Annotated in this window: 54 protein-coding genes and 1 tRNA gene (2 of these 55 running past the window's edge); 22 read left to right on the forward strand and 33 right to left on the reverse strand. The window is 58.7% G+C overall.

Going from position 1 to position 54,975, the window contains the following annotated elements:
* Positions 1-158: the start of an isocitrate lyase/phosphoenolpyruvate mutase family protein gene (locus Q0955_RS00290; protein WP_299418586.1), read on the reverse strand. Its footprint begins 610 nt before the window's first position; only the first 158 of its 768 coding nucleotides appear in the window; the start codon lies at positions 156-158; its stop codon lies off the left edge, out of view.
* Positions 145-1,218: a trifunctional transcriptional activator/DNA repair protein Ada/methylated-DNA--[protein]-cysteine S-methyltransferase gene (locus tag Q0955_RS00295; protein ID WP_299418588.1), complete on the reverse strand. Its 1,074-nt coding sequence runs from the start codon at positions 1,216-1,218 to the stop codon at positions 145-147. The genes Q0955_RS00290 and Q0955_RS00295 overlap by 14 nt, the downstream gene beginning before the upstream one ends.
* A 135-nt stretch (positions 1,219-1,353) precedes the next feature.
* Here Q0955_RS00295 and Q0955_RS00300 point away from each other — a divergent pair, with 135 nt between their 5' ends.
* Positions 1,354-2,106: a class I SAM-dependent methyltransferase gene (locus tag Q0955_RS00300; protein WP_299418590.1), complete on the forward strand. Its 753-nt coding sequence runs from the start codon at positions 1,354-1,356 to the stop codon at positions 2,104-2,106.
* Positions 2,107-2,148: 42 nt separating this feature from the next.
* Here Q0955_RS00300 and Q0955_RS00305 read toward each other — a convergent pair whose 3' ends face one another.
* From Q0955_RS00305 to Q0955_RS00315, 3 genes are all read right to left on the reverse strand, one after another.
* The gene (locus Q0955_RS00305) at positions 2,149-3,060 is read right to left on the reverse strand and encodes an ABC transporter permease (RefSeq protein ID WP_299418592.1); all 912 of its coding nucleotides are present in this window, start codon (positions 3,058-3,060) and stop codon (positions 2,149-2,151) included.
* Positions 3,053-4,060 carry an ABC transporter permease gene (locus Q0955_RS00310; RefSeq protein ID WP_299418594.1) on the reverse strand — a complete coding sequence of 336 codons (1,008 nt, stop codon included), beginning with the start codon at positions 4,058-4,060 and terminating at the stop codon, positions 3,053-3,055. Before Q0955_RS00310 ends, Q0955_RS00305 begins: the two co-directional genes overlap by 8 nt.
* 109 nt (positions 4,061-4,169) lie before the next feature.
* Entirely contained in the window at positions 4,170-5,870 is a 1,701-nt protein-coding gene (locus tag Q0955_RS00315; protein WP_299418596.1) for a peptide ABC transporter substrate-binding protein, read from the reverse strand.
* A gap of 301 nt (positions 5,871-6,171) precedes the next feature.
* Here Q0955_RS00315 and Q0955_RS00320 point away from each other — a divergent pair, with 301 nt between their 5' ends.
* The 4 genes from Q0955_RS00320 to Q0955_RS00335 all read left to right on the forward strand — a co-directional run bounded on the left by Q0955_RS00320 (position 6,172) and on the right by Q0955_RS00335 (position 10,676).
* Entirely contained in the window at positions 6,172-7,992 is a 1,821-nt protein-coding gene (locus Q0955_RS00320; protein WP_299418598.1) for an ABC transporter ATP-binding protein, read from the forward strand.
* Positions 7,993-7,996: 4 nt separating this feature from the next.
* Positions 7,997-9,160 (forward strand): acetylornithine deacetylase, encoded by a 1,164-nt coding sequence (gene argE / locus Q0955_RS00325; protein WP_299418600.1) that lies wholly within the window; start codon positions 7,997-7,999, stop codon positions 9,158-9,160.
* 159 nt (positions 9,161-9,319) lie between these two features.
* Positions 9,320-10,141 (forward strand): arginyltransferase, encoded by an 822-nt coding sequence (locus tag Q0955_RS00330; RefSeq protein WP_299418602.1) that lies wholly within the window; start codon positions 9,320-9,322, stop codon positions 10,139-10,141.
* Between the two features lie 103 nt (positions 10,142-10,244).
* Positions 10,245-10,676 (forward strand): hypothetical protein, encoded by a 432-nt coding sequence (locus Q0955_RS00335; protein WP_299418604.1) that lies wholly within the window; start codon positions 10,245-10,247, stop codon positions 10,674-10,676.
* Positions 10,677-10,803: 127 nt separating this feature from the next.
* On the opposite strand, the gene Q0955_RS00340 is transcribed toward Q0955_RS00335, so the two are convergent.
* From Q0955_RS00340 to Q0955_RS00355, 4 genes are all read right to left on the reverse strand, one after another.
* Complete coding sequence (locus Q0955_RS00340) at positions 10,804-11,838, reverse strand: extracellular solute-binding protein (protein WP_299418606.1); 1,035 nt, start codon at positions 11,836-11,838, stop codon at positions 10,804-10,806.
* 294 nt (positions 11,839-12,132) lie between these two features.
* Entirely contained in the window at positions 12,133-12,768 is a 636-nt protein-coding gene (locus tag Q0955_RS00345; RefSeq protein WP_299418608.1) for a 50S ribosomal protein L25/general stress protein Ctc, read from the reverse strand.
* A 104-nt stretch (positions 12,769-12,872) separates the two neighbouring features.
* Positions 12,873-13,499, reverse strand: a complete 627-nt coding sequence (locus Q0955_RS00350; RefSeq protein WP_299418609.1) for a hypothetical protein — start codon at positions 13,497-13,499, stop codon at positions 12,873-12,875.
* Between the two features lie 65 nt (positions 13,500-13,564).
* On the reverse strand, positions 13,565-14,731 hold the full coding sequence (locus Q0955_RS00355; RefSeq protein WP_299418611.1) for an alpha-hydroxy acid oxidase: 1,167 nt from the start codon (positions 14,729-14,731) through the stop codon (positions 13,565-13,567).
* 141 nt (positions 14,732-14,872) lie between these two features.
* Between Q0955_RS00355 and Q0955_RS00360 the strand changes: the two genes are divergently transcribed.
* Positions 14,873-15,418: a heme NO-binding domain-containing protein gene (locus Q0955_RS00360; RefSeq protein ID WP_299418613.1), complete on the forward strand. Its 546-nt coding sequence runs from the start codon at positions 14,873-14,875 to the stop codon at positions 15,416-15,418.
* Complete coding sequence (locus Q0955_RS00365; RefSeq protein WP_299418615.1) at positions 15,418-16,791, forward strand: ATP-binding protein; 1,374 nt, start codon at positions 15,418-15,420, stop codon at positions 16,789-16,791. Before Q0955_RS00360 ends, Q0955_RS00365 begins: the two co-directional genes overlap by 1 nt.
* A 35-nt stretch (positions 16,792-16,826) precedes the next feature.
* Here the strand turns inward: Q0955_RS00365 and Q0955_RS00370 are convergent, their stop codons facing one another.
* The 3 genes from Q0955_RS00370 to Q0955_RS00380 form a co-directional block, all read right to left on the reverse strand.
* Positions 16,827-18,398 carry a trimethylamine methyltransferase family protein gene (locus tag Q0955_RS00370; protein WP_299418617.1) on the reverse strand — a complete coding sequence of 524 codons (1,572 nt, stop codon included), beginning with the start codon at positions 18,396-18,398 and terminating at the stop codon, positions 16,827-16,829.
* Positions 18,399-18,513: 115 nt separating this feature from the next.
* A complete protein-coding gene (gene trpA / locus Q0955_RS00375) occupies positions 18,514-19,305 on the reverse strand; it encodes a tryptophan synthase subunit alpha (protein WP_299418619.1) in 792 nt (263 codons plus the stop codon).
* 87 nt (positions 19,306-19,392) lie between these two features.
* Positions 19,393-19,878: an acyloxyacyl hydrolase gene (locus tag Q0955_RS00380; protein WP_299418621.1), complete on the reverse strand. Its 486-nt coding sequence runs from the start codon at positions 19,876-19,878 to the stop codon at positions 19,393-19,395.
* Positions 19,879-20,188: 310 nt separating this feature from the next.
* Here Q0955_RS00380 and ychF point away from each other — a divergent pair, with 310 nt between their 5' ends.
* A complete protein-coding gene (gene ychF / locus Q0955_RS00385; protein WP_299418623.1) occupies positions 20,189-21,286 on the forward strand; it encodes a redox-regulated ATPase YchF in 1,098 nt (365 codons plus the stop codon).
* A 75-nt stretch (positions 21,287-21,361) separates the two neighbouring features.
* Here the strand turns inward: ychF and Q0955_RS00390 are convergent, their stop codons facing one another.
* The 4 genes from Q0955_RS00390 to Q0955_RS00405 all read right to left on the reverse strand — a co-directional run bounded on the left by Q0955_RS00390 (position 21,362) and on the right by Q0955_RS00405 (position 25,718).
* Positions 21,362-22,093 (reverse strand): amino acid ABC transporter ATP-binding protein, encoded by a 732-nt coding sequence (locus Q0955_RS00390; protein WP_299418625.1) that lies wholly within the window; start codon positions 22,091-22,093, stop codon positions 21,362-21,364.
* On the reverse strand, positions 22,093-22,926 hold the full coding sequence (locus Q0955_RS00395; RefSeq protein WP_299418627.1) for an amino acid ABC transporter permease: 834 nt from the start codon (positions 22,924-22,926) through the stop codon (positions 22,093-22,095). The genes Q0955_RS00390 and Q0955_RS00395 overlap by 1 nt, the downstream gene beginning before the upstream one ends.
* 14 nt (positions 22,927-22,940) lie before the next feature.
* Positions 22,941-23,756: an ABC transporter substrate-binding protein gene (locus Q0955_RS00400; RefSeq protein WP_299418629.1), complete on the reverse strand. Its 816-nt coding sequence runs from the start codon at positions 23,754-23,756 to the stop codon at positions 22,941-22,943.
* A gap of 183 nt (positions 23,757-23,939) precedes the next feature.
* Positions 23,940-25,718, reverse strand: coding sequence for a PQQ-dependent methanol/ethanol family dehydrogenase (locus Q0955_RS00405; protein ID WP_299420984.1), 1,779 nt, complete (start codon positions 25,716-25,718; stop codon positions 23,940-23,942).
* Between the two features lie 327 nt (positions 25,719-26,045).
* Between Q0955_RS00405 and Q0955_RS00410 the strand changes: the two genes are divergently transcribed.
* Entirely contained in the window at positions 26,046-27,008 is a 963-nt protein-coding gene (locus tag Q0955_RS00410) for an ABC transporter substrate-binding protein (RefSeq protein ID WP_299420986.1), read from the forward strand.
* Positions 27,009-27,722: an ATP-binding cassette domain-containing protein gene (locus Q0955_RS00415; protein WP_299418631.1), complete on the forward strand. Its 714-nt coding sequence runs from the start codon at positions 27,009-27,011 to the stop codon at positions 27,720-27,722.
* On the opposite strand, the gene Q0955_RS00420 is transcribed toward Q0955_RS00415, so the two are convergent.
* Genes Q0955_RS00420 through Q0955_RS00445 form a run of 6 tightly spaced genes read right to left on the reverse strand, consistent with a single transcriptional unit; the run spans position 27,662 to position 32,312 of the window.
* Positions 27,662-28,198: a tetratricopeptide repeat protein gene (locus Q0955_RS00420; protein WP_299418633.1), complete on the reverse strand. Its 537-nt coding sequence runs from the start codon at positions 28,196-28,198 to the stop codon at positions 27,662-27,664. The two genes, Q0955_RS00415 and Q0955_RS00420, sit on opposite strands and share 61 nt — an antisense overlap.
* 58 nt (positions 28,199-28,256) lie before the next feature.
* Entirely contained in the window at positions 28,257-29,048 is a 792-nt protein-coding gene (locus Q0955_RS00425) for an ABC transporter permease (RefSeq protein ID WP_299418636.1), read from the reverse strand.
* Positions 29,045-29,761: an ABC transporter ATP-binding protein gene (locus Q0955_RS00430; protein WP_299418638.1), complete on the reverse strand. Its 717-nt coding sequence runs from the start codon at positions 29,759-29,761 to the stop codon at positions 29,045-29,047. The genes Q0955_RS00425 and Q0955_RS00430 overlap by 4 nt, the downstream gene beginning before the upstream one ends.
* Entirely contained in the window at positions 29,758-30,228 is a 471-nt protein-coding gene (locus tag Q0955_RS00435; RefSeq protein WP_299418640.1) for a hypothetical protein, read from the reverse strand. The genes Q0955_RS00430 and Q0955_RS00435 overlap by 4 nt, the downstream gene beginning before the upstream one ends.
* Before the next feature lie 27 nt (positions 30,229-30,255).
* Positions 30,256-31,215, reverse strand: a complete 960-nt coding sequence (locus Q0955_RS00440) for a YVTN family beta-propeller repeat protein (RefSeq protein ID WP_299418642.1) — start codon at positions 31,213-31,215, stop codon at positions 30,256-30,258.
* A complete protein-coding gene (locus Q0955_RS00445; protein ID WP_299418644.1) occupies positions 31,212-32,312 on the reverse strand; it encodes an ABC transporter substrate-binding protein in 1,101 nt (366 codons plus the stop codon). The genes Q0955_RS00440 and Q0955_RS00445 overlap by 4 nt, the downstream gene beginning before the upstream one ends.
* 253 nt (positions 32,313-32,565) lie before the next feature.
* Here Q0955_RS00445 and pedF point away from each other — a divergent pair, with 253 nt between their 5' ends.
* Together pedF and Q0955_RS00455 are read left to right on the forward strand one after the other, a co-directional pair.
* Complete coding sequence (pedF, locus tag Q0955_RS00450; protein WP_299420989.1) at positions 32,566-33,237, forward strand: cytochrome c-550 PedF; 672 nt, start codon at positions 32,566-32,568, stop codon at positions 33,235-33,237.
* 3 nt (positions 33,238-33,240) lie between these two features.
* Positions 33,241-34,149, forward strand: coding sequence for a transporter substrate-binding domain-containing protein (locus tag Q0955_RS00455; protein ID WP_299418645.1), 909 nt, complete (start codon positions 33,241-33,243; stop codon positions 34,147-34,149).
* Positions 34,150-34,153: 4 nt separating this feature from the next.
* Here Q0955_RS00455 and Q0955_RS00460 read toward each other — a convergent pair whose 3' ends face one another.
* The gene (locus Q0955_RS00460) at positions 34,154-35,026 is read right to left on the reverse strand and encodes an FAD:protein FMN transferase (protein WP_299418647.1); all 873 of its coding nucleotides are present in this window, start codon (positions 35,024-35,026) and stop codon (positions 34,154-34,156) included.
* The gene (locus Q0955_RS00465) at positions 35,023-37,119 is read right to left on the reverse strand and encodes a 4Fe-4S binding protein (RefSeq protein WP_299418649.1); all 2,097 of its coding nucleotides are present in this window, start codon (positions 37,117-37,119) and stop codon (positions 35,023-35,025) included. The genes Q0955_RS00460 and Q0955_RS00465 overlap by 4 nt, the downstream gene beginning before the upstream one ends.
* Positions 37,120-37,223: 104 nt before the next feature.
* On the opposite strand from Q0955_RS00465, the gene Q0955_RS00470 reads away from it, so the two are divergent.
* A complete protein-coding gene (locus Q0955_RS00470; protein ID WP_299418651.1) occupies positions 37,224-37,988 on the forward strand; it encodes an ABC transporter permease in 765 nt (254 codons plus the stop codon).
* A gap of 74 nt (positions 37,989-38,062) precedes the next feature.
* Here the strand turns inward: Q0955_RS00470 and Q0955_RS00475 are convergent.
* A tRNA-Ser gene (locus tag Q0955_RS00475) sits at positions 38,063-38,152 on the reverse strand.
* 175 nt (positions 38,153-38,327) lie between these two features.
* Between Q0955_RS00475 and Q0955_RS00480 the strand changes: the two genes are divergently transcribed.
* A complete protein-coding gene (locus Q0955_RS00480) occupies positions 38,328-38,705 on the forward strand; it encodes a carboxymuconolactone decarboxylase family protein (RefSeq protein WP_299420992.1) in 378 nt (125 codons plus the stop codon).
* A 29-nt stretch (positions 38,706-38,734) separates the two neighbouring features.
* On the opposite strand, the gene plsY is transcribed toward Q0955_RS00480, so the two are convergent.
* The 5 genes from plsY to Q0955_RS00505 all read right to left on the reverse strand — a co-directional run bounded on the left by plsY (position 38,735) and on the right by Q0955_RS00505 (position 42,743).
* Positions 38,735-39,346 carry a glycerol-3-phosphate 1-O-acyltransferase PlsY gene (plsY, locus tag Q0955_RS00485; RefSeq protein ID WP_299418652.1) on the reverse strand — a complete coding sequence of 204 codons (612 nt, stop codon included), beginning with the start codon at positions 39,344-39,346 and terminating at the stop codon, positions 38,735-38,737.
* A complete protein-coding gene (pyrC, locus tag Q0955_RS00490) occupies positions 39,346-40,620 on the reverse strand; it encodes a dihydroorotase (protein ID WP_299418653.1) in 1,275 nt (424 codons plus the stop codon). The genes plsY and pyrC overlap by 1 nt, the downstream gene beginning before the upstream one ends.
* 55 nt (positions 40,621-40,675) lie before the next feature.
* The gene (locus tag Q0955_RS00495; protein ID WP_299418654.1) at positions 40,676-41,116 is read right to left on the reverse strand and encodes a hypothetical protein; all 441 of its coding nucleotides are present in this window, start codon (positions 41,114-41,116) and stop codon (positions 40,676-40,678) included.
* The gene (locus Q0955_RS00500; RefSeq protein WP_299418655.1) at positions 41,116-41,676 is read right to left on the reverse strand and encodes a hypothetical protein; all 561 of its coding nucleotides are present in this window, start codon (positions 41,674-41,676) and stop codon (positions 41,116-41,118) included. The genes Q0955_RS00495 and Q0955_RS00500 overlap by 1 nt, the downstream gene beginning before the upstream one ends.
* Positions 41,677-41,786: 110 nt before the next feature.
* On the reverse strand, positions 41,787-42,743 hold the full coding sequence (locus tag Q0955_RS00505) for an aspartate carbamoyltransferase catalytic subunit (RefSeq protein ID WP_299418656.1): 957 nt from the start codon (positions 42,741-42,743) through the stop codon (positions 41,787-41,789).
* Positions 42,744-42,836: 93 nt separating this feature from the next.
* On the opposite strand from Q0955_RS00505, the gene Q0955_RS00510 reads away from it, so the two are divergent.
* The 5 genes from Q0955_RS00510 (at position 42,837) to Q0955_RS00530 (ending at position 49,816) form a co-directional block, all read left to right on the forward strand.
* Positions 42,837-43,664 carry a uracil-DNA glycosylase gene (locus tag Q0955_RS00510; RefSeq protein ID WP_366140640.1) on the forward strand — a complete coding sequence of 276 codons (828 nt, stop codon included), beginning with the start codon at positions 42,837-42,839 and terminating at the stop codon, positions 43,662-43,664.
* The gene (locus tag Q0955_RS00515; protein ID WP_299418657.1) at positions 43,661-44,266 is read left to right on the forward strand and encodes a metallophosphoesterase; all 606 of its coding nucleotides are present in this window, start codon (positions 43,661-43,663) and stop codon (positions 44,264-44,266) included. The genes Q0955_RS00510 and Q0955_RS00515 overlap by 4 nt, the downstream gene beginning before the upstream one ends.
* A 9-nt stretch (positions 44,267-44,275) precedes the next feature.
* Positions 44,276-44,821, forward strand: coding sequence for a molybdenum cofactor biosynthesis protein B (moaB, locus tag Q0955_RS00520; protein ID WP_299418658.1), 546 nt, complete (start codon positions 44,276-44,278; stop codon positions 44,819-44,821).
* Between the two features lie 138 nt (positions 44,822-44,959).
* Positions 44,960-46,414 carry an HlyD family efflux transporter periplasmic adaptor subunit gene (locus Q0955_RS00525; RefSeq protein WP_299418659.1) on the forward strand — a complete coding sequence of 485 codons (1,455 nt, stop codon included), beginning with the start codon at positions 44,960-44,962 and terminating at the stop codon, positions 46,412-46,414.
* Positions 46,415-46,417: 3 nt separating this feature from the next.
* Positions 46,418-49,816, forward strand: a complete 3,399-nt coding sequence (locus tag Q0955_RS00530) for an efflux RND transporter permease subunit (protein ID WP_299418660.1) — start codon at positions 46,418-46,420, stop codon at positions 49,814-49,816.
* On the opposite strand, the gene Q0955_RS00535 is transcribed toward Q0955_RS00530, so the two are convergent.
* Entirely contained in the window at positions 49,808-50,626 is an 819-nt protein-coding gene (locus Q0955_RS00535) for a protein-disulfide reductase DsbD domain-containing protein (protein ID WP_299418661.1), read from the reverse strand. The two genes, Q0955_RS00530 and Q0955_RS00535, sit on opposite strands and share 9 nt — an antisense overlap.
* Before the next feature lie 181 nt (positions 50,627-50,807).
* On the opposite strand from Q0955_RS00535, the gene Q0955_RS00540 reads away from it, so the two are divergent.
* Entirely contained in the window at positions 50,808-51,362 is a 555-nt protein-coding gene (locus Q0955_RS00540; protein ID WP_299420997.1) for a YqgE/AlgH family protein, read from the forward strand.
* Here Q0955_RS00540 and Q0955_RS00545 read toward each other — a convergent pair.
* Together Q0955_RS00545 and Q0955_RS00550 are read right to left on the reverse strand one after the other, a co-directional pair.
* A complete protein-coding gene (locus Q0955_RS00545; protein WP_299418663.1) occupies positions 51,353-51,739 on the reverse strand; it encodes a cupin in 387 nt (128 codons plus the stop codon). The two genes, Q0955_RS00540 and Q0955_RS00545, sit on opposite strands and share 10 nt — an antisense overlap.
* Positions 51,740-51,810: 71 nt before the next feature.
* Positions 51,811-52,758, reverse strand: a complete 948-nt coding sequence (locus Q0955_RS00550) for an L-threonylcarbamoyladenylate synthase (RefSeq protein WP_299418665.1) — start codon at positions 52,756-52,758, stop codon at positions 51,811-51,813.
* Between the two features lie 115 nt (positions 52,759-52,873).
* On the opposite strand from Q0955_RS00550, the gene Q0955_RS00555 reads away from it, so the two are divergent.
* A complete protein-coding gene (locus tag Q0955_RS00555) occupies positions 52,874-54,592 on the forward strand; it encodes an acyl-CoA dehydrogenase (protein WP_299418667.1) in 1,719 nt (572 codons plus the stop codon).
* A protein-coding gene (locus Q0955_RS00560) for an MBL fold metallo-hydrolase (RefSeq protein ID WP_299418669.1) crosses the window boundary here: on the forward strand, positions 54,592-54,975 show its start. The gene runs 660 nt beyond the window's last position; only the first 384 of its 1,044 coding nucleotides appear in the window; its start codon is at positions 54,592-54,594; its stop codon lies beyond the right edge, outside the window. Before Q0955_RS00555 ends, Q0955_RS00560 begins: the two co-directional genes overlap by 1 nt.

Genomic DNA, 54,975 nt, shown 5'->3' on the forward strand with positions numbered 1-54,975 from the left:
TGTGCCGCAGCAACGGACCAGCTGCCGGTGGCTAGGGCCGGCGCTCCGCCTTTGGCAATGGCCGCGCCGCTGCCGGCATCCCAGCAGTTGTAGAGAACAAGGGGATTGCCGGGTTGGTGCAGCGCGGCGAAGGCGCGGGCGCGATCAGCTTGGGTCATGGACATGTCCTTTTTGGTATTGGCGTTCGATTTCAATGAGTTTCTGTTTCCGCCAGAGCCCGCCGCCGTAGCCTGTGAGCGAACCGTCCGCGCCCAGCACGCGGTGACAGGGCACCAGCAGCGCAATTTGGTTGGCACCGTTGGCGCGGGCCACAGCGCGGGTGGCGGAGGGGCGGTCTAGAGTTTTGGCAATCTCTGAGTAGCTGCGGGTCTCTCCGGCTGGGATTGTGCAAAGCGCGTGCCAGACGTCTTTGGTGAAGGCTGTGCCGTGAAAGGCGAGGGGTGTGTCAAACTGTGCATTCTGGCCCGTGAAGAAGGCGGCAAGTTCAGCCTCCACTTGATCTGTCGGTGCATAGCGGCCCAAGCCAAGGTCCCCTTTGGCAAAGTTACGTAGGCGGGTGAGTTCGCGGGGCAGGGCCTTGCGTTCGACAAATTCCAACAAATGTAAATGGGAGGCGCTGGAAACGGCGATCAGATCACCCAGCGGCGAAGTGATCCAGTCCGCGCATAACAAACCGCCTTGGCGCAGGTCGGCAGGGGCGCAGCCGAGAAGGCGGGCAAAAGCCGCGCGGAAGGCGGAGGGGCTGTCAAAGCTGGCACTGATCTGCGCTTCGATGACCTTGTCGCCTTGGCTGAGCACTTCAAAGCCTTCGCGCAGGCGGCGTTGGCGGGCCATTTCAAGGAAGGTCATGCCAAACTGGCGTTTGAACGACCTGCGCACGGTTGAAAGGTCAAAACCCATTTGGGCGATGTGGCGTTCGGACCAGCGGATATCCGGGCGCTCATCTAAAGCGGCGAGTAGGGCCGCAATGGCGGGGTCCGCTTCTGCCGCGGGGGCCATGGGGTGGCAGCGCTTGCAGGCGCGGTATCCGGCTTCGATGCATTCGCCGATAGAAGCAAAGAAAGTGCAGTTTTCCGTCTTGGGTTTGCGGGCCGGGCAGGTGAGGCGGCAGAAGACACCGGTGGAGGACACGCAGACATAGGCGCGGCCGTCAAAAGCCGGATCACGGGCCAACAGGGCGGCGTAAAGCGTGTCATGGGTGGGCAAATCAAACATCATGAGGGCACCCTAGCAGGCGACATCCGCCATGCAGCCGGAAATCGGGCGTGTATTTCAGAAAGCTGGTCAGGAATGTGTGACTGGAAGTTTACCCAAGGGCAGGCTTAAGCTCAGGCAGGATGTGTGAGGGTAGTGATGGCAGAGAACAGTTTGTATTCGGATCCAGCGTTGATTGCGGTCTATGACGCCTTAAATGCCGGGCGGGAAGACTATGATTTCTACTTGTCTCAGCTGCCCAATGTGCCGCAGCGGATCTTGGACATTGGCTGTGGTACCGGCCAGTTTGCGCTGGAGCTGGCGGCGCGGGGGCATGATGTCTGTGCGGTTGATCCGGCGCCTGGCATGGTGGCGTTTGCGCGGGAGAAACCCGGTGCAGAGCTGATCGAATGGTATGTGGGCAGGTGCTGTGTTGTGCCCAAGTCGCGGCCGTTTGATTTCATTTTCATGACCGGCCACGCGTTTCAATGCCTGTTGAGCGATCAGGACATCTTGCGGCTTTATGCGGAAGTTGTGGCGCGGCTGGCGCCGGATGGGGTGTTTTTTGCTGAGAGCCGCAATCCCGCTGTGAGGGCTTGGGAGCGGTGGCGCCCGGAGAACGCGGGACCGCCGGTTGCCTTGACTGAAGGGCGTACGGTTCAGGTTGCGCATCAGGTGACTGCCGTGGGGAATGAGTTGGTGCAGTTTGACGAGACGTATCGGTTTGAGCCTGACGGGCTGGAGATTGGCTCGGAGAGCAGCCTGAGGTTTTGCACCAAGGGGCACCTGGAAGCGCTGGCGCAGCAGGCAGGGCTGGGGGGGCGGCATCTGAGCGGGGGCTGGGACGGGCAGGCTTTTGACGAGACACGCAGCCCTGAAATCATTCTGGGGCTGAAGGTCCAAAACGCATAAGGCCGGGCAAGTGCCCGGCCTTAGGTGTCTTAGTTAGCTGTCTTAGCGGCCGCGGATGCGAGGGTCGAGCGCATCGCGCAGACCGTCTCCGAGGTAGTTCACCGACAGCACGGTCAGCGAGATGCCCAATCCGGGCCAGAACACTCGCTCCGGGTAGTCTTGCAGATATTGCACCGCGTCGTTCAACAAACGGCCCCAGGTTGGGAAGTCTGGCGGGAAGCCAAGGCCCAGGAAGGACAGCGCCGATTCCGTGATGATCGCGTTGGCGATCCCCAAAGTGGCCGACACCATGATTGGCGACAGCACGTTGGGCAGAATGTGACGGGTGATCATGTTCTTGTTGGACGTGCCGATAGAACGGGCCGCCAGAACAAACTCACGCTCTTTCAACGCCAGCACATCGCCACGCACAATCCGCGCGGTGGGCATCCAGGAGGTGACGCCGATGGCCACCACGATCAGGATGAAGATGCCGCGTTCCGGACCAACCGCTGAGGACAGCGGCTCGCGGAAGAGCATCATCATCACCAGCAGAAGCGGCAGGATCGGCAGCGCCAGGAACAGGTCTGTCAGGCGCATCAGCGGGCCGTCGAGTTTCTTGAAGAAACCGGCGACGATGCCGACAAAACTGCCCAAGCTCAGAGCCAGCAACATGGCGGTCAGGCCCACTGCGATGGAGGTTTGGCCGCCGGCCATCATCCGTGCCAGTAAGTCACGGCCCAGTTGGTCGGTGCCAAAGGGGTGCGCCATGCTTGGACCTTGGTTGCGGGCCCGGATGTCGATGTAGGTCGCGTCATAGGGCCAGAGTAGCGGGCCAATGAACACACCAAACACGATGATCAGGAAGATGATGCCACCCAGCAAAGCGCCTTTGTGCGCTTTAAACTGGTGCCAAACATCGTACCACTGGCTGTGCGGTGGGGTGGTTGGCTCGGTGTTGGTGGTATCAGTCATAGCGGATCCTCGGATCAAGAATGCCGTAGAGCACGTCTGCGATCAGGTTGAAGAAGACGATCAGGAAAGCGAACATAAAGGTCAGCGTCTGCACGGTGGGCAGATCGTTGGCCTGAATGGCGCCGATCAGCTGGGCACCGATGCCGTTCACGGAGAACACTTGCTCGGTGATGATGGCGCCGCCGAAGATGGCTGGCAGACCCAATGCAATCACGGTCACAACCGGGATCATCGAGTTGCGCAGCACGTGCACCAGCACAACCACGCGCTCGCTCAGGCCCTTGGCGCGCGCGGTGCGCACATAGTCCTGATTGAGGTTGTCCAGCATGGAGGCACGCATGTAGCGGCTGATCTGGGCTGTGGTTTGCAGCGCAAGCACCATAACGGGCATGATCATCTGGCGCAGTTGATAGACAAAGCTGTCCCAATCCACGACCTCATGTGTGGTGTCGTAGATGAATGGGAACCAACCCAAATTCACCGAGAACAACACAATCACCAGCGGGCCGGTGAAGAACGGTGGGATTGAGTAGCCGATCATGGTGATGAAGGTACCGGCCTGATCGAACAGCGAATACTGCTTGTAGGCGGAGTAGATGCCAATTGGCAGCGCGATCAGGATGCCCACGATGTAGGACAGGCCCACAACCCAAAGCGTTTGGGGCAGGCGCTCGACAACCACGTCCATCACAGGACCGCGGTGCTGCCAGCTGATGATGCGCTGCTTACCTTCAGCGAAGGTGGTGCCAAACAGGTGGTCAAACAGGATCTGGGGTTCCACCCAGAAGAACTGGACCAGCCATTTGTAGAATCTGATGTAGCCAGGTTCGCCAAGGCCAAGGGCCAGGCGCATTTTTTCTTTGACCTCTGGCGGGACGGTCAGGGGAACTTGTGCCATCGGATCGCCGGGCGCGAGCTCAAGCAGGAGGAAGATGACAAGTGAGATAAAGAGCAACGTCGGGACCGCAAGGATCAGACGGCGTATGGTGAAGGTCAGCATGGAAGCGCCTTTATGCGTCGTTTTTGTTGTTGAGCCCCGCGCAGTGACCTTACTGTGCGGGGCTTAATAGAGTTGGGGCGAGCCCGAAAGCTCGCCCCTGATCGGTGAATTACTTCACACGATGCCAGTCTGCAACATTCCACAGCTCGGAGTCCCAAACGTTCAGGACAACGCCGCCCAGAGTGTTGGAGTGTGCCGAGACGCGGCCACGGTGCACGAGAGGCACGATGGTGTAGCTGTCTTTGGTCAGCATGTTGTTCATCTTCTTGGCGATTTCGCCGCGCTTCTCGATGTCACCGGTGCGTGCCAGTTCGTCGATCAGAGCGTCGTATGCCGGATCACAGAAGCGGTTGATGTTTTCGCCCTGCCACTGGGAAGATGGCTTTGGCTCGCCGCCACAACGGTACGCTGCAAGGTACTGCTGAGGGTCGGTGCCGTTGAAGGTGTTGGCATACATTTCCACGTCTGCGTAGAACTTCTGGAAGGTGTCTGGGGAACCAGCGTCACCACCGAAGAATACGGATGCGGACAGGTTGCGCAGTTCGGTTTCAACACCGATCTCGCTCCACCACTGTTTGATCAGGGCTTGGAAGTCCTGACGTACGGCGTTTGTGGAGGTCTGGTACTGAATGGACAGCTTTACGCCGTCTTTGGCGCGGATGCCGTCAGCACCTTTAACCCAGCCAGCCTCGTCCAGCAGCGCGTTGGCGCCGGCGATGTCCTGAGTGGCACAGTAGTCGTTGCCAGCTGCGTAGTTCGCAGGCACAGGCACCAGATCACAGGTCACTTTACCCGCTTTACCGTAGCCGATTTCAACCAACAGCTCACGGTCGATTGCCATGGACAGCGCTTTACGCACGTTCATGTCGGACAGGAATGGGTGTGGGTGAGCAACAGTCGCACGCTCGCCTTCAGGCAAGTCAGCGGACGGGTTGGTCATGTTCATTTCCAGACGCTCAACCAGCGGACCGAAGCCTGCGATGGCTTTGCCTTTGCCGCCTTCTTCCATCTTGGCAATCACATCAGGTGCCAGCTGGAGGTTCCATGCGTAGTCAAATTCGCCGGTTTCCAGAACCGCACGACCAGCACCGGTTGCGTCTCCGCCCCCTTTGAAGGTCACAGTTGCGAACGCAGGCTTGGATGCGTCACGGTAGTTCGGGTTGGCTTCGTACTGGATCACGTCGTTGGTTTTGAAGTCAGTGACAACAAATGGGCCAGTGCCGATTGGGCCGAAGTTCTCAGCAGTACACTCAGGAGCTTTGGCGCCTGTGCAGTTCTCGAACTGAGCTTTCTGGATGATTGGCGACTGACCGCCAACAAATGGGCCATATGGGTTTGGCTTTGGCTGGTTGAAGGTCACTTTGACGGTTTTGTCGTCCAGTGCTTCGATGTTTTCAACGCCGTCAAAGAAAGCGGCCTGTGCGCAACCGCCTTCTGGGTGCATGCAGTATTCGCCGGTGAAGACAACGTCAGCGGAAGTCACTGCGGTGCCATCGGACCAAACCATGCCGTCAGCGATGGTCCATGTGATGGTTGTCAGGTCCTCAGATACGCCGCCGTTTGCAACGGTTGGGATCTCAGCTGCCAGGAACGGAACCATTTTGCCGGTTTCGTCGTAACGCGCCAGCGGCTCCAGGGTGAGGGAGGCGGATTCAACGTCCTTGGTACCGGAAGACAGGTACGGGTTCAGGATGGATGGCGCCTGCCAATAAATGATGTTTACGTGGCCGTCCGAACCGCGCTCTGCCATGGCTGCTGGGGCCATCACAAATGCTGCTGCGGCGCCAAGCATCAAAGTCTTTGCTTTCATGTCTCACTCCATGTTGGTGCACGCAGGATGCGTGCTTTTTGGGATGGATTGGCTCCACCCGGTTTTTGCTTGTCTGGAGAGGGCGCAAATGAGTTCATTTGCGGTTTCACAAAGTGAAAAAGTCGTACTCCCCTCAGACTGCAGGCATCACAGACCAGTGAGGGTAAAATTGCAAGGGGCCAAATTGAATAAATGTTCATTCAGAGCCTGAATCTGGGCCTACAAGGTTTGACCATTGCAAATATGGGCGATAGCTTCGCGGCGAGGGACAACAAAAACAAGAGTAAGGGGAGACACCTTAATGTTGGACAACGCCATTGCGTCAATCGAGAATCTGCGAGTCGAGTTCCAGACCAAGGACGGGCCCGTGGTGGGCGTGGAGGATGTGTCCTTCAAGGTGAACCCAGGCGAAACCGTTTGTATTGTTGGAGAATCCGGCTCCGGTAAATCGGTGTCTTCGCTGTCTCTGATGCGCCTTGTTGAGTTTGGCGGCGGCGATATTGCCGGTGGTAAACTGTTGTTTGACCGCAAAGATGCGGACGATGTGGACCTGTCTGAGGCCAACCAGGATTTGATGCGGACGATTCGCGGCAACGAGATCGGCATGATCTTTCAGGAGCCGATGACCGCGCTGAACCCGGTGTTCACCGTGGGACGTCAGTTGACCGAAGGCTTGCGGTTGCACAAAAAACTTTCCAAATCGGCCGCGGAATCACGGGCGATTGAGCTGCTGCGCGAGGTGCGCATTCCGGAACCGGAGCGGCGCCTGAACCAGTATCCTCACGAGCTGTCCGGCGGGATGCGCCAGCGTGTGGTGATCGCCATGGCGATGGCCTGTGAGCCGCGCCTGTTGATTGCGGATGAGCCAACAACGGCGCTCGATGTGACCATTCAGGCGGAAATTCTCGCGCTGATGGATCGCTTGAAGCGTGAAACCGGTACGGCTGTGATGTTTATCACCCACGACATGGCGGTTGTGGCGCAGATGGCGGATCGCGTGGTGGTGATGTTCCGCGGTAATAAGGTGGAAGAGGGCACTGTCGAAGAGATTTTCGAGAACCCAACCCATGACTACACCAAGGCGCTGCTGGCGGCGGTGCCAAAGCTGGGTGAGATGCGCGGCACAGATGTGCCAAGCCCCATGAAGCTGTTTGGTGACACCACCCACAGCACCGATCCAATTCCCGGGACTGATGAGGTCATCCTTGAGGTGAAAAACCTCGTGACCCGCTTCCCGGTGAAAGGCGGCTTGATGCGCCGCACTGTGGCCAACGTGCACGCGGTTGAAGATTTGTCGTTCACCGTGAACAAGGGCCAAACACTGTCGCTAGTGGGGGAGTCCGGCTGTGGTAAATCCACTGCGGGCCGCTCTTTGTTGCGATTGGTTGAACCCACGTCTGGTGAAGTGACCTTTGATGGTCAGGACATCATTGCTTTGAACGCCAAAGAAATGCACGCGGCGCGCCAACAGATGCAGATGATCTTCCAGGATCCATTTGCCTCACTGAACCCGCAGATGATGTTGCAGGATCAAGTGTCTGAGCCAATGCGCAACTATGGTACGCACTCCGGTAAAGAGCTGCAAAAACGTGTCGAGATGCTGTTTGATCGGGTGGAGTTGCCCCGCAGCTTCATGCGCCGCTACCCACATGAGATGTCCGGTGGTCAGCGTCAGCGGATCGCGATTGCCCGTGCGCTTGCGTTGAACCCGAAGCTGATTGTGGCGGACGAAGCGGTGTCTGCACTTGACGTATCGGTGCAGGCTCAGGTTTTGAACCTGATGATGGAACTGCAGGCTGAGCTGGGCATCTCTTATGTGTTCATCAGCCATGACATGGCGGTTGTGGAACGTGTGAGCCACCATGTCGGTGTGATGTATCTGGGCCGGATCGTGGAGCTTGGCCCACGCCGCGCGGTGTTTGAGAACCCGCAGCACCCGTATACGCAAGCCCTCATGAAAGCGGTGCCAATTGCCGATCCGCGTCAGCGCAAGTCTGAGAAAGATCTGAACTTCAAGCCGATCCCGTCGCCAATCCATGAGGTGGGCTACGATCCTGTTCCGTCTGAGTACAAAGAGGTTGGGCCGGGCCACAAGGTTCTGATCACCGACAGCGGGTACTAAGCCTATGGCGGAGCGTCTGAGCCCGCGGGCCATTTTGGACAAATTGGTGTCGTTTCCGACGGTGTCGAGCGACACCAACCTGCCATTGATCGAGTGGGTGCAAGACTATCTTGCCTCTCACGGTATCAAGGCGCATCAACATCCACATGAGACAGATCCGGCGAAGGCGGGTCTGTTTGCCCATGTTGGCCCCGATGTTGAGGGCGCGATTGTGCTCTCTGGTCACACGGATGTTGTGCCGGTAGAGGGCCAGCCGTGGTCAACCGATCCGTTTGAGGTGGTTGAGAAAGATGGCAAGCTGTTTGGCCGTGGCACCTGTGACATGAAAGGCTTTGATGCGCTGGCGGTCTGGGCCGTTGTTGAAGGTCACTACAGTGATCTGAAGCGTCCGCTGCAATTGGCTTTGTCTTATGACGAGGAAATTGGCTGCACCGGCGCGGCGCCGCTGATTGAGAGCATTAATAAGTACTTCCCCAAAGGCTCAGCCACCATTGTGGGCGAACCGTCGATGATGGGCGCAGTGACCGGCCACAAAGGTGGACAGGGCTTCAACGTGCATGTGCGTGGCTTTGAGGTGCACAGCTCGCTGATGCACACCGGCGTGAACGCAATCATGTATGGTGCCAAGCTGATCGAATGGGCCAATGAGATGAACGTGGAAAATCGCGCCAAAGAGCCGGGGCCGGTGGCCGCAACGTTTGAGCCGCCGTGGACCACAGTGCATGTTGGCGTGATTGAGGGCGGCACAGCCCACAACATTACAGCGCTGGATTGTCGCTTCGGTCTCGACTTCCGCATTGTGCCGGATGAGAACCGCGACGACTGGATTGCCCGTTTCAAAGCCAAAGTGGCTGAGGTTGAGGCAGAGATGCAGGCGGTTGTGCCGGAGAGCCATATTGCGCTGCAAGAGAAGTTCTATGTGCCGGGGCTGTTGCCGGAAGAGACTGGCGAGGCGGAAGCTCTGGTGCGCCAGCTGACAGGGGACAACGCGCCCCGTGTGGTCAGCTACGGCACCGAGGGCGGCCATTTCCAAAATGCCGGATACTCCACAGTGATCTGTGGTCCGGGGGACATTGCTCAGGCACATCAGCCAGATGAGTTTCTATCGGTGGCGCAGTTTGAAGTCGGAAAAGGCTTTATGCAAAAGCTGATCGCAGCCTGTTCCTGAGGCCTTGCCAAAGGGTCACGAAATTGACCGAAATGAACGGTTAATGCCTGTCAAATTTTAACCATAGCTCCGGAAACCCGCCTATTACCCCCTTCGGGGGGCTTGGCGGGTTAATAACCTGTTGATAACGTCGGAAGCGTTCAGAGGTGATGGAGTGTCATGCGTCATAGTCTTCCGATAGTCCCGCAGTTTTACGTGACCGCGCCACAGCCGTGCCCGTATCTGGAAGGCCGGATGGAGCGCAAGCTGTTCACCGCGCTGCAAGGCGACAATGCCACTGCGTTGAATGACTCGCTATCACAACAAGGCTTCCGACGCTCGCAGAACGTGCTCTATCGGCCCTCCTGTACGGACTGCAATGCCTGCATGTCCGCGCGGATTGACGTCTCCAAATTCACCGCGACCAAAAGCCAACGCCGGGCCGCACGCCGCAATGCATATCTGCAGCGCCGGGCAACCTCGCCCTGGGCCACGGAAGAACAGTTTGACCTGTTCCGCCGGTATTTGGACAGCCGCCATGCGAACGGCGGTATGGCCGATATGGATGTGTTTGAGTTTGCCGCAATGATCGAGGAAACCCCCATTCGCAGCCGGGTGGTGGAGTATACTGATCGGGACAGCGGCATGTTGACGGGCGTGTGCCTGACTGATGTGCTCGAAGACGGCGTCAGCATGGTTTATTCGTTTTATGACCCGGAGATGAGCCGCACGTCCCTGGGCACGTTTCTGATCCTGGATCACATTGAAATTGCGCGCGAGGCGGGGCTGCCTTACGTGTATCTAGGCTATTGGGTGCCAGGCAGCCAGAAGATGGGCTACAAGGCCAAATTTTCCGGTCTTGAGGTCTTTGTTGATGGGGCGTGGCAGGCGATGACCGATCCTGAGGATTTTGCAGAAGAGCACCATCCTCTGGCGTCGCCGCCAATTGCGGAGCAGGTTGCGAACATCGCGTTACCTGACGTGCGCGGGCGCAAGGTGTAAGCGTCTTATCGTTTGGCACAGCACCCTCAGTGTGTCTTGGTCATAGTGTTGACAAAGACCCATCCTAGAGCCTCGATGGATTTTTGTTTCGAGATTTAGGCTAATGAATTTCTTTGTCTGGTTCATAGTTGCGACGATCGACTTCTCCGGCAACGCCCTCGCAGAGAGGGTGGTGTTGAAGTCAGGTGCACGGGGTGACCTTCAGACATCGGTTTGGACTGCGCCTGCGACGTTTGGTGGGGCAATCAAAGGAAACTTGCTCCATCTCACAGTTAAGCTCGACCAGAATAGAAAACTCCATCCCCAACAAGATGCGCAGTCCCTGTGCCATGTTTACGGTCAGCGTGAGTTCGAACGGTTACATGGGGCAAGTGAATTTCAGCGAGCTGCAAACGGGCTGTTTGATTTGGACGCCCCGCTGGTTGCCGTAAGGGTATCCTTTGCATTTGGAGGCGGCGACGGTCTGAGCAGTGCCGTCAACCGCGATTTCGATATGCGCGGGATCGTCAAGTGTCGGCCATTTGGGCAGGATTGATCTTCTGATCGAAGATCGTTCTTGTGGCCATGTTGTGTTGAAAATAAACGCGGCAACCGAAGGTGCCGCGTTCTCTTTTGATTGAGCTCTGCCACAGAGGTGGCAATGACAAGTGACCAGCGTCGACTTAGTTGGTCGCGCTCATACCTGTGGCGCGTTTGGAGATCAACTCAATCGCGTTGCCTGCGGCGCGGGTATATGGCGGCCAGAACATGCTTTCCTCAAAGAAGTCCGGGTTGGCTTCGATCAGTGGGTTGGCGTCGACCAACGCGGAGGACGCGACCATGCCCAGACCTTCAACCACGCGGGTCTGAACCTCTTTGCCGATGAAATAGTTGGCAAAAATCTCCGCCGCTTCCAGCTTTTGACCTTCCAGATGTTTTGCAAAGTTGATGGTGTCGAGCCAGACGGTATTGCCTTCCTCAAACGGCACCAGACCCCAGTTGCCGCCTTCTGCAATCGCGGCGGAGGCACCTACGCCATAAGAGGCCACCAGATCATATTCGCCGGTGAAGGGTGGTGAGGCGCTCCAGAAGTGGCCAACCTGGCCGTAGAGCGCATTCACGGTTTGCTGCAGTTCGCTGTCCGGGGAGGCGAGGGCGCCCAAGGCGGCGCGGTCGCCTGAGACGTCGTTTACCTCAAAGGCGGAGCGGCCAAGCGCCAATAGGGCCAGCGATACGTTTGGATGCACCTGACCATCGGTCAGCGACAGGCGGCCTTTCCACTCAGGTTCCAGCATGGCTTTTACCGATGTTGGCATGTCCTGAACTGTGTCGAGGTTGGCCCAGATGCCGTAGGCACCGCCCCCCCATGGAATATAGAGGTGCTGATCACCCTTCATGCCCATCGGAATGTCGGTCAGCGCCTTGGACAGGTGCTGGTAGTTTTCCAGACGGGGAGAGTTCACATTGATAGGCTGCAACATATTGGCTGAAGGGCTGCCTTCCATGTTGATGTAGTTCAGCGTCAGGAAGGACACATCCACATCACCAGAGCGCAGCATGTCAAACATTTGCTGCGGGCCCTCAGCCACGGTCTCCAGCAGGTTGACCTGAACGTCATAACCTTGCTCCTTCAAGAGCGCATTCACCGCCGCAACCTCGGCGTCGTTGACGTAGCCGTCCCATGTAAAAATATTGAGCTGTTCGGTTGCATGCGCCATGCTTGCGCTTGCCGCCAAAATACATCCCATCAAAGCGTGTTTCATCTAGGCACCCCAGTTGTTGAAAACAGTGTTTGCGCGACTGGATAGATGTTTCCAATCGACTTGGCGCCAGACTGCGGCGCAACCCCTAACAACCTGTGAAAGAGTTTGGTGTGCTGAATGCGTTTTCGGGTTGAAAATCCTGCAAAATTGAGAGGCACTTGTTTCAATTGTGCTCAACTCATGCGGGCAACAAAAAACGCGGCGCCCGAAGGCGCCGCGTTTCCACAAACCGCAGATGCGGTGATGTGATTATTCTTCGGCTGCGGCCTCTTCGCCTTCACCTTCGCCGTCTTCATCTTCGCCAGCGGAACGCAGGCCGGATGGGGCGGACAGGTTGGCGATCACGAAGTCGCGGTCGATGGTTGGCTTTGCACCTTCAGGCAGGTCGATCTGGCTGATGGTGATAGTGTCGCCGATGTCTTTGCCGGTCAGATCCACAACCAGACGCTCAGGGATGTCGCCTGCGGTCACGTTCAGCTCAACTTCAGGACGCACGATGGTCAGCACGCCGCCTTTTTTGATGCCTGGTGCCGCTTCTTCATTCTCGAAATCAACGTGGATGAACAGGTTGATTTTGGAGGTGCGACGCAGACGCAGCAGGTCGATGTGGGTTGGCAGGTCTTTGATGATATCGCGCTGGACACCACGGCAGATCACACGCACGTCTTCCTGGCCTTCAACTTTCAGGTTGAACAGGGTCGACAAGAAGCGGCCGTCTTTCAGTTTTTTCAACAGAACATTGAAAGGGATTTGGATTGCTTGTGGGTCTGCTTCGCCACCGTAAACAACACCAGGAACAAAACCGTCGCGACGCGCTTGACGAGCGGCGCCCTTGCCTGTCCCCGTGCGTGCTTCGGCGTTCAGATCAGGAATTTGACCAGCCATTTTGAATTCTCCATATACATAGGCAGGGATCCTCCAAGGCTGTATCCCCGCGTGAAGACGCGCCTATAGCGCGGATTTGTCAGAATGCAAAGGGGATTCGCGCGTTATGTGTCCTGAAAATCCTGCAAAATACCGTCCGCATCTCTGATGCGGTCGTATAACGCAAAATCGGCGGGGCGGGCGGCGCGGAATTTGGCCTCCACCGATGGCGAGATGTCCGCTTCCATCTGAGGTGAGACATTGAGTTTGCGCGGCTGAATGTCGTCTTCAAAACGGCCAAACAGGAACGCGCGCAGCAGGTCTTGGCGCTCATAAGCAAACAGATGGTGCACAGGGACGACGCCTTCTTCCAGCGATAAAAAGGAGGCTTGTGACCCGATCCCTGCGGCGCGCGATGGCGTGTCACTGATGGCGTCCAGGATATATTCATCAAAGCTGACCCCGCCGTGACAGGTTGGGTTGTCCACACTCATACGTTCAGGGCTACGGTATTTGTACCAGCTGCGCGCATGATCGACCGGATCCCGCATGACGGCGAAGCGTTCCGGTGTGAGGTCATATGTGTCTTTCAGGAAGGGGGCGAGTTTGGCGTGATATTTGCCCATCGTCATGTGTTTCACCTTTTTGGTGAAGATCACGTCGGCTTTGGGGCGCAAGGCCAATTCATAAGCTGTCGAGCCGGTTTTTGGCACCGATAGAAATGCCAGATTTGGTTTGAAAAAGACCAACATGTCTGCGAACCCTCTTGCCCGGTGCGTTTATGGCGCGCCGGGCAAGAGCTTGTCAAAGCAAATGCTTAGCCCTGCCAGCGGCCTTCGAAGTTTTCCGGTACCAAGAGGATGTCGCGGTCCAGGTCTTCAATGGTGCGGCGGCCACAGAGCGCCATGGACACATCCAGTTCCTTGTGGATCACCTCCAGCGCTTTGGTTACGCCAGCTTCGCCCATGGCGCCCAGGCCGTAAATGAAGGCGCGCCCGATGTAGGTGCCCTTGGCGCCCAATGCGAGCGCCTTCAGCACGTCCTGACCAGAGCGGATGCCGCTGTCCAGATGCACTTCCACCTCATCGCCCACGGCGTCCATGATCGAAGGCAGGGCGCGAATGGCGCTGAGCGCACCGTCAAGTTGGCGTCCGCCGTGGTTGGACACCACAATGGCGTCTGCGCCCACCTTGAGCGCCATTTTGGCGTCATCGGCATCCAGAATACCTTTCAGGATGACTTTGCCGCCCCATTTTTCCTTGATCTTGGCGACCTTGTCCCAATCCAGCGTGAGGTCAAAGCTTTCTGCCGTCCACGCGCCCAGATCGGCGGTGTCGGTGATGCCTTCCACGTGTCCCACGATATTGCCAAAGTTACGGCGTTTGGCGCCCAGCATTTCAATGCCCCAGCGCCATTTGGTCATCAGGTTGGCAATGGTGGAAGGGGTCAGCTTGGGCGGGGCGGACAGGCCGTTTTTCAGGTCTTTGTGGCGCTGGCCAAGAATTTGTAGATCCAGCGTGATGACAAGCGCGGAACAGTTGGCGTCTTTGGCGCGCTGGATCAGACGGTCGACAAAGTCCTCGTCGGTCATGGTGTAGAGCTGAAACCAGAAGGGTTTGGTGGTGGCTTCTGCAACTTCTTCAATCGAGTTGATCGACATGGTCGAGAGTGTGAAGGGCACGCCAAATTTCTCGGCCGCGCGGGCGGCTTTGATCTCGCCGTCGGCGCATTGCATGCCGGTGAGGCCCACAGGCGCGAGCGCCACCGGCATGGCAACATCCTGGCCGATCATCTGGCTGGCGGTGGAGCGGCCCGACATGTCGACGGCCACCCGCTGGCGCAGATAGATGTCTGCAAAATCCGATGTGTTCTCCACAAAGGTCTTTTCTGTCCAGCTTCCGGTCTCGGCATAGTCGTAAAACATCCGGGGGGCGCGGCGTTGGTAGAGGCGCTTGAGGTCCTCAATGCAGGTGATAACAGGCATAAATCCACTCTCGGGTCGCTTTTTGGTAAATCTTCCTTACCAATGTGGGTGATTTTGTGCAATCCCTCATGTTGATTAATGGGATGTTTACATTTTGTTCTTAAAATTCCTGTTGTGATTGTGTGTGTCGCGGAGGTTCGCATGAAGGGCATTGTTTTTGTTGAATTGATCCGAATGGCCGAGTCCGTGATGGGCGAAGAGGCTGTAGATGACATTTTGGACAAAGTGGATTTGGAGAATGACGGCGCGTTTAGCGCGGTTGGCAATTACCCCTGTCGTGAGCTGTTGCAGATTGTCGATGCTGTTGGGGCTGAGCTCGGCGCTCCGGTAGAGGCTTTGCAAAAGCAGTTTGGCCATTGGATGTTTGGCCGGTTTGTCGATGGTTATCCGGTGTTCTTTGAGGGCAAGACAGACGGTTTTGACATGCTGGAGTCGATTGAAAACGAAGTCCATGTTGAGGTGCGCAAGCTCTACCCCGAGGTGGAGCTGCCAACATTTGCGACCGAGCGACTCGCGGATGGGCGCTTCAAGATGGTCTACTCCAGCGAACGGCCCTTGCACCACTTTTGCCACGGTCTGATTGAGGCCTGTCTGCAGCATTTCAAACATGTGGCGTCTATCCAGATGACCGAGCGCATGGACGGCGAGAAATTTTGTGCCGAGTTTTTGATGCAGAAGGCGGCGTGATGTATCTGCGTGAGCCCATTGCCCCGCCAACAGACGCGGTGTCACGGCGACGATACATGCGGGAACGTGTCGCGCGTGAAGAGGCGGAATCGCTTCTGGAGGGCAAGAGCCGGGAACTTTATGAGGCCAATCAACGGTTGCAACGGCTGTTAGGCACCATGGAGCAGGCGGTACAAGATCGTACATGTGAGCTGGAAGAGGCACGGGTGGCTGCGGAGTCTGCCAATGAGGCCAAATCGGTTTTTCTGGCGTCCATGAGTCATGAGATCCGAACGCCGCTCAATGGCATCCTTGGTATGGCACAGGCGTTGGACGACAGCGGGTTGAGTGTGGAGCAGGCCAAGCTTGTCACTATTTTGGGGGACAGTGGGCGGTTGCTTTTGGCGATCATCAACGACGTCCTGGACATCTCCAAAATTGAAGCGGGCAAGTTGGAATTTGAGATCATTCCATACCAACTTACCGATTTGGTGGATGGTATGCGCCACCACTATCAGTTTCGAGCGGAGGAAAAGGGGCTCGCCTTCAAGACCGTGATGTCCCAGGCGGCACGGTGCTCGGTAAAAACCGATCCGGTGCGGCTTCAGCAGGTGGTGGGTAACCTGTTGTCCAATGCGATCAAGTTTACGGAGACTGGTTCAGTAGCGTTGCATGTGGATGTGATCCCACATCGATCGGGAAAAGCGGTGCTGAGCCTCAAGGTCAAAGACACGGGGCCGGGCATTTCCAGGGCGCAACAATTGCGGCTTTTTGAGCGTTTCAGTCAGGCCAACGCCAGCGTCACGCGCATGCACGGTGGAACTGGGCTTGGGCTGGCAATATCACGGCATATTTGCGAGTTGATGGGGGGCGAGATTTCCTTGCGCTCTGCCCTCGGAGAAGGGGCTGAGTTTCACGCCAAGGTCATGGTTGAATTGTCCGACGACAAGCCAGCGCAAAACGGGGTGCGCTCGATTGCGGATGCGGGGCGTAGCCTGTCAGGGCTGCGGGTGTTGGCCGCGGAAGACAACCGCACCAATCAGATTGTGCTTAAACACATGTTGAAGAAGGTGGGTCTCGTACTGGACATTGTCGACGACGGTGAACAGGCGGTGCAGGCGTGGGAAAAGGCGCGTTATGACATGGTGCTCATGGACATTAATATGCCGGTCATGGACGGACTGGAGGCGACACGGCGCATTCGCGAAATCGAAAGTCGAAACATGCAAGAGCCGACGCCGATTCTGGCTGTCAGCGCCAATGCGATGGTTCATCAGGTGGCCGGATACCTATCCGAGGGTATGAGTGGCCACGTGCCCAAGCCGATCAGTCGCGACAATCTTGTGCAGGCCATGGCCAACGCCCTGCAGACGGAGGGACGCTGGCCGGAGTAGGCTTATGTAATGTCGCCAGGCCGGTTGGCTCTGTGTCAGATGGTCTCCACTTTGCCGGAATAAACCTCGACGATATGTTTGTCTGCCGCCGCAGTCAGGGCGGCGATCTCGGCGTTTTGCGTGTCCGATAGAAAGCCCTGTTCGGGCGCCTCCCCAATCGCCTTGAGCGCGTGGTCGCGTGCAACGTCAAAGGCAGTACGGCGCCCGCTAGCCTCGTAGTCATCGCGGCCAATGCGTTGGAAAATCTCCGGCGTATGTTGATCGCGACAGCCCGCCACCGTGTGGTCGCTGTCCAGGAAATGACCGCCAACTGGCACCTTGAGCATCTCGCTAAAATTCAAGGTAGCGTCATCTATCTCTGGTACCTGCAGAAAGCGCCGCGCCATGCCGCCAAGTTCGTTGTCCAGCACGGCCTGAACCGGACAAAAAACGGTTGCGCATTCAAGCTGTCCAATGCCGCCCAGAATGTCCGCCCCGGACAGGGCCACGGTTTGCATCAGGAGCGCCCGCTCGGCCATGGACTGATGGTCAGAGTCCGGTGTGTCTGAGCCAGACCCATAGGTATGCGCCATCAGGCCAAAGCCCTGTTTTACCAGTTGGATCGACAGTGAGGCGGCTTGCATGGCCTCCACAGAGGATTGCAACGCGCTGCCGGTGCGCATGTCCAGCGCGAACATCAGCGGGGTTGCGATCACTGGCAGGCCCGGCGAGAGCACATGCGCCATGGTCACCATGCCCACAACCTCGGCCACAGCCATCACCGCAAGCGCGGCGGGCGAGAGAGGCGCGGTGCCGCCCGCGCTGGGCAGCGAGCAGGCGTGCACCGGGACGCCGTATTTCCCACAGGCGATGATCACCTCTGTGTCCATGTATTTGAACTCCAGGGGCGAGAAGGAGCAGGTGATTGTGCTGGTGGACGGGTTGGCGCGCAGGGCGTCCTCGCCACCAGCGGCAATGGCGGCGATTTTCAACAGGTAGTCGATGTTTTCCTTTTGATAGGGCTGCATCCACACGTGTTTATTTGTGTTGGCAGAAATGGCCGCGAAACTGTGGATGTCAGCGGTGACTTCGGGCACGCCATGCACAAAAGGATGCGCAATGAAACCCACTTGATCCAGCGTATTGGCAACGGCGGCGATTTCGCGGGCGGCGGTCAGGTCCATGTTGCGGTAGCTGGCATCGCGCGGATCGACATAGCCATGGCCACCGGTGCCGGTGCGCAGGATGAAGCCCCCGTCCCGACGCGGCACCTGCATGTCAAACTTCCGGTCTCGCCCTGCGAGAAGACAGTTTTTGGGGGTGGCGGCCAAAGCCTCTGCCACCATGGTGTGCGGCATTTTTAGGCGGCCCGCTTCAGCCCCCTCGATCGCACCGGCGCGCAACAGTGCGGCCTTGGCTTCGGGATGAACAATCATCACGCCATAGTCCGCCAACAGGTCCAGCACACGCCCTTTCAGGGTTGCCATGCGGTCGCTGTCGAGAAAGCCAAAATGTGCGCGCGGTCCAATCACATGCTCAAGCGAGAAGGCGTCTGCGGACGCTCGACTGACCGGAGGGAATTTGCGGCCGCGGCGTTTACGAGGAGTGGGGGGCTGGTCGGTGGGCATGATGTGTGCTCCTTGCAGAAGGGAAAGGGCACACACCGATTACGCTCACTGCCTGCCGACTTGAGCCGATTTAGTGTAGCATGGCGCGGCGATCCGCGCCAAATGCTTGTTTCGTTCAAGCGCGGTGCGCGCCATCCGCCAGAGATTTTACAAAAGCCAGCACCTCATCAACGGGTTTGCCCGCAGCGATTTGGCTGACAATGGCCGAGCCCACAACCGCGCCGTCGGCCACGGAGGCGATGTTTTCCGCTTTTTCCGGCGTGTTGATGCCAAATCCAACAATCACTGGCAGGTCTGTTTTGGATTTGATGCGGGCCACTTCTGGTCCAACATTGGTGGCCTCAGCTTCTGCAGAACCGGTGATGCCGGTGATCGAGACGTAGTACACAAAACCGGAGGTGTTTTGCAGAACCTTCGGCAGACGTTTGTCGTTTGTGGTTGGGGTTGCCAGACGAATGAAGTTCAGGCCCGCTGCCTGTGCTGGAATACACAGCTCGGCATCCTCTTCCGGCGGCAGGTCGACCACAATCAACCCGTCAATGCCAGCAAGCTTTGCATCCATCAAAAACCGGTCAACGCCGCGCGAATAGATCGGATTGTAGTAGCCCATCAACACAATTGGCGTGGTGTCATCAACACGTCGAAACTCTGTGGCAAGATCAAGAGTTTGTTCCATCGTCATGCCGCCATCAAGGGCCCGCTGTCCGGCCAGTTGAATGGTAGGGCCGTCCGCCATGGGATCGGTGAAAGGCAGGCCCAATTCGATGATGTCGACGCCTGCTGCGGGAAGACCTTTGATGATTTCAAGAGAGGTGTCGTAGTCGGGATCTCCGGCCATGACATAGGCCACAAAAGCCTTTTTGCCCTGCGCGTTAAGTTCGGCGAATTTGGCGTCGATACGTGTCATCGGCGGATCCTTACGTTTTGCTTCCTCTTCATGTGCCGGAAGGTGCGTGGGAAATCAATCCCACGCAAGCCGCTGCCTTGGATTGCGTTAAAATTTATGGTGATAGCGCAAGGTCAGCGTGTTGACGCCGGGATTGTGCGGGGACAGGGACGCGTTGGATTTGTGGCTGATCGCCAGCGAGAGTGAGGTGCTCTGCGTGAGTCGATAGCCCACGCCCAGCAGGCTGCGAAATTCCAGCGGTTGACCAAGATCGTTTTGTGAGGGGCCTTTGACAAACACCCCTGGCATCAGGCTGGCCTGCGCAAACCAGCGCTCGGTTATCTCGTAGGTGCCAGCAAGGCCGGCGCCGATAAAGACGTTGTCTTCAGTATCAAGGGCTGTCACGGCCCCAAAGGACACCGCAAGGGGGCCGTAGTGCCGAAACGGCGCGGAGATATATTCCAGCTCCACAGCGCTTGCATCAATCGCGCTGCCGTCAGAGTAATCGGCATAGCCTAAGCCAAGGGTGAGTTCTTGCGCAGAGAGGTGTGTGGACAGCAGCAAAGCTGCGCCCAGAGTGATCAGGGGTTTCATGGAGGTTTTGTCCAATTCAGAGTGGTCTTTGGCGGGACACGAAGCAGGACTTGGGGGGGGGGAATTCAGAAAAAAACCACCTCACGCAAAGGCTTGCGCCTTCGTGATCTAGAGGCGCCAAATTCGTGAGGTGACGTGAGTTTCTGTGAGCGGTGGGGAACTTGTCTGACTGGCAGGCGCAATGGGGAGTTGGTTTGGGCGCCTGAGCCCTTGAAATCAGGCCTGTGGTTCCGCTGGAATGGCACTGTTGGCTTGCGCCGAACCCATTCTCTGCCTAAGAGCGACACAAACCAGAGACAGGAGACCGGACATGGGTTTCAAGATGGGCATCGTCGGATTGCCAAACGTAGGCAAATCCACGCTCTTTAACGCGTTGACAAAAACCGCAGCGGCGCAGGCGGCAAACTTCCCGTTCTGCACCATTGAGCCCAACGTGGGTGAAGTGGGCGTGCCGGACGCGCGTTTGGACAAGCTGGCTGCGATTGCGCAGTCCAAGCAAATCATCCCAACCCGCATGACCTTTGTGGATATCGCCGGTCTGGTGAAAGGTGCGTCCAAAGGCGAAGGTCTGGGAAACCAGTTCCTTGCCAATATTCGTGAGACCGACGCGATTGCCCATGTGCTGCGCTGTTTTGAAGACGGCGACGTGACGCACGTGGACGGCCGGGTTGATCCGGTCGCGGATGCGGAAACCATTGAAACCGAGCTGATGCTGGCGGATCTGGAAAGCATCGAGAAGCGTCTTCAGGGCATAGTGCGCAAGGTGCGGGGTGGCGACAAAGAAGCGGTTCAGCAGGAGCGTTTGCTGAAAGCGGCGCAAGAGATGCTGGAAGACGGCAAACCTGCGCGTCTGGTCGAAGTTGACGAAGACGACGTCAAGGCCTGGAAAATGTTGCAACTCCTGAGCACCAAGCCGGTGCTTTATGTGTGTAACGTGGGCGAGGCTGAATCTGCTGAAGGCAACGCACACTCTGCCAAAGTGGCTGAGATGGCGGCGGCACAAGGCAACAGCCATGTGATCATTTCCGCGCAAATCGAAGAAGAGATCAGCCAGCTGGAAGATGATGAAGCCGTCATGTTCCTTGAGGAGATGGGCTTGCAAGAGGCTGGCCTCGACCGGCTCATCCGTGCGGGCTACGAGCTTTTGCATCTGGAAACTTACTTTACCGTTGGCCCAAAAGAGGCCCGCGCCTGGACCATCCGCCAGGGCACCATGGCGCCGCAGGCGGCAGGCGTGATCCACGGTGACTTTGAAAAAGGCTTCATCCGCGCCGAAACCATCGCTTATGACGACTACATTGCCTGTGATGGTGAAAGTGGTGCCAAGGAGGCCGGCAAGATGCGCGCAGAGGGCAAAGGTTACGAAGTGAAAGACGGCGACGTCATGCACTTCCTGTTCAACACCTAAACGGTTTTGCCCGATTGCAATTGAGAAAGCCCGCTGCGATGACAGCGGGCTTTTTGTTTGGGGGCTGGTGTAGGGCTACTTCAGCGCCCGTGCCAGAAATGCCTGGGTGTCAGGATGCTTTGGCGTGTCAAACAAGGCGCTCGGCGCGCCTTCTTCAATCACTTTGCCATCTTTCAGGAAGCAGACCTTGTCCGCCGCTTCGCGGGCGAACCCCATCTCATGGGTGGCCAACACCATGGTCATACCGCTGTCTTTGAGCAGGCGTAGAACGTCGAGCACTTCGCCCACCAGCTGCGGGTCCAGCGCAGAAGTGATCTCGTCAAACAACATCACTTCCGGCTTCATCGCCAAGGCGCGCACGATGGCCACGCGTTGTTGTTGCCCACCGGAGAGCTGATCCGGATAATGGTCCATGCGGTCCGCCAACCCAAAGCGTTTGAACAGCTCTGTGATCTCCGGACGCAGCGCGGCGCGGGATTTTTTGTAAACTCGGCGAGGTGCCAACATCACGTTTTCTGCCGCCGTCATATGCGGGAACAGGTTGTAGCTCTGAAACACCATGCCAATGCGGCGGCGCACCGGTTGCGGGTTCAGGCCGGGCAGTGAAATATCTTCGCCGTCCAACAGGATTTCCCCATCCTCGATGGTCTCCAGCAGATTGATACAGCGCAGGAGCGTGGATTTGCCTGCGCCTGAGGCACCAATCAGGCAAACCATCTGTCCTTCCTCAACCGCAAGGTCGATACCGTCACACACCGTGTTATCGCCAAAGCGTTTCTCAACACCTTTCAGGATGATCTTCGCCATCAGCTGCGCTCCCGGTTTTGCTTGGCCATGAGATAGTCGGCATAGCGGGTGGCCGGGATGGTCACGGCGAGGAAGATCACTGCGGCGCCCACATAAGGCGTGAAGTTCGCCAACAGCGATTTGAAGACACCGGCTTGGCGGAAAATTTCCACCGGGCCAATGAAGCTCAACAAGGCCACGTCTTTCTGCAGGGCGATGAACATGTTCATCTGCGCCGGGATCACGCGGCGGATGGCTTGCGGCAGGATGACATATCGCATGCTGTCTGCGTCTGACAGCCCCAAGGACTGCGCCGCAGAACGCTGGCTTTTGTGCACGCTTTCAATGCCGGAGCGAAATATTTCCGCCACATAAGCCGAGTAGGTCAGGATCAACGCCAGGGAGCCCCAAATGTAGGGAGAGTTCCACGGGCGCGGCAACCCAAGTCCGGGAATGCCAAAACCGATCAGGTAGACAGTCAAGACAACCGGCACGCCGCGGAAAATGTCGGTGTAGGCCGCGCCCAGAATGCGCAGGGGAAACAAGGCCGGGTTGCGGGTGTCGCGCGCGAGGGCGACTAACAGGCCAAGTATCACAATGGCCGGTGCGCTCCACAGGAAGATCGCCACGTCCAGCTTGAAAGCCTCAAGCAGCTTGGGGAAGGTTTTGGCAAAGACCTCCCAGTTGAAAAAACTGGCTTTGACCCGGTCCCATCCCGGTGCCATTGGCACAAGGATCACAACGGCCAAGAAAACGGCCAACGTGCTGCCGCCCGCGATCAGCATGGAGCGGCGGCGCAGGCGGTCTTCATAAATCTGGCGGCGGGTTTTTCCCGCCGCATTGGTCTTTGTCATGGTCTTTGATCAGCTTATTTGATCAGCGGCACACCGGTGGTTTCTTGAAGCCATTCTGCTTCAATCGCTGCCAACTTCCCGCTCTCGGTCAAGCTTGCGATAGCCTCATCGACACAGGTTTTCAAGGCGTTGCCTTCTTCCAGAAGCAGGCCAAAACGGTCAGGGTTTTCGGTGCGGTCCGCTGGGAACTGCCCAATCACGGAAGAGCCTTCGACCACAACGGCGCTCAGGTAGAGCGCGGTGGGCAGGTCAAAAAGCGCCGCGTCGATCTGGCCCGCCTGCATTGCGGCGGTTACATCGGCGTTGTCACCATAGAGCAGTGGCATGTCGTTTGGCCCAATCGTGTCCATCAGCACCGGCACGGCGGTGGTGCCACCCATCGCGCCCCATTTCAACGCTTTGAGCGCGTCCACGGTGGCGGCGGTGTCTTTGGCCTCCGCAGAGGCCAAGATCGCCATAGGTGCGGCATAGTAGGCGGAAGAGAAGTCGACCATCTTCTCGCGCTCTTCGGTGATGGAGAACTGCTGCAGGTTGAAGTCAAAGTCTTTTGGCCCCGGTTGGATCGCCTGATCAAAAGAAGAGCGCACCCAGGTGACTTTGTCTGCGCCAAAGCCCATTTCCTCGGCCACGGCGTAGGCCACAGCCGCTTCAAAGCCTTTGCCGCTTTCCGGTGCGTCGTCCATGACCCAAGGGTAGTAGGCCGGGTTGCCGGTGGCGACGGTCAACGTGCCCTCGGTCAGGGTTTTTCCATCGGCGCAATGGCCGGCCGCGAAGGCTGCTGATGTGGTCAAAGCGGTGAGTGCGGTGGCGGCAATAACTTTGTGAAACACGGTGAATTCTTCCCTTTTGAACTGTTTGGTCAAAACATGCTTGGGAAGGGGCGCGTTGTCCAGCCCAAGGGGGCGCAAAACGCCTGCCGAGAGCAGCGCGGAGCGGCTCAAGGGCAGTTCTAAGGCACCGCAAAGAAAAACGCCCCCGCAAATGCAGGGGCGTCTTCAGTTGTTTGGTTCAGATCAGTTGTTGGAGGCCAACTGTTCCGGCAGGCGGAAGGTCCAGAGCGTGCCACCTTGGTTGAGGTAGTTCACTTTCTTGGCCACTTCGCCGCCCCAGAGTGGCACCGCGCCACCCCAGCCGGAGATGATGGTGATGTATTGCTCACCATCCTGCTCCCAAGTGATTGGTTGGCCCACGATGCCGGAGCCGGTTTGGAAGGACCACAGCTCTTCGCCGGTCTCGTCGTCAAAGGCGATGAACTTGCCTTCCGGCGTACCGGTGAACACAAGGCCACCCGCCGTGGTCATCACGCCGCCCCACAGAGGTGCATCGTTTTTGAATTCCCATTTGATGTCGCCGGTGTCCGGATCAATCGCTTTCAGGCTGCCGATGTGGTCTTCGTAGTTCGGCTTGATGGTGAAGCCCGCCCCCAGATAGGCGGCGCCTTTCTTGTAGGTGATCGGCTCGTTCCAGATGTCCATGCCCCATTCGTTGGATGGCACATAGAAGTTGCCGGTGCGCTGTGAATACGCCATCGGCATCCAGTTTTTGCCGCCCAGGAAAGATGGCGAGGCAAAGACCACGTCGCCTTTCTTGCCGTCAGCCGCACCTGCCGGATTGCCCGGACGGTTTTCTTCGACAAAGATCGGACGACCGGTGTCGTCGATGCCTTCCGCCCAGCTGATGTCTTTCACAAAGGGGGTGGCGGAGACAAAAGCGCCGTCTTCGCGGTTCAGAACGTAGAAGAAGCCGTTGCGGTCGGCGGTGGCAAAGCGCTTGTTGCCGGCACGGTCTGTGTAGGCCACCACCTCGTTCACGCCGTCATAATCCCAACCCTCGCGCGGGGTGGTCTGGAAGTGCCATTTGATTTCGCCGTTGGCGGGATCGATGCCAATGCGGGATGCAGCATACAGGTTGTCACCGGTATTGCCTTCTTTTGGCTCGCCCGCATCACGCAGCCAGCTGTTCCATGGGGCCGGGTTGCCCGCGCCAAACACCAGCGTGTCGGTGTCGATGTCATACGACCCGCCAAGCCAGGTTGCGCCGCCGCCGGTTTTCCACATGTCACCAGGCCAGGTGGCGTTCAACGTGCCGGTCATGGTGCTTTCTTCGCCGTTCAGCGTGCCCATGTGGCCTTCGATCACCGGACGGGTCCAGACCAACTCGCCGGTCTCTGCGTCGCGTGCCTGCACTTCGCCGATGATGCCAAACTCACCACCGGAGTTGCCGGTCACCACAAGGCCATTCACGATCAGCGGTGCCGCCGTGTAGCTGTAGCCCGCTTTATAGTTGGCGATCTTCTTGTTCCAGACCGTGTCACCGGTCTTGGCATTGAGTGCCACAATCCGCGCGTCCAACGTGCCGAAATAGATGTTGTCGCCATAGATCGCCGCGCCCCGGTTTACCACGTCACAGCAAGGCAGAATGCCTTCCGGCAAGCGCGCGTCATACTGCCAGAGCTCTTCGCCGGTCTTCACATCAATCGCATACATGCGCGAGTATGACCCGGTGATATACATCACGCCATCATGCACAATCGGTTGAGTTTCCTGCCCGCGCTGTTTCTCTCCGCCAAGAGAGAAGGCCCAAGCCGGCACCAGATTTTTGATGTTGTCCTTGTTGAGTGTGTCGAGGGGGGAATAGCGTTGCAGATGCCGCCCCATGCCATTGGTCAACACGTCGCCTGTGGAGGCGGTGTCATTGGCCAGCATTTCTTCCGTGACGCCGGTGCCGTGCCCGTCCGCAGTGGCAGCGGTTGCCAGCAGGCTGGCGGTCACCGCCAATACAAATTTGTTCATCATTGAGTATCCTCCCAAAACTGTCCTTTGGGCGCCGGTCCATTGGGGAGCGTTTTTCGCAGGGACACATTCCACCCGCCGCAAGTATTCGCTCAATGGGAGTGCTGAGATATTGCACAATGGTCGTACGACCCAAGCGGGCTTGACAGAACCCTTGCGACTTTGGTCGGAGAACGACTCGCTCAAAGGGGCGGTTTTCAGCTTTTGGTTGAGTGATTTTTCCGCCGTTTAAGCCACTGACCTACTGCGCACTGGCCTTTGGTCGTATTTCGACAATCCTTCCGACTGGTAGATTTGTTGTCCAAAGAGGAGGCGACCATGACATTTATGAAAACGCTGGGCGGCGCGCTTGCGGCTGTGGTGCTCACCACCACCGCCTGGGCTGAAACACCGGTTTTGAAGGCGTCGGTTTTGAAGTTTGGCACTGTGAACTGGGAGCTGAACACCATCAAGCACCACGGCTTTGACGCGGCCAATGGGTTTGATCTGGAGGTTCAGGGCGTGGCCGGTGGCTCTGCGGCCAAAGTGGCCTTTCAAGGGGGCGAAGCGGATGTGATTGTCTCCGACTGGCTTTGGGTCGCACGCCAGCGCGCCGCGGGGAAAGATTATGTGTTTATTCCATATTCCAAAGCGGTTGGTGGCGTCATGGTTGGCAAAGACAGCAGCGCACAAAGTCTGGCAGATCTCAAAGGGCAGAAGATTGGCATTGCCGGTGGTCCTTTGGACAAAAGCTGGCTGATTCTGCAGGCTTATGCAGCCAAGACCCATGGTCTGGACCTGGAGGCTGAGACCGAACAGGTGTTTGGCGCACCGCCTTTGATCTTCAAGTCTGCTTTGTCCGGCGAAGTGGGCGCAGCAATCAATTTCTGGCATTTCCTCGCCAAAATGGAAGCTTCTGGCATGCGCAAATTGGTGGATGTGTCGCAGGCGGCCTCCGCGCTTGGGCTGGATCCAAACACGCCGCTTCTGGGCTATGTGGTGAAAGGCGACCTTGTGCGTGAAAATCCGGAACTGGTGAATGGTTTGGCGGCGGCGAGTCGCTCTGCCAAGGAGCTTCTGGCCTCAAATGATGCAGAGTGGGACCGCTTGCGCGACAGGATGAAAGCTAAGACAGATGCGCAGTTTGAAGCGCTCAAAGCGGGCTTCCGCGCAGGCATTCCTGCCCCCGGTCCGGTCGACGAAGCCGCCGCCGCGCGCATGTTGGAGCTTATGGTGGACCTTGGCGGTGAAGACCTGATGGGCAAAGCGCAAGCGCTTCCGGACGGCACCTTTCTGAGCAGCGGCAGTTAAGTGACCGAAAACGCCGCAAACCTGACAAGCCCGCCCGGCACAGCACCGGGCGGGAAAGCTGTTTTGGACCTATGCGTGGCGCGGTTTGGTCGCGGCGAAACTCCAATCCTTGCGGAGATGGCGCTAACACTGAAGCAGGGGGAGACGCTTGTTTTGGTCGGTCCATCAGGTGTTGGCAAAAGCACGTTGCTGCGGATCATCGCAGGCTTGGAGGCAGCGTTTGACGGGCGATGCCAAATTGATGGCAAGGTCTCCATGGTGTTTCAAGAGCCAACCCTGCTGCCGTGGCGGTCCGTGCGCGACAACCTGTGTATTGTTGCTGATCTGGAGCCAAGGGAGGTGGACACGCTGCTGGCGGAAGTTGGTCTGGGCGGGCGAGGGGATGATTTCCCTGGTCAACTCTCACTAGGCCAGCAGCGACGCCTGTCGTTGGCCCGTGCTTTGGCAGTTCGCCCCGGCCTGCTATTGATGGACGAGCCTTTTGTGTCGCTCGATCCGGCGCTGGTTGAGGACATGATGACGCTGTTTGCACGGCTGCGGGGTGCACACGGGCTCACCACAATTCTGGTGACCCATTCCATGGAAGAGGCCCGCGCCTTGGGCAGCCGCATTGTCACCTTGGGCGGCAGCCCGGCACGCATTGTTGCGGACGTTCAGAACGCCGGCGCGTATTTCCAGTTATCCGCATCCGGAGTGATTTCCTCCAGATCATAACCGGCGCCTTGCAGGCGGCGGGCAATCTTCAGCCCGTCTTGCGCAGCTTCGTCGACCAGGTGCCGTCCTAAAGCGTCGTCCTGAGATACCCCATGGCCGCGCATCAAGGCGATGCCGTAGTTGAACTTGCCCACCGGGTCGCCAAGCTCAGCCGCGCGGCGATCCCATTCGGCAGCTGCATCGGGGTTGTACTCTCCGCCAAGGCCATTGTTGTCGAGTTGCCCCATCCAGGTCATCGCACCGGTGTAGCCGTCTTCTGCGCAGGTCTGAAATAACGTGCGCGCGGCTCCGTGTTGTCCTTCTTTGGTCAACCCGTAGCCCATTGAGCAAAGCACCATGCCGCTTTCACCGCGTTCGGCCCGCTCGACAAAGGACTTCAAACTCATTTCGTCAGGGTTCAACGCGCCCAGCTCTGGAGCAGTCTCAGCAAAAGCCGGGGCGGCGGATACAATCAAAATCGCTACAACGTGTCTCATGGTTGCATCTTAGCAGAGCGGTTCGCGCAAATCATGGGCGCTATGGTCGTAGGAAATGTCAGCGTTTGCGACCTATTCCGGAGCGCGCCGGGGCGTACCCCCAAAGCGCCAAGGCCGTGAACACTGCCGCTGAGGCAACGGTCCAGGCCAAGGCGGTCAGGTTGAGCTGCCCATAAAGCGCGAAGCGGATCAATTCCACTGCGTGGGTGAACGGATTGAGCGCGCAAATGTCGTGCAGAAGCGTGGAACTCTCTGCCATTTTCCACAGCGGATAGAGCGCTGAGGACAGGAAAAACATGGGAAAGATCACAAAGTTCATCACCCCTGCAAAGTTCTCCAGCTGTTTGACAAAGCTGGACAACACAAGTCCAAGCGCCCCCAACATGATGCCCGCCACCAGCAAGGCAGGCAGCACCGCGACATAGCCCATTGGTGGTATGGTGATGTCAAAACCGGCGGCAATGGCGAGGAAGACGTAGACTTGTAAGATGGAGATCCCGGTGGAGCCCACAATCTTGCAAAACAGCAGCCAACCGCGCGGCAAAGGCGAGGTCAACAGCAGTTTCATCGAACCCATCTCGCGGTCATACACCAGCGACAAAGAAGACTGCATGCCGTTGAACAAAAGGATCATGCCGCACAGGCCGGGCACGATATAGGTCTCATAGGTGATGTAGGTTTGATATGGCGGGATGATCGACAGGCCAAGCGCGGCGCGAAACCCGGCGGCAAAGACCAACAGCCAGACCAAGGGACGCACCAGCGCGGCGACAAAGCGTTCGCGTTGGTGCACAAAGCGTAAGGCCTCGCGCAGCACAATGGCGCGCAGGGATGTGAGATAGGGGCTCATGCGGCAGCTCCGGTGAGTGACAGAAACCGCTCTTTCAGGGAGTATTCTCCGCCGATGGAGGCCGCGTCCCCTGTGGCAAGAACGCGGGATTTGTGCAGGATCACAAGGTCATCCTGTACGGCGACCTCATCGGTCAGATGGGTGGCCCAGAGCACGGTTTTGCCATCCTCAGCCAGCTGATGCGCATAGGCTGTGATTGCCTGTCGTGTGGCGGCATCCAGCCCGACGGTTGGCTCATCGAGCAGCAGCACTGCCGGATCATGGATCAAAGACCGCGCAATCTCTGCCCGTCGCCGGTGACCTCCGTTCAGCGTGCGGGCTTTTTCACCTGCCCGCTCCCGCATGTCGAGACGGTCGAGTGCCGCGTCGATCCGGTGCCGCGCCTTGCGCCCGGCCAAGCCATGCAGTGCGGCAAAATAGGAGAGGTTCTGCTGCACCGACAGATCAAGGTCCAAGGTGGTCTGTTGAAACACAATACCCAGATGCCCAAGCGCGGCGCGTGGATGGCGGGCAAGGTCGTGCCCCGCGACCTCGATCTGTCCGCCATGTGGCGTGAACAGGCGGGTCAGAAGATTGAACAGCGTTGACTTTCCCGCGCCATTGGGGCCAAGCAGGGCGCAAAACCGGCCTTGAGCGACGTGGAAGCTCACGCCGCTCAAAGCCTGTTTCGAACCGTAGGCATAGGTCAGATTGGTGACCGCCAGCCCACTCATTTAATGGTGATGTCCAGCCGCTGGGTCTCGCCCGTGGTGCCCGGAATTTTGATGTAGTATTGGCCCGGCTTGATCGCGACAAAGCCAATTTCCATCTCGCCGGCTTCGTCAAACTCCACGCTGTCGAGACCAAGCGGGCGGATTTCCAAGCCTTCAATCACAATCTCATCAATCCAGATCGCGCGGAAGAATTCAGGTCCCACCAACGCCAATTCCTGACTGCCGTCACCCTGAATTTCAAACTCGTAGTAGGTGCCGGAGGTCAGCTCCCAGGGGGCGGCAGAAATCGGCTCGCCTGCAGACAGGATGATCGGCGGCAGGTCTTCTTTGTTTTTGCCAGACAGCAGCCCCGCCGCGCCAAAGCCTGCGTCATCGTCGTCATCATCTGCAAATGCGGCCAGGGGCGCGGCTGCAACCAAGGCGCTGAGGGCGCAAGTGGCCAAGGTGCGGCGAATGGAATTGGGCATAAATCTCTCCTGTTGGTATTCTTTTGATTAAGATGCGGGGCGGTAGGCGGCGCCCCAAGGGAAGCGGCCCACTTTGATGGTCTTGACGGGCTTGCGCGAGGCCACGTCGATCACGGTCACATCGCCGGATACGCCGTTGGTGGTGAACAGCTGCGAGCGGTCTTCGTTGAACGCCATATGCCAGACACGGCGGCCCACCAGAATGTAGTCTTCCACCTCGTAGGTGTCGGCATTGACCACGGCGACGTGGTTGGACGGCCCAAGCGCCACAAAGGCGTGGGTGTCGCCAGCGGTGAATTCAAAACCCACGGGCTGCACGCGGTCAGGGTGAACGCCCTGCACCTCAAAGGAAATCTTGCCTTTTTCCGCCTGTGTGTCGCGGTCAAACACCGTAACAGTGCCGCCAATTTCCGAACTCACCCACATCTCGCTGCCGCCTTTGACAAACTCGGCGTGACGCGGGCGGCTGTCGACCAGCGTGTTGGCAAACAGCTTCTGTGTTTCGGTGTCGATCCAATGCGCCATGTTGGTGGTTTCGGATGTGGTGATCGCAACCTTGCCGTCTGGTGAGACCGCCATGCCTTCCGGTTCCACGCCCACGTCGATCTGCGCAATCACCTTGCGGGTTTCCGTGTCCACCACGGTGGTGATCGCGTCATCTTCGTTGGCGATATAGAGGTGACGATCATTGGGGTGCAGCACAAATTGTTCCGGGTCCTCGCCGGACGGCAGATCATGCAGGATCTTACCGGTGGCCGGGTCCATCACTTGCACCGCATCGCTGTCAGACGCACAGATGTAGACGCGCGAGTAATCCTTGGAGAAGGTGATGCCACGAGGGCGCTCGCCGGTCTCATAGGTTTTGATGACTTCCAGCGTTTCGGTGGAAATCACCGACACCGTGTCGTCTTTCTCATTGGTGACCCAAATCTCTCCGGCATAGGCCGGGGTGGCAAGTAGGGTGGCAAGGGCGACGGTGCGGATCATTTGAAGGCCTCACATTTGCTTTCGGGGCGGTCGAGCCCAAGGCTGTCTAACTCGTTGGAATGATGTAAAAATCTTTCCAGTGGCGCGGTGGCGACCAATGCGCGCGGATGGGCCAGAGCGATGGGCTGGCGCAGTTGACCGTTCCAGTCGCGATAGGTCAGGGGGCGGCCTTTGAAACCGGCCAACTCAAACTGGTCGGACAGGATGTAGTCCCTAAGCGTTGCCGGTTCGGTGCTGTTGGTGCGGGTCAGAGCCTCGCCCAGGGTGCGCACGGCGGCCCAACCAGCGTAGTCCTGCGCCAGCATTTTGCGGCCGTTTTGTTCTTCAAACCGGGATTGCAACTGCGCCGCGCCCCATTGTTCGATCACCGGTGACCACGTCACGGCGCTTAACCCCTCAGAGCCGACCACCGGACGGGCTTCCCATGTGTTGTATTGCACATAGCGGCCAAAATCATGCACCTCATCCGCCACAACCAGCGCGTCGTAGTCACCAAACTCTTGCGTAAACAGAGGCACTTCCTGCGCCGCATTGCGCCGCATGTCGGCCTCAAAGCCCCAGGGTTTTTCCGCCTCAAGATCCAAGCCAAACTTGGTCAGGGAGTGGCGCATGGCCTCTGCATAGGCCTGATCCACCGGGTGTTGTCCGGTGACCATCACCAGTTCGTCCCAGCGTTTGCTGACAAAAAACTGCGCCAAGGCGTCGGTGCGCATCGCGTCTGACGGCAGGCTGTGCAGCAGGTTGGCGCGACAGTCCGTGTTGCGAAGAGACAAGTCTCCGGCAGCGGCGTTAAACAGGATGGCGTCTTTGGCTTCGGGCAGGTCTGCAATCTGCAACAGAACCTCCGGTGCTGCATCAATCACCAGATAAGGTGCATAGGTGAGCATGCCACGTGCCGCCTCCAGCGCGTCGCCGTCGTCGGCCACCACCGCGCTTTCCAACACATAGGTTTGCCCCAGAAACTTGCCAGTGGTCAGGTTGTCCTGCAATCCGGTCAAGGCTCCGGCCAGCCCAATGTCTTCGGGTACGGGGTCCAGATTGGACAGGGTGGGCGGCGCGGGCTGCTCTACGGTGAGGTAGCCAATTTTCAGTTCCATCTCGGCCAAAGCAGTATTGGCGATACAAAGAGCTGAGATCGCGCATAAGGAGAGTGATCTTGTGGTCTTGAACGTCATGGGGTGACCCTAGCGGGCGGTCACGGTCTCACGAATAAGACTTTGGTCGTGAATGGGGCGAAGTCCAACCAAAGTCCAATATCGAGTGTGGATGCGCCTGTCGTAGACCTGATGAAACGGACCCGAGACATCAGGGAGGAACACGATGTCCAGACCCCATTTCTTCACCCGCGTCATGACCACAGGCGCCTTGCTGGCCGCTGGATCACTGGCAAATGCACATGGCGACGTGAGCCCACAGGCTGTGGATACAGCCGGATTGCCGGAGGTTGGCGAGGAGTGGCTGACCGAAAATCCGTATCGTGCGGAGGCGGCGGGAGAGGAGACCTGGCTGCGCGCAATCGAGATTGGGGCGTCCGGTTACAACCAGAACTGCGCCCGTTGCCATGGGCTGGAGGTTGTGTCCGGCGGGCTTGCACCTGACCTGCGCTACCTTGAGGCGGAGGAATATGGCGATGAATGGTTCATCGAACGCTTCCGCACTGGATACACGCAAAACGGTATTACAAAAATGCCCGCGTTTGGCGAATTGCTGGGCCAGGAAGCGGCCTGGGCCATCCGTACCTATGTCGAAGCCCGCCCGGATGACGGCGCGATTGATGACTTCTCCGACGAATTGAAAGCTCTGCGCGATCAGTTTGGCACCTATGCCCAATCGACCGATGGTGCCGACGCTGATGCCATCAAACAGCGCCTGACAGAGATCGCTGAAGGCATTGAGACCGGCTCAGGTGCGCCGGTGGCCGACAGCGTGGCTTTGCGTGCGGCTCGCGCCATTGACGGATCTGCGCAGGCCTATGCAACCGCCGCAGAAATCTTGACCATTGGCCTGTCTGCCGCAAACTAACGCATGGCTTTCAAACACACTTTTCTGACCGCTGTCGCCCTCACCTTGGTGGGGGCGGTTGCAGTTCATGCCGCTGATCCCTGCGCGGATCACGTGCCTCAGGCAAAACCCCAGAATGTCGGGCGCGACATCGTTGGGCAGGAACTGGATGTCATTCAGGATCGCGGCCACATGTTGTTTGCGGTCTATGAGGACTACCCGCCCTACAGTTGGGAGGAAAAAGGCAAGCCACGCGGTGTGGACGTGGAAATCGCGCGCATTATCGCCGAAGATCTGGGCGTGGAGGCGCGGTTCAACTTTGTCGCGGCGGACGAAAACCTCGATGGCGATCTGCGCAACAACATCTGGAAAGGTCCGCTGATCGGCGGACGTGTGTCTAATGTGATGATGCGTGTACCCTATGACAGCGCCTTTAAGTGTCGTGTAGAGCAGGTGGTCTTCACCGGACAATACGCGGGCGAAAGCATCGCCATTGCCTATGACAAGGCGTCTTATCCGGATGCGGACGACAAACCCATCCCGGCCTATTTCCGATATGACACGGTGGGGGTGGAGAACGACTCGATCTCCGACTTCTACCTGTCGGGCTTTGTTGGTGGGCAGCTGCAATCCAATATTCGCCACTATGACACGACCGTGGATGCCATGGCCGGACTGGCGCAGGGCGAAGTCATGGCTGTCATGGGGCCGTTGAACGCGCTGGAGCATGGGTTGGCCGACAGTTCCGATGTGCACCAACCACCTCTGGCAGGCTTTGCAGTGAGCAAATGGACGCTGGGTGTCGCGGTGAATTTCCGCTATCGGCCGCTGGCCTATGCGGTGGATGACGCGATCAACTACGCGCTGCAGGACGGGCGCATTGCCAAGATCTATGCTGACTACGGCCTGACGCATCTACCGCCGGAACGGTAGCGGTTCACAGGGTGGTCAACTCGCCGTCAAAGCTCACAAGCGTCACGCGGCGCAAGTGGGCGGCGGCCTTGATCGCTCGCACCTGATCCAAAGGTGCCAAGGTCAGCGCTGTGGAGAGGGCGTCCGCCCAAGCTGCTGTGTCTGCCTCAACCGAAACAGAAGACCACTGTGGCCGCGCCGTTGGATGCAGAATATGCCCGCGCTCTCTCAGTGGGGAAGTGCCTGTGTCGGATGTTGCAATCGCTCCGCGCGTCAGTGAGCGTTGCCCCAGCAGGCCATGTTGGGCGTCTTTGATGCCCAGCCGCCAGGTCCCGCCAGTGCTTCGATACTCACCAATGTTGATTAGAGCGGCGTCAAACCCGTTGGCGTCCAGCATCTCGGCCACAAGATCGGTGGCGAACCCTTGTGCAATCCCGTTGAACGTCAGGGCCTGATCTGACTGCAAGGCAATGTGGTCGGGCGTGAACTCAACCCGTTCCCAACCAATGCTCTCTAGCGCTTTGTCTGTTGCGCCACCGTCCGCCAGGGCCTGCCAGAGCGGCTGTACCGTTGGATCAAACAAGCCGTCAGTGACTTGAAACGCTGCGTCTGCCAGTGTCATCAGGGTGTGAAACCTTTGGCTCGGCTGTAGCTGCTTGGCTTGGTTGAGACGGGTTAGCGCGGAAGCAGGGTCATACAGGCTAAACGCCGCCTCCACGTCTTTAATCAGCCTTTTAGCGCGTTCCAGTATTGGCTCCGCAAGTTGCACTGGCCCCGTGAGCGTGATGCTGACCTCTGCACCCAGAGCAAACCCTTGCCAACTGTGGCGCTGTGCCAGGGCAGGGCTGCCCGCGAAAGCTGCGGCAATGGCGAGAAATCTGCGGCGGGTTAAGGTCATTGTGCGGCCATCTGTTGTTGGCGTTTCTTGGCGGCAAGGATCAACGGCACGCATTGTGCCGCATCGTCGTGAATGGTCACGCAGTCCAAACATTGGAAACACTCGGAATACGCCACCGCCCCGGATTTTTTGATGGCGCCGTAGCTGCATTTCACCCGGCAGAGCTGACAAGGGGAGCCACATTCTGCGCGTCGGGCAATCCAGTCTCTCCCGCGCAGCAGCCCGCCAATGGCCATCAGCGCGCCCAAGGGACACAAGTAACGGCAGAAGCCTTTGAACAGCACCATAGACAAGGCGAGCAGGCCGGCGGCGTACGCCACGTAATACCATTCCCGGACAAAGAACGTCGTGATGGCGGTTTTGAACGGTTCGACCTCGATGGCTTTGTCCAAGGCGGCAGGGGCCATAAACAAGAGCGCAAAGAGACCGGCGAGAAGCACGTATTTCAGGTACTTTAAGCGGGCATCCCATTTGGCGTTGGGGGTGATTTGCGGCACCCGCAATACTCGCCCAAGGTGGTGCGCAAACTCCTGCAAGGCCCCAAACGGACACAACCAGCCGCAAAACAACCCGCGCCCCCAGAGGGTAAAGCCAATCAAAGTTGCGGCCCAGATCATCAGGGAAAACGGATCATAGAGCAGGAAAGCAAAGGATCCGCCATCCACCACTGTGCGCGCAATCGCCAAAGGTGTGGCAATGGACAGCTGCCCCTGTCCCCACCAGCCAATGAAACCAGTGACAAACGCCAGCGTTGCCAGACGTAGGGCGGTGAAGTGCCGATGCCCAGCCAGCGCATTCATCCGCCCACTCAGAACAACAAGCAGCCCCCCGAGAAACCCGCCAAGCACAATCAAGTCAGCCTGCCGGTTGCGCAGCGCATCCACCCAGGGCGGCGTGGGCTTGACCACCTCGGGGCGCAGGTAAAACCGTTCCGGCGTGCTGTGTGTGACGTCCAGTGTCACCGAACCGATTTCCGGTTGAAACGAGCCATGCGCCCGCAGCGCCTTCACCTTCAGCGTCCACGCGCTGGCGGGATCAAACCCCAACCGCCGATCCGTGCGCAGGATCAGTGCGGCGCCGTCATGCAACGCCTCCGGCACATCGTCGTTCAATTCGATAAAAATGTCGCTGTCCCGAAAGGCGATCGGAAACCCGCCTTGCTCTGCACTCAGCAGATCCGGGGCGGTGTTGCGCACAAAGTCATCGGTCACCAATCCATGACGCGCGGTTTCGATCACCAGCACCGGCTCGTCCGTCGTGGCGATGGCCATGAAGTCCTGAAGCTCTTGGAAAGCGTCCGGGCTCAGTACCGCCTTGGCAATCGACGGCGCACCGATATCGACCACCCAGAAGTCCAAATACGGCGCATCCGGTTGTTCTTGCGCTTCCAGATCGTCCTCTTCCCAGAGTGTGCCTGCAAAAGCCGTGTCCATCTCGTGATTGAGCACGGTTTTTTGTGTCACCAAGCCCTGTGACACCAGATCGTCCCAGGTCAGCGCCTCGTGGTGGTCGGGATTGGGCGACGCGGGCGGCCCGGTGGCAATCCCGCTCATTTTCTCCCGCGCGACCTGAAGCGCCGCCGCAAGAATGCTCTCATGGGCAATGCGCACCGAAGCGGTGCCTTTGGTCACCCCGTCCAGATACACCAAGGCGGATCCGTCCCCACCGCTGCCATAGGGCGTGCCCACCACCAGACTGTCTGAAATCGAGTGCCCGCGATATTGTTTGAAGAAGTCGTAGAACAGTTTTTCCGGCAGGCCAGACACAAAGATCGGCTCGTTGTGGGACAGCAGCTGAACATCCAGAAACCGCCCGTCCAAATCCAGCACCACCAACAGGTTGATTGCCGCACCGGAAAACCCGGGCAGGGGGGCCATGGGTTCGGTTTCAAACACATACCCGGCTTCTGCGCCGCCGGAGTTCAACAGCTGCCAAACTCCATTGTCGTTCACCGCCTCGCCAAGGCTCATCGGCGGCACAATGTAGGGCTCTAATGCCTCGCGCGGCAACGGTTCCGCCCCCAGGCAGAGGGCAGTTACGCACCAAAGCAGTGCCGCGCGCAAAACAGAGAGGGCCGGTGACCAGACAGACATATCCGGAGCCTAGGCAGGAACCAAAGCGCCCCCTATTGGACTTAGGTCGCAGAGCCGCAGAATGGCTTTGCTCGCAGCTTTTTCCCTGTGGCACAGTAGGCTGTATGATCAAGTCTCCTGCGCAAGCCCTTCCTGTTGTTGTCTCGCTTCTGGGATTGGTGGGGCTGTGGGCGCTGGTCGCCAGACTTAGCAATGATCCCACGGTTTTACCGGCACCCGGCACGGTGTGGCAGATCCTGCTTGAAGAAATCGCCAGCGGAGAATGGCAAGAGCATATGCTCGCCACCTCCGGCCGGGTGGCGGCCGCTTTTACCTTGGCAATGGGACTTGGCACGGCGTTGGGCCTGGTCATGGGTCTCAACGGGGCTGTGAACCGCTGGCTGTCGGCTTGGGTGTTGGTGCTGCTCAACATCCCGGCCTTGGTGGTGATTGTGCTGTGTTACCTCTGGATAGGCCTGAACGAGGTGGCTGCCATCACCGCGGTCGCCCTGAACAAAACCGCCATGGTGGCGGTGACCATCCGCGAAGGCGTGCAAGCGCGCGATGGAGCGCTGGCGGATATGGGGCGCGTGTTTGAGATGCGCCGGCTCACTTACCTACGTCACGTGCTCTGGCCGCAACTTTGGCCTTTTGTGGCAACGGCCATGCGCAACGGGCTGGCGATCATTTGGAAAATTGTTCTGGTGGTCGAGTTTTTGGGGCGCAGCAACGGGGTGGGGTTTCAGATCCACCTCTATTTCCAACTGTTTGAAACCGGCTATGTGCTGGCTTACGCACTCAGCTTTACCACGTTGATGATATTGATCGACTTCGGCCTGATCCGCGCGCTGGAGCACCGCGCCACCCGCTGGCGTGCAGTCACAAGTTAGGCGGAACAGCAGTGCAAACAGCCGCACAGAGCCAAAGGCAGCGATGATATTTGTAATATGCGCCAATGTGATGATGGCGGAGACGAAGGGATTCGAACCCTCGATACCGTTTCCGGTATACTCCCTTAGCAGGGGAGCGCCTTCGACCACTCGGCCACGTCTCCGCGGACCCGTATATTTGCCACATCCCGCGGACACAAGGCCCAAAACTCACGAATTTCAGATTTTCCGCGTCCAAAGTTTCGCTTGCCCCGTCAGAGCGAAATCAAACCTCGCAAGGGAGGGGCGTGACGTTTTATGCTGCCGTCAATCAAAGCTTCGGGAGGATTGGAAGTGAGCATGGATGAAGAGCTGTTTCAAAAAGGCTTGGCGGCACGCAAGGCCACGTTGGGGGCCGAGTATGTGCAAAACACGCTTGATAACGCAGATGATTTTCACCGCCCGTTTCAAGAGGCCATGACCGCCTGGTGCTGGGGCTTTGGCTGGGGGGATGACACCATTGATGCCAAAACCCGTTCGATGATGAACCTGTCGATGATTGCGGCGCTGGGCAAAATGACCGAATGGGAAATCCACCTTCGCGGCGCCTTGAGCAATGGGGTCAGCAAAGATGAGGTGCAGTCGATCATCCACGTGATTGGAATCTACTGCGGTGTGCCCCAGGCTCTGGAGTGTTTCCGTGTGGCCAAGCGCGTGTTTGCCGAACTCGAGGCCTAGGCATTGGCCTACGCTACATAAGCAAACGTTCAGCCCTTCTTGGCGCCGATCTTCGGCTCGGTGCCAACCCGCAGACGGGCAATGTTTTCATGGTGGCGGGCAAAAACAATGACCGCAAGTAGTGCTGCCAGAACAACCGCGCTGCCGTAGCCCAGAACCAGCATCCAGACCGCGCCCGATGCGGCGGCCACTAAAGCGGAGAGCGACGAAATCCGGCTTACTGCCGCCGTCGCCAGCCAAGTCAAACAGCAGGCAATGCCCACCGGCCACGCCAGCGCCAACATCAGGCCCAAAAAGGTTGCAACGCCCTTGCCACCTTTAAACTTTAACCACACCGGATAGCAGTGGCCCAAAAAGGCCATGAGCCCGGCCACCTGAGCCGCATCTTCGCTGGCCATGGCCCGCGCGATCAGCACAGACACGGCCCCTTTGCCGCCATCCAGGATCAGGGTCAGCGCAGCAGCTTTCTTACTGCCGGTGCGCAACACGTTGGTGGCGCCAATGTTGCCAGAGCCTATTTCGCGCAGATTGCCCAGGCCCATGAGCTTGGACAAAACCATGCCAAACGGGATCGACCCCAGCACATAGCCAACAACCGCCCATAGCAGCAGGGCAGGCAACGCAGTTTCCAAAACGGGCATCAGTCTCTCCGGTAAACGGCCGCACCGGCCACGTAAGTTGCCAGCACCTTACCCTGCAGGCGGGCACCGTCAAACGGGGTATTCTTGGACTTGGACTTCAACTTGAACCGGTCCAGCACAAAGGGCGCATCCGCATCAAACAGCACCAGATCCGCAGGCGCACCCGCGTCCAAACGGCCGCTGTCCAGACCCAATCTCTTGGCCGGGTTTAGCGCCATGGCGCGGAACAGTTCCGGCAAGGTCAGGTCGCCGTTGTGATAAAGCCGCAATGCGGCAGGTAACAGTGTTTCAAGCCCCACCGCGCCGGAGGCAGCCTCTTCAAACGGCAACCGCTTGCTTTCCTCATCCTGCGGCGTGTGCATCGAGGAAATTGTGTCAATCAATCCGGATTTCACCGCCTCAATCAACGCCAAACGGTCGTCCTCCGCGCGCAGCGGCGGCTTGATTTTGAAAAACGTCCGGTAATCCGCCACGTCCAACTCATTGAGTGTCAGATGGTGGATCGAGGTGCCCGCCGTCACGTCCAATCCGTTTTTCTTGGCGCGTTCCAAGGCGGGCAGGGCGCGAGCAGCGGTGATCTGATCTGCGTGATATTTTGCGCCGGTCATCTCCACCAGCGCCATGTCACGATCCAGCCCCATACGCTCCGCCATCGGTGACACGGCGGGCAAGCCGCGCAGCGCCGCAAATTTTCCGGAGGTGGCTGCCGCGCCCTTGGACAAGCCCGGCTCCTGTGGATGTGCAATCACCAAAGCGCCGCAAGACCGCGCATAGCTTAACGCACGGGAAAACACTTTGGGGTCTGTCACCACGTGATCACAATCGGTGAACGCCACAGCGCCCGCGTCCAGCAAAAAACCAATCTCCGTCATCTCGCGGCCTTCACGCCCCTTGGTCAGCGCGGCCATTGGCAACACATTCACAGGCGCAGCCTCATTGGCGCGGCGTTCGACAAACTCCAGCACCTCAGGCGTGTCAATCGCTGGCAACGTGTCAGGGCGCGTGACCATCGTGGTCACGCCACCAGCTGCGGCGGCTGCGCCTGCGGTTTTATAGCTTTCCTTGTGGCGCTCCCCCGGCTCACACACCTTCACGCCAATATCCACAATCCCCGGCGCCAGGCACTTGCCGCTGCAATCGACAACATCATCTGCTTGCGGTGCGGCCCCGTAGCCCACTTCCGCGATGGCACCATCGGCAACACGCACCCAGCCGAGGGCGTCGCTGTTCTTGACCGGATCAATCAAGCGGGCGTTTGTGAAAAGCGTGCTCATTGGTGATCTCCTTGAGCCGATGCGCGGCGTCTTTGTGCCGTTCGTTGTTGATAAGTCAAGTGGTGGCCCCGTTCATGACGCGCTCAATTGCGGCCATGGTGGCCTGCGGGTCCGCTTGGTATTTGATCAGGTGCTTGTCGCCGTTTTTGGTGACCACCTGCACAAAACTGCCCAGTTTGTTCAGCTCGGCAATGTTGGTGAGTGAAATCGCGCGGCCTCCGGGGCCAAGCAGCCGTTGGTTGGTCAAATCCCAACGCACGGCCAATTCATCGGACATCAGATACCCTGCGCGGACCACAACGGCGGCCAAGCCGCCAACAGCCCCGGTCCAGACGTAGGGATTTCCAACCGCCCACAAAATGCCCATGCCTGCAGCCATGGCGCCTGCGGCGATCCAGGTGTTGGTGCGAATGTAGCTGCTGCGGTTGCCTTGGAAACTCTCCAATACGGTCTCGCCGTCCAGAAGCTCTGCGGTAGGTGTCAAAAGATCAGGCATCACAAAATCCAAAAGAGAAAGCCGCCCAAAACAAGGGCAACAAGGGGCAAGGCCAATATGGCTAACAGCAAAGTCAGATGTGGGTTGGAGGAGGGCGCAGGTGCCACGGCCCCTTGTGTTGGCGCGGGGCCCTTGGCGCTGGCGTCGGGCAGCGGTTCAAAAAGCACCGGCGCGCCCTCTTCATTGTATGTGCCAATCCAGCGTAGGGGGGATTTGGGCGTCAATGTCTGCGCCACGCCATCAAAGGCGGCGGACACCACCACAAGCACCCAGCCGCTTTGCGCTGATAGGCGCGCGCTATCCTCGGACACATCTTTTTGCGCAATGCCAAGGCCTTCGACCATATAGCCGGTGAGCCCCATCTCTTCGAGATCGCTTACGGGAAAAAGCTCGATGAAGTCCTCATCCAGATAGGTGAAACCCAACGCCTCTTTCAAAGGCCAAGACAGCAACGCGCCATCCACGCCATTCACTTGTGTGCGAAAGGCCTCAATCTCTTCTGACGGCACGTCAACGGCGAACAGCCGCACCAATCCGCGTTCTGAAGAGGAAACCTGCACGCGCGTCAGCCCCCGATCCAGACAACCAGGCCAACAAAGGCAAACATCACAATCAGGGCAACAGTGGCGACACGGCCGCTCATTTTAGGGTCTTTGGGATCTTCCATGGCTTACGCCTCCATCACCTGTTGGGCGCGGGTTTCGCGCAGGTTGCGGGCCAAAAGGTCCATGGCCGCCATACGCACGGCCACACCCATTTCCACCTGCTCCTGAATGACCGAGCGGTTGATGTCGTCGGCAATCTCGCCGTCAATCTCCACGCCGCGGTTCATCGGGCCGGGGTGCATCACAATTGCGTCGTCTTTGGCATGGGCCAGTTTGGCTGCATCCAGACCATAGCGGTGATAATATTCGCGCTCAGACGGAATAAACCCGCCGTCCATGCGCTCTTTCTGAAGCCGCAGCATCATCACCACGTCAACACCTTTGAGGCCTTCGTCCATGTCCTCGTAAATCTCTGCGCCAAATTCAGCAAAGTTGCCGGGCACCAGTGTCGGCGGCCCGATCAGGCGCACGCGGTTTTCCATCTTGCCCAGCAGGATCAGATTGGAGCGCGCCACACGGCTGTGGGCGATGTCGCCACAAATCGCGATGTTCAGGCGGTGCAAACGTCCCTTGGCGCGCCGAATGGTGAGCGCGTCCAACAACGCCTGTGTCGGGTGCTCATGCCGTCCGTCTCCCGCGTTCAGCACCGCACAATTCACCTTTTGAGCCAGTAGGTCCACGGCGCCGGAATGCGGGTGTCGCACAACCAACAGATCCGGGTGCATCGCGTTCAGCGTCATCGCCGTATCAATCAGCGTCTCGCCCTTTTTGATCGAGCTGGCCTGCATCGCCATGTTCATCACATCGGCGCCCAAGCGTTTGCCAGCAATCTCAAAACTCGCCTGCGTGCGGGTGGAGTTCTCAAAGAACATGTTGATCTGTGTGAGGCCGGTCAGCGCATCGGAGTGCTTTTGCGCGCGGCGGTTTTGATCAACGTATTGATCCGCGAGGTCCAGCACGGTGGTGATCTCTTCAGGCCTGAGCGGCTCGATCCCCAAAAGATGCTTGTGGTCAAAGCGCATGTGCTGCTCCTTTTGCCGAGATTGGACCGCTTATAAGAAGGGGGAGGGGGCGGGGCAAGCACCCCTCTACGCGATCAAAGACTTTGCGCTCTTTTGTCTGCGCCGCTGGCGGTCTACTCTGCGGCCATGGAATCGGCTTTGGACTATCATACGGCGCGCGCCTTGCTGGAATGGCATGTGGAACTCGGCGCCACCGAAGCCATTCTGGACGCGCCTCTGGACCGCTATGAGGTGCCCAAAGAAGACCCCAAGAAAAAAGCCGCAGCCGCCGCATTGCCGGAGACACCTGCCGCGCCGGTGCGCAGGCCTAAGATTGATCCGGTGGCCGAGGCGGAAAAGGCCGCAAAGGCCGCTGGTGATCTCGCCGCATTGGAGCAGGCGATGGCGCAGTTTGAGCACTGCACCCTCAAACGCGGTGCCCGCAATCTTGTCTTTGCGGATGGCAATCCAGCGGCGCGGATGATGATCATTGGGGACGCGCCGGACCGTGATGAAGACCGGGAAGGCAAACCGTTTGTGAGCCGCGCAGGGGCGCTTTTCGATAATATGTTCTCAGCCCTCGAAATGGGCCGCGATGTACCAATGAGCAAAGATGCGCTTTATATTGCGCCGGTAGTGCCATGGCGCGCGCAACGTGGCGGCGAAGTGCCGGCCCCGGTTCTGAAAATGATGCGCCCGTTTCTGGAGCGCCATATCCAATTGGTGGCGCCGGATGTGATTGTGTTGATGGGCAACGCCGCTTTGGAATGTGTTTCCGGCCAACGCGGCATCAGTCGCGCCCGCGGGCAGTGGCAAACTGCTTTTGACAAGCCTGTGCTGCCGATGATGAACCCCGCTGATTTGCTGCGGCGTCCGGCTTTAAAGCGGGAAGCCTGGGCTGACCTGCTGAGCCTGAAGGCCAAGTTGGACGAAACATCATGAGAATCCTCGCCTTTTCTGATCTGCACCGCGCAGCACCCGCAGCCCGCCGCCTTGTTGAGATGAGCCAGGACGCGGATTTGGTCATTGCCGCGGGCGATTTCACCAACCACCGCAAAGACTTGACCGGTGCGCTGGATCTGATCGCGGGTATCACCACACCGATCATCATGGTGCCCGGCAACAACGAAAGCGAAGACGAGCTGCGCGCCGCCGCGCCCAACAACGCCACGGTTTTGCATGGCGAGGCCACCATCTTCGAAGGTCTCAACATTTTTGGCCTCGGCTATGCCGTGCCCGTCACGCCCTTCAAAGACTGGTCCTGTGACCTTGACGAGCCCACCGCGGCCAAAATGTTGGCCGCCTGCGAAACCGTCGATATCCTGATCAGCCACTCGCCCCCCACAGGCCATGTTGATGTGACCTCCACCGGGCTGTCGCTTGGCTCCAAGGCAGTGCTTGAGGCAATTGAGCGCATTGCGCCGCCTTTGGTCCTATGTGGTCATATCCACGATTGTTGGGGGCAATCGTCACAGGTTGGCCCGTCCAAAGTTGTGAACCTCGGCCCCACCGGCACCTGGTTTGACATCGCCCCATCCGCTTAGGAGGCATTTATGGGCCGCATTGACGAAAGCAAAACCTTCATTCCGGTGAAAATCGCTGTGCTCACGGTGAGTGATAGCCGTGAGCTGAGCCAAGATCGCTCCGGCGACACTCTGGTGGCCCGGTTGGAGGCGGCCGGCCACATCCTCGCGGATCGCACAATCATCAAAGACGAGCGCGCTGACATCGCGGCGCAGCTGCGCGCGTGGTGCGCCAATGAGGCCATCGACGTGATCATCTCTACCGGCGGCACCGGCTTGACGGGGCGGGACGTGACGGTGGAGGCACACCGCGATGTCTATGAGAAAGAGATTGAGGCCTTTGGCACCGTCTTCACCATGGTCTCGATGCAGAAAATCGGCACATCTGCCGTGCAATCCCGCGCCACAGGTGGTGTGTCCAATGGCACCTATCTCTTTGCGCTGCCCGGCAGCCCCGGCGCGTGCAAAGACGCCTGGGATGAAATCCTGAAGTACCAGCTCGACTACCGCCACATGCCCTGCAACTTTGTGGAAATCATGCCGCGGCTGGATGAGCATTTGAAGCGCAGCAAATAATCTTGCACCTCCGTCAACTTTTTTGACAAAAAATGTGACGGAACGTTCGCTGACATCCGTATCACCTATGCGTGCCTTGGCTTTTGGTCTGGGCAGGCGCATCATGGACTGTACCACCGACGCTGGGAGGCGAGGCAGATGAGATTTTTGCGGCAAAGTCTGACGGGGCTGTTTTTGCTCTCCGCCACTGTGGCTTTGATCCTCTATGCGGGCAGTCTTGTGTTTAATGCTGTCGAAGAGCGTATGGCCCAAGAGAGCAAGGGCCCGCCCGCCCGCGAGCGCGTCTTTACCGTTAATGTGAAAATCGCAGAGCCCGGCGCCGAAACGCCGGAGCTTGTGGCCTTTGGCGAGGTGCACAGCCGCCGCTCTTTGGAGGTGCGCGCGGCCGCGGCGGGCACTGTTGTCTTCCTGTCGGAAAACTTTGAAGACGGCGCCACGGTCAATGCCGGTGAGGTGTTGGCTAAAATCGACCCCACAAAAGCCCGCTATGCTTTGGATCGAATTGCCGCTGATTTACAGGATGCGGAAGCTGAACAGCGCGATGCTGACCGCACGCTCATCTTGGCGCAGGACGAATTGAAATCTGCCGAGGCACAATTGGGGTTGCGGCAGAAAGCCTTTGATCGCCAGATTGACCTGCAAGATCGTGGGGTCGGCACCGCAGCCTCCGTGGAAGTGGCTGAACTGGCTCAGGCCGCCGCCCGCCAATCGGTGCTGTCTAACCGCCGCGCGTTGGCGCAGGCCGAAGCGCGGGTGGATCAGGCGGCCACCCGTTTGGATCGCACCAAAATTCAGCTGGCTGAAGCACAAAAGGACCTCGACGACACGGTGATCACCGCTGATTTCTCCGGCACGCTGTCTGAGGTCAACATTGTCCAGGGCGGGTTGGTTTCCATGAACGAACGCCTTGCCACGCTGATTGACGCTGAGGCGCTCGAAGTGGCGTTTCGTGTCTCCACCACGCAATATGCGCGGCTGCTGGATGACGCCAACAATTTGCATCGGGCCGAGGTCAATGTGGCCATGGATGTGCTGGGCGCCGACCTGACCGCCACCGGTGTGATCACCCGCGACGCGGCCGCAGTTGGGGAAGGCCAAACTGGGCGGGTTTTATACGCCCGACTGGACGGTCCCCGTGGCCTCAAGCCCGGAGATTTTGTCACCGTGCGTGTGCGAGAACCAGAACTTGAGGATGTGATCCGCTTGCCTGCGACCGCGATCAACGCGGTTAGCGAAGTTCTGGTGGTCGGAGATGGCAACCGCCTGACCACGCAAAATGTGCGCCTTGTGCGCCGTCAGGGCGACGATGTTCTGGTGCGGGGACGCGGTTTGGCGGGACAGCAAGTGGTCACGCGCCGCACACCGCTGTTGGGCGAAGGCATTGCGGTGAAGCCTCTGACCGGCGAAGAGAAAATACCCGATGCGCCCGCCATGGTGGCTTTGAGCGATGAAGAGCGCGCCAAGTTTGTTGCCGCAATTGAGGCCAACGGGCGTATCCCCTCAGATGCCAAAAAACGCATGTTGCAAGCGCTCAGCCAGCCGGAGGTGCCTGCGCGCATGGTGGAACGCCTGCGCAGCCGGATGGGGGGCTAAGCCATGCGGGAAATTAGCGACCGGGCCAGCGGCATTTTGAGCTATTTCACCCGCCACGCCACCGCCGCCAACCTGCTTTTGGTGGTGCTGATCTTGGCAGGCATTGCAGCCATGCCGCGCATGCGGGCGCAGTTTTTCCCCGATGTTGTGATCGACAATGTGTCGGTGTCCATTGCCTGGGACGGGGCAGGGGCCGAAGATGTTGATGCCGCCATTGTGCAGGTCATGGAACCCGCTCTGTTGGCTGTGGAAGGGGTGGAAAGCACCGCGTCGCGCTCCACCGAAGGCAGCGCCCGCATCACGCTTGATTTTGAACCCGGCTGGGACATGGCGCGTGCTACAGATGATGTGCAGGTGGCCGTGGATGCCGTGAACACGCTTCCGGAGGAGGCCGAAGACCCAACCGTGCGGCGCGGCGCCTGGCGGGATCGCGTGACCGATGTGGTAATCACTGGCCCTGTGGACGTGAACCAGATTGCCCGCTTCGCGGATGAGTTTGTCACACGTCTCTATGCGGAGGGTGTGACCCGTACCACCATTCGCGGTTTGGCCGAACGTCAAACCATTGTGGAAGTCTCCTCGGTGGACCTGATCACCCACGACATCACCATGGAGCAGATCGCGCAGGCCATTGCTCAGGAGGTCAACGCTGACCCCGCAGGCGATGTGACCGGCGCCTTTGCTCGCGTGCGGACGGGCGTGGAAAAACGCGCCCCAGATGAAATTGCGGGTATTGCCCTGCGCTCCAATTCTGACGGCACCAAGTTGACCGTGGAGGATGTGGCGACCGTGCGCGTCGAAGGTGTGGACCGCAACCGCACCTATTTTGTGGGCAACGATCCGGCCATGTCGATCCGCGTCGACCGTACCGATGCAGGCGACGCCATTGCGATGCAACGCGCCGTGGAAGAGGTCGCAGCCGAGATGCAGGCGACCTTGCCTCAAGGTGTGAAGCTCGAATTGATCCGCACCCGCGCCGAGGCCATCACTGGCCGTCTCAACCTGTTGATCGACAACGGGTTGATGGGGCTGGCGCTGGTGATCGTGCTGCTGTTCTTATTCCTGAACGCCCGCACCGCTTTCTGGGTGGCCGCCGGTATTCCAACAGCCATGTTTGCCGCCGTGGCGCTGATGTATGCCGCAGGGCTGACGATCAACATGATCTCGCTCTTTGGCCTGATCATCACGCTTGGCATTGTGGTGGATGACGCAATTGTGGTGGGTGAACACGCCGACGCGCGTGCGCGTCGCCTCAATGAACCGCCCTTTGTCGCCGCCGAAAACGCCGCAAAGCGTATGTCCTTGCCGGTGTTTTCCTCCACCATCACCACCGTGATTGCCTTCTTTGGTCTCACCGCCATTGGTGGGCGCTTTGGTGATCTGATTGCCGACATCCCGTTCACCGTGATTGTGGTGCTTCTGGCTTCGCTGGTGGAATGTTTCCTGATCCTGCCGCACCATATGGCCCACGCCATCAAAAACTCTGCCAAAGAGCATTGGTACGATGTGCCGTCTCGTGTGGTGAATCGGGGCTTCCGTTGGGTCCGTGAAACCCTGTTCCGCCCCTTCATGCGGTTTGTGATCTGGGCGCGCTATCCTGTGATAGCTGTCGCTGTGGTTGCCTTGGCCACGCAAGCCGCTTTGTTCATCGGCGGCGACGTGAAATGGCGTTTCTTCAACGCGCCTGAGCGCGGCTCTGTCACCGGCAATTTTGCCATGCTGCCAAGCGCGACCCGCGCCGACAGCCTTGCGATGATGAAGGAGATGCAACGCGCCACGGAGGAACTAGGCCGCGAGTACGAAGAGCGCCACGGCCGCAATCCACTGGATTATGTGATCGCCGAAATTGGCGGCAACTCTGGCCGTTCTCTGCCGGGCTCCGAAAGCCTCGATCCAGACCTCTTAGGCGGCATTGCCATTGAACTCATCGACGCCGACTTGCGCCCCTATTCCAGTTTCGCTTTTGTCGGGGAGCTGCAGGACCGCGTCGCGCGTCATCCTTTGGTGGAAACCGTGAGCTTCCGCGGCTGGCGCTCCGGTCCCGGCGGTGATGCGCTGGACGTGCAATTCTACGGCGCCGATAGCGAAACCCTGAAATCCGCCAGCGAAGCCTTAAAAACCGCGCTGGAAGAGTTTGGCGAAGTCTCCGCCGTAGAGGACAACCTCAGCTATGACAAAGAAGAGTTGATTCTTGAGCTGACCCCACAAGGCCGCGCGCTGGGCTTCTCCATCGATGCACTGGGCCGCGTGCTGCGGCATCGTCTCAACGGTATTGAAGCCGCCAGCTATCCAGACGGCCCGCGCAGCGCCGCCATCCGCATTGAATTGCCAGAAGGGGAGCTCACCGCCGACTTCCTTGAAGGCAGCCTGATGCGCACGCCAAACGGCGCTTATGTGCCGCTGGCGGATGTTGTGACCGTGCAAAGCCGCACCGGGTTCTCCACCGTGCGCCGCGAAAACGGCGTGCGTCTGATCTCTGTGACCGGTGATATCTCTGAGGATGATCCCGCCCGCGCCGAAGCTATTTTGGAGCAGTTGCGCGACGACATTCTGCCCACAATTGCCAGCGAAAAACAGGTCGAGTGGCGGCTCGCAGGTTTGGCGGAGCAGGAAGATGAATTCCTCAATGATGCCCGCTCTGGCCTGATCCTCTGTCTCGCTGGCATCTATCTCGTGCTGGCATGGGTGTTCTCCAGCTGGACCCGCCCCATGGTGGTCATGGCGATCATCCCCTTTGGTTTGGTCGGCACCATTTACGGTCACTGGTGGCACGACGTGCCACTGTCGATGTTCACCGTTGTCGGCCTTCTGGGCATGACCGGCATCATCATCAACGACAGCATCGTGCTAATCACCACCATCGACGACTACGCCAAGGACCGGGGCGTGATCCCCTCGATCATTGACGGCGCCGCCGACCGTTTGCGCCCGGTGTTTTTGACAACGGCCACCACCGTCTTAGGCCTTGCGCCCTTGCTGTTTGAGCGCAGCGCCCAAGCGCAATTCCTCAAACCAACCGTGATCACGCTGGTCTACGGACTAGGCTTTGGCATGTTTCTGGTGCTGCTGGTGGTGCCGGCTTTGGTGGCCATTCAGTACGATTTCACGCGCCAGATGCAGGCCCTGCGCCGCGCGCCCCGTGCCAAAGGCATCCGCGCAGGAGTCTTCCTCTGTGCCACGGTCATTGCCGCGTGGTTGGTCGCCACTTTTGGCTGGGTGTTGCTGAACGGCGAAATCCACCCGCTTCTGGCCCAAACCGGCCTGCCCAACGACACCTTCAACAGGGCATTCCCATCGCTGTTGCTGTTCCTCGTAGGGGCATGGTTGATTTCGTTTGGGGGGTATTTGGTGGGAGTCGCTTGGATGATGCTTCGCGCCTGGCGCAAGGCGGCCTCAGCCTGAGCAGCCGATAATATCGACAGCATGGTTGGCACCCAACACGGTGAACCGCAGATCCGCGCGGTTCACCATGAAGGATCTGGCGTCCACATGCATCATCTCGGTTTCGGTCACCAAGGCGCCGCCCTGACGTTTGGTGGTGCCTTCTGCTACCCAGACTTGAGGATCGGCGGTTTCAACAACAGCCACCTCCGCGCCACCCGCGCTGGGCATATGAATGGTCGCCTTGAGCGCCACCCCATCTGAAGTGGGCGAGAGTTTGCAGGTCACTTTGCCCACGCCAGCTTCACGCGCCGTCAAAGGCTGATCTACCAACGCCGCGGTGATTTCTGCATTCCGCGCACCGTTAGGCGGCAGTTCTGCTTTCACCTTCAGCCGCTGCGGGACACAGATCTCGCGGCAGACACCGATGTCGAGCGTGGCCTTCACACGCACAGGTTTGCCCGCGTCTTTTGGCGCAATCTTTATCGGCAAAACCAAAGCGTCAGTGTAACCAATCGAGCGCATGCCATTTTGGTCGAACACTTCAGGCGTCGGCCACGCCAAAGAAACAGACCCCATATTGCGCGATCCATTCCAGGTGATCTGTGGCGGAATGCCCGCGTCTCCCGGCGCCCGCCAATAGGTCTTCCAACCGGGGTTCAGGGTGATTTTCACCGCCGCCATATGGGTGCCATCTGCATCACGCCATCCCGGCAACACTTCGGCCTGCACCACTTGGTCAAAGGATTGCGCAGTGGCCGCAATTGGCGACAGGGCAGGGGCCATCAGCGCTGCAAGCGCCAGAGAGGGGAGGAGGGAGCGTTTGGTCATAGCCAACACATGGGCCATTGTGCCCCAAAAACCAACTCACAATCCGATCAGAAAACCGCGAGCGATTGAAACAGTTTGCTTACCTCTTGCGTCTAACCTCTGCGGGACACATGTTGAAAGAAGACGTCGACATTCAACGTATGAGGTCCCCTTGGACACGACACAAGACACTGACACGCAAATGGATTTGACCGGACAGCTGCTTATCGCCATGCCAGGCATGAGCGATCCGCGCTTTGCCCATTCCGTTGTGTTCCTCTGCGCCCATTCCTCAGACGGGGCCATGGGGTTGATTGTGAACAAGGCGATTGACGGTGTGAATCTGTCCGATCTGTTTGATCAGCTCTCGATCGAACCCAAATCCCCGGACGCCACATCAACGCTGCATTTTGGGGGACCGGTGGAAACCGGTCGTGGCTTTGTGTTGCATTCGCCGGAGTATAAATCTGACCTGTCCAATCTGCAGGTTGGGGCAACCTTTGCTTTGACGACGACGCAGGACATCCTCGACGACATGGCGCAGGATTTGGGTCCGCATAAAGCGCTGACTTTGTTGGGATACAGCGGCTGGGGTCCGGGGCAGCTGGAAAACGAAATTGGCGACAATGGATGGTTGGTCGCGGATGCCACCGACCAGATTGTCTTTGACACCAGCAACTCAGACAAATGGGCCGAGGCGTTAAAAAGTATTGGGGTCGATCCTCTGACGCTCAGCTCCGCGGCTGGTCACGCCTGATTTTCAGAAAGCGAAATCACAAGAGCCACCGCCTCGCCACCGAGGGGGCGAGCGCCATGACCTTTGCCGGTTGTGTCTTCCATCAAAAGCCGGTCGCCGGGACCAAACACACGGGTGTCGCCTGTGCTGGTCCAACCTTCGACCTGCCCTTCCAGAAGGACAAACAGTTGCCGGCGTGGAGAAGGGTGGGCGGCGTCACTCCAATCTTTCGGAAACCGAAACCAAAAGCATTGAGATGCCTCAATGGGAACCGAAATATCCAAAGCCGGAGCTGGAGGCGCATATTGGATCGAAGACATGTCGAATGTGATGTCCTCAAAGTGGCTCTCGCCAAAGTCGTCAGAGTATAGTCTGACGCATGTGACGCTATCTGCCATGGTTCTTCCCCCTGCGTAATGAACATGAACGCTTAGCCTTCTGGACCAGCAGTCATCCGTCAAGTGCAGGGCTAGGCATCTCTGGGGGCGGCCGCGCGGCGCAAACGGTCATTAATCGCACGGCCAAGACCGTGCTCTGGAATAGGCGACACAGCAATAGGGGCATCCCCGTCCGCATCTAAGGCATGCAGGTGATAAAACAAGTTGGCTGCGGCTTCGGTCAAATCGCCTGCTTCGCTGAGATTCAGCGTTGCCCCTTCAACTTTGCCAAACCCCAAAAGCCGCTCACCTTCCGTAATCTCAACCGCGTTTAAGCGCACCGACGCGCCTGGGGCGTAATGTGACAGCATCTGCCCGGGCGCAGTCAGCGGATCAGCTTCTGAGCGGCTGACAACTGGGCGACCCAAAGCGGCTGCTATGGCTTCCTGCGGCAAGCCGCCGGGGCGCAGCAATGTGGGTTCGTCAAACAATCCCAAAATGGTACTTTCCACACCAACGCCGCACTCACCACCATCCACCACGGCCTCAATTCGACCAGACAGGCCGTTGATCACATGTTGCGCGCGGGTGGGGCTGATTTTACCAGACGGATTGGCTGACGGCGCAGCGACTGGCCCGTCAAATTCGCTGAGCAAGGCCTGCGCCACTGGATGCTCCGGCACACGGATCGCCAGCGTTGGCAGGTTGGCGGTCACCAAAGGGGACAGGCCAGAATCATCTCGCAGTGGCAGCACAAGGGTGAGCGGCCCGGGCCAGAAGGTGGCTGCAAGCCGGTCTGCCATTTCATTCCACTTCACGTAGCGTTTTGTCGCAGCCACATCCGCCACATGCACAATCAGCGGATTGAACGTCGGGCGGTGCTTGGCCTCAAAAATCCGCGCCACAGCCATGTCCTGACGCGCGTCTGCGCCAAGCCCATATACGGTTTCCGTGGGGAACGACACCAATCCGCCATCCCGCAGAACCGATGCTGCACGTGCATATCCTGAGCTATCAGGGGAGAGGATATCTGTGTCCAAGAGGCGCTCCTGTGACGCTGCGTTTTTCTGTGATCGTCTCAACAAGACCCTTACCGTAAGGCCCAAAGCTGCATACAAGCAGCAGCACTTATTGCCAAGCCTGCCGGAGAGACAGATGCCCTTTCGCGCCCCAGTAACCGATTTCCAGTTCCTTTTTGATCACGTGGTGGATTTTGCAAATGTCTCCGCAACTGAGCGTTTTACCGATGCGGACCGCGATACAACTGAGGCCATCCTCCTGGAAGCCGGCAAGATGGTTGATGAGGTCATGGCGCCAATCAACCGCAATGGCGATCTCGCTCCGGCAGTGTTGGAAAACGGCGTTGTGCGCACCTCTCCGGGGTTTGCCGACGCTTACAAAGCCATCGCCGAAGGCGGCTGGATTTCCACCGGAGCCTCGCCGGAATACGGCGGCATGGGGCTGCCACACACCATCACCACCGCGGTGAACGAGATGATGGCCGCGGGCTGCCTGTCGCTGCAACTCAATCCGCTGATGACCCAAGGCCAAATCGAGGCGCTGGAGCATCACGCGTCAGAGCAGATCAAAGCCACCTATCTGGAAAAGCTGATCACTGGTGAATGGGCCGGCACCATGAACCTGACCGAGCCTGCCGCAGGCTCTGATGTGGGCGCGCTGAGCTCTAAAGCTGTTCCAAACGATGATGGTTCTTTTGCGGTCTCCGGCCAGAAAATCTTCATCAGCTGGGGCGACAATGATTTCACCGGCAACGTCTGCCACCTGGTGCTTGCCCGTCTGCCTGACGGCGTGCCCGGCACCAAAGGGATCAGCCTCTTCATCGTACCCAAATACATCCCGGACGAAGCCGGCAACCCGGGCGTCGCAAACACCCTGGGTGTTGTGAGCCTGGAGCACAAAATGGGCCTGCACGGGTCTCCAACTGCCGTGATGCAGTTTGACAACGCCAAAGGCTGGCTTGTTGGCGACGCCCATGACGGCATGAAATGCATGTTCACCATGATGAACAACGCGCGGCTTGGTGTTGGTGGGCAAGGCGTGGGCGCAGCCGAAGGCGCCTACCAAATGGCGCTGGAGTATGCGCTCGAGCGTAAACAAGGCCGCACCCCAGTTGAAGGTGGCGGCACAATCATTGACCACGCGGATGTGCGTCGCATGCTGGCGGGTATGAAAGCCGACATCTTTGCCGCGCGCGCCATCGAAATGGCCTGTGCCGTCGCCATCGACATGGGCACCGCCACGGGGGAAAAAGAATGGAAAGCCCGCGCGGCCTTCCTGACCCCCATTGCCAAAGCCTTTGGCACCGACGTGGGCATCAAGGTCTCTGAGGACGGCGTGCAGGTACACGGTGGCATGGGCTTCATTGAGGAAACCGGCGCTGCACAATTCTCTCGCGACGTGCGTGTGACTGCGATCTATGAGGGCACCAACGGCATTCAATCCATGGACCTCGTGGCCCGCAAATTGATGGACGGTGGCGACGCCGCCTACGCCTTGCTCGATGAAATCGAAGACTGCGCCGAGAAAGTCCGCGAAAGCATGGCTGATCTGGCCGAGCCTCTGTGGCAGGCCACCGAAACCCTGCGCGAAGCCACCGAATGGATGGTCGCCCAAGGGGATATGAACGACCGTTTTGCCGGCTCCGTGCCTTTCCTGCGCGGCTTTGCTCGTGTGCTCGGCGGTTATTATCACCTGCGCGCCGCCATTGCCGAAGGGGGCGAAGGTCCACGCAGCAAGCTGGCGAAGTTCTACATCCAACGCCTGTTGCCAGAGCACGCCGGTGTGCTGATACACGCGATGCAGGGCGCAGAGGATCTCTACGCGATCACCGCCGAAGATCTGGGCGCGGCCTGATGCAAGACGGCGCGGCAGGCATCCGCTATCCTTGGGAAACCCCTCCAGCTGAGGGAGAGGCCATTGAGGTGGCCAAGGGCGTCCTCTGGATGCGTCTGCCGCTGCCGATGAAACTTGATCACGTCAATGTTTATGCGCTGGACGAAGGCGACAGTTGGACCATCATCGACACCGGGTTTGACAGCAAGCGTGGCCGCGGCATCTGGGAGACCCTGATGGCCGGCCCCTTGGGTGGCAAACCCGTGTCTCGTGTGGTGGTGACCCACCACCATCCAGATCACGTGGGGCTCGCTGGATGGTTCCAATCTGAGCACGGCGCCAGCCTTTGGACCACGCGCACCGCGTGGTTGTTTGCGCGCATGTTGCAATTGGACGAACAAGCC

Source organism: uncultured Shimia sp. (genome assembly GCF_947493595.1).
GTDB lineage: Bacteria > Pseudomonadota > Alphaproteobacteria > Rhodobacterales > Rhodobacteraceae > Shimia.

What these genes read in the sequence shown, in the direction of transcription:
- Q0955_RS00370 (WP_299418617.1), bottom strand. Translation starts at nt 18,398, where the DNA reads ATGCCCACCGACCAGCCCCCCACTCCTCGTAAACGCCGCGGCCGCAAA.
- Q0955_RS00440 (WP_299418642.1), bottom strand. Translation starts at nt 31,215, where the DNA reads ATGATCCGCACCGTCGCCCTTGCCACCCTACTTGCCACCCCGGCCTAT.
- plsY (WP_299418652.1), bottom strand. Translation starts at nt 39,346, where the DNA reads ATGCCCGTTTTGGAAACTGCGTTGCCTGCCCTGCTGCTATGGGCGGTT.
- Q0955_RS00305 (WP_299418592.1), bottom strand. Translation starts at nt 3,060, where the DNA reads ATGACTGATACCACCAACACCGAGCCAACCACCCCACCGCACAGCCAG.
- pyrC (WP_299418653.1), bottom strand. Translation starts at nt 40,620, where the DNA reads ATGAGCACGCTTTTCACAAACGCCCGCTTGATTGATCCGGTCAAGAAC.
- Q0955_RS00530 (WP_299418660.1), top strand. Translation starts at nt 46,418, where the DNA reads ATGCGGGAAATTAGCGACCGGGCCAGCGGCATTTTGAGCTATTTCACC.
- Q0955_RS00335 (WP_299418604.1), top strand. Translation starts at nt 10,245, where the DNA reads ATGAATTTCTTTGTCTGGTTCATAGTTGCGACGATCGACTTCTCCGGC.
- Q0955_RS00460 (WP_299418647.1), bottom strand. Translation starts at nt 35,026, where the DNA reads ATGACCTTAACCCGCCGCAGATTTCTCGCCATTGCCGCAGCTTTCGCG.
- Q0955_RS00445 (WP_299418644.1), bottom strand. Translation starts at nt 32,312, where the DNA reads ATGGAACTGAAAATTGGCTACCTCACCGTAGAGCAGCCCGCGCCGCCC.
- Q0955_RS00495 (WP_299418654.1), bottom strand. Translation starts at nt 41,116, where the DNA reads ATGCCTGATCTTTTGACACCTACCGCAGAGCTTCTGGACGGCGAGACC.
- Q0955_RS00515 (WP_299418657.1), top strand. Translation starts at nt 43,661, where the DNA reads ATGAGAATCCTCGCCTTTTCTGATCTGCACCGCGCAGCACCCGCAGCC.
- Q0955_RS00505 (WP_299418656.1), bottom strand. Translation starts at nt 42,743, where the DNA reads ATGCGCTTTGACCACAAGCATCTTTTGGGGATCGAGCCGCTCAGGCCT.
- Q0955_RS00435 (WP_299418640.1), bottom strand. Translation starts at nt 30,228, where the DNA reads ATGCCCAATTCCATTCGCCGCACCTTGGCCACTTGCGCCCTCAGCGCC.
- Q0955_RS00295 (WP_299418588.1), bottom strand. Translation starts at nt 1,218, where the DNA reads ATGATGTTTGATTTGCCCACCCATGACACGCTTTACGCCGCCCTGTTG.
- ychF (WP_299418623.1), top strand. Translation starts at nt 20,189, where the DNA reads ATGGGTTTCAAGATGGGCATCGTCGGATTGCCAAACGTAGGCAAATCC.
- trpA (WP_299418619.1), bottom strand. Translation starts at nt 19,305, where the DNA reads ATGACACGTATCGACGCCAAATTCGCCGAACTTAACGCGCAGGGCAAA.
- Q0955_RS00420 (WP_299418633.1), bottom strand. Translation starts at nt 28,198, where the DNA reads ATGAGACACGTTGTAGCGATTTTGATTGTATCCGCCGCCCCGGCTTTT.
- Q0955_RS00390 (WP_299418625.1), bottom strand. Translation starts at nt 22,093, where the DNA reads ATGGCGAAGATCATCCTGAAAGGTGTTGAGAAACGCTTTGGCGATAAC.
- Q0955_RS00470 (WP_299418651.1), top strand. Translation starts at nt 37,224, where the DNA reads ATGATCAAGTCTCCTGCGCAAGCCCTTCCTGTTGTTGTCTCGCTTCTG.
- Q0955_RS00410 (WP_299420986.1), top strand. Translation starts at nt 26,046, where the DNA reads ATGAAAACGCTGGGCGGCGCGCTTGCGGCTGTGGTGCTCACCACCACC.
- Q0955_RS00540 (WP_299420997.1), top strand. Translation starts at nt 50,808, where the DNA reads ATGGATTTGACCGGACAGCTGCTTATCGCCATGCCAGGCATGAGCGAT.
- Q0955_RS00465 (WP_299418649.1), bottom strand. Translation starts at nt 37,119, where the DNA reads ATGTCTGTCTGGTCACCGGCCCTCTCTGTTTTGCGCGCGGCACTGCTT.
- argE (WP_299418600.1), top strand. Translation starts at nt 7,997, where the DNA reads ATGGCGGAGCGTCTGAGCCCGCGGGCCATTTTGGACAAATTGGTGTCG.
- Q0955_RS00535 (WP_299418661.1), bottom strand. Translation starts at nt 50,626, where the DNA reads ATGACCAAACGCTCCCTCCTCCCCTCTCTGGCGCTTGCAGCGCTGATG.
- Q0955_RS00340 (WP_299418606.1), bottom strand. Translation starts at nt 11,838, where the DNA reads ATGGCGCATGCAACCGAACAGCTCAATATTTTTACATGGGACGGCTAC.
- Q0955_RS00395 (WP_299418627.1), bottom strand. Translation starts at nt 22,926, where the DNA reads ATGACAAAGACCAATGCGGCGGGAAAAACCCGCCGCCAGATTTATGAA.
- moaB (WP_299418658.1), top strand. Translation starts at nt 44,276, where the DNA reads ATGGGCCGCATTGACGAAAGCAAAACCTTCATTCCGGTGAAAATCGCT.
- Q0955_RS00405 (WP_299420984.1), bottom strand. Translation starts at nt 25,718, where the DNA reads ATGAACAAATTTGTATTGGCGGTGACCGCCAGCCTGCTGGCAACCGCT.
- Q0955_RS00300 (WP_299418590.1), top strand. Translation starts at nt 1,354, where the DNA reads ATGGCAGAGAACAGTTTGTATTCGGATCCAGCGTTGATTGCGGTCTAT.
- Q0955_RS00555 (WP_299418667.1), top strand. Translation starts at nt 52,874, where the DNA reads ATGCCCTTTCGCGCCCCAGTAACCGATTTCCAGTTCCTTTTTGATCAC.
- Q0955_RS00360 (WP_299418613.1), top strand. Translation starts at nt 14,873, where the DNA reads ATGAAGGGCATTGTTTTTGTTGAATTGATCCGAATGGCCGAGTCCGTG.
- Q0955_RS00330 (WP_299418602.1), top strand. Translation starts at nt 9,320, where the DNA reads ATGCGTCATAGTCTTCCGATAGTCCCGCAGTTTTACGTGACCGCGCCA.
- pedF (WP_299420989.1), top strand. Translation starts at nt 32,566, where the DNA reads ATGACCACAGGCGCCTTGCTGGCCGCTGGATCACTGGCAAATGCACAT.
- Q0955_RS00545 (WP_299418663.1), bottom strand. Translation starts at nt 51,739, where the DNA reads ATGGCAGATAGCGTCACATGCGTCAGACTATACTCTGACGACTTTGGC.
- Q0955_RS00345 (WP_299418608.1), bottom strand. Translation starts at nt 12,768, where the DNA reads ATGGCTGGTCAAATTCCTGATCTGAACGCCGAAGCACGCACGGGGACA.
- Q0955_RS00380 (WP_299418621.1), bottom strand. Translation starts at nt 19,878, where the DNA reads ATGAAACCCCTGATCACTCTGGGCGCAGCTTTGCTGCTGTCCACACAC.
- Q0955_RS00315 (WP_299418596.1), bottom strand. Translation starts at nt 5,870, where the DNA reads ATGAAAGCAAAGACTTTGATGCTTGGCGCCGCAGCAGCATTTGTGATG.
- Q0955_RS00365 (WP_299418615.1), top strand. Translation starts at nt 15,418, where the DNA reads ATGTATCTGCGTGAGCCCATTGCCCCGCCAACAGACGCGGTGTCACGG.
- Q0955_RS00350 (WP_299418609.1), bottom strand. Translation starts at nt 13,499, where the DNA reads ATGTTGGTCTTTTTCAAACCAAATCTGGCATTTCTATCGGTGCCAAAA.
- Q0955_RS00430 (WP_299418638.1), bottom strand. Translation starts at nt 29,761, where the DNA reads ATGAGTGGGCTGGCGGTCACCAATCTGACCTATGCCTACGGTTCGAAA.
- Q0955_RS00425 (WP_299418636.1), bottom strand. Translation starts at nt 29,048, where the DNA reads ATGAGCCCCTATCTCACATCCCTGCGCGCCATTGTGCTGCGCGAGGCC.
- Q0955_RS00480 (WP_299420992.1), top strand. Translation starts at nt 38,328, where the DNA reads ATGGATGAAGAGCTGTTTCAAAAAGGCTTGGCGGCACGCAAGGCCACG.
- Q0955_RS00525 (WP_299418659.1), top strand. Translation starts at nt 44,960, where the DNA reads ATGAGATTTTTGCGGCAAAGTCTGACGGGGCTGTTTTTGCTCTCCGCC.
- Q0955_RS00320 (WP_299418598.1), top strand. Translation starts at nt 6,172, where the DNA reads ATGTTGGACAACGCCATTGCGTCAATCGAGAATCTGCGAGTCGAGTTC.
- Q0955_RS00355 (WP_299418611.1), bottom strand. Translation starts at nt 14,731, where the DNA reads ATGCCTGTTATCACCTGCATTGAGGACCTCAAGCGCCTCTACCAACGC.
- Q0955_RS00455 (WP_299418645.1), top strand. Translation starts at nt 33,241, where the DNA reads ATGGCTTTCAAACACACTTTTCTGACCGCTGTCGCCCTCACCTTGGTG.
- Q0955_RS00310 (WP_299418594.1), bottom strand. Translation starts at nt 4,060, where the DNA reads ATGCTGACCTTCACCATACGCCGTCTGATCCTTGCGGTCCCGACGTTG.